Origin of the sequence: Paenibacillus sp. FSL R7-0273 (assembly GCF_000758625.1) — a bacterium.
Lineage (GTDB): Bacteria > Bacillota > Bacilli > Paenibacillales > Paenibacillaceae > Paenibacillus_AQ.
Genome location: NZ_CP009283.1, coordinates 425,858 through 483,528, shown reverse-complemented (window position 1 = coordinate 483,528; position 57,671 = coordinate 425,858). Strand labels below are relative to the sequence as shown.

Annotated in this window: 45 protein-coding genes, 1 tRNA gene and 2 riboswitches (2 of these 48 running past the window's edge); of the genes, 16 read left to right on the top strand and 30 right to left on the bottom strand. The window is 54.1% G+C overall.

Features of this window, described 5'->3' with window-relative positions:
* From R70723_RS02100 to R70723_RS32695, 3 genes are all read right to left on the bottom strand, one after another.
* A protein-coding gene (locus R70723_RS02100) for an alpha/beta hydrolase (protein ID WP_039869375.1) crosses the window boundary here: on the bottom strand, positions 1-701 show its 5' portion. The gene continues 241 nt to the left of window position 1, outside the view; only the first 701 of its 942 coding nucleotides appear in the window; the start codon lies at positions 699-701; its stop codon lies off the left edge, out of view.
* Between the two features lie 153 nt (positions 702-854).
* Positions 855-2,996 carry a choice-of-anchor A family protein gene (locus R70723_RS34200; RefSeq protein ID WP_081957149.1) on the bottom strand — a complete coding sequence of 714 codons (2,142 nt, stop codon included), beginning with the start codon at positions 2,994-2,996 and terminating at the stop codon, positions 855-857.
* Between the two features lie 93 nt (positions 2,997-3,089).
* Positions 3,090-3,180, bottom strand: a riboswitch (cyclic di-GMP riboswitch).
* 1,182 nt (positions 3,181-4,362) lie between these two features.
* On the bottom strand, positions 4,363-5,970 hold the full coding sequence (locus R70723_RS32695; RefSeq protein WP_052421157.1) for an alpha/beta hydrolase: 1,608 nt from the start codon (positions 5,968-5,970) through the stop codon (positions 4,363-4,365).
* 404 nt (positions 5,971-6,374) lie between these two features.
* Between R70723_RS32695 and nrdI the strand changes: the two genes are divergently transcribed.
* From nrdI to nrdF, 3 genes are read left to right on the top strand one after another with little or no spacing between them, the layout of a single operon-like run.
* Positions 6,375-6,734, top strand: a complete 360-nt coding sequence (nrdI, locus tag R70723_RS02075) for a class Ib ribonucleoside-diphosphate reductase assembly flavoprotein NrdI (RefSeq protein ID WP_039869371.1) — start codon at positions 6,375-6,377, stop codon at positions 6,732-6,734.
* Positions 6,721-8,805 (top strand): class 1b ribonucleoside-diphosphate reductase subunit alpha, encoded by a 2,085-nt coding sequence (nrdE, locus tag R70723_RS02070; protein ID WP_039869370.1) that lies wholly within the window; start codon positions 6,721-6,723, stop codon positions 8,803-8,805. The genes nrdI and nrdE overlap by 14 nt, the downstream gene beginning before the upstream one ends.
* Before the next feature lie 37 nt (positions 8,806-8,842).
* Positions 8,843-9,802, top strand: a complete 960-nt coding sequence (nrdF, locus tag R70723_RS02065; RefSeq protein ID WP_039869367.1) for a class 1b ribonucleoside-diphosphate reductase subunit beta — start codon at positions 8,843-8,845, stop codon at positions 9,800-9,802.
* 182 nt (positions 9,803-9,984) lie between these two features.
* On the opposite strand, the gene R70723_RS02060 is transcribed toward nrdF, so the two are convergent.
* Entirely contained in the window at positions 9,985-11,412 is a 1,428-nt protein-coding gene (locus R70723_RS02060; RefSeq protein ID WP_039869364.1) for an MDR family MFS transporter, read from the bottom strand.
* A 167-nt stretch (positions 11,413-11,579) separates the two neighbouring features.
* Between R70723_RS02060 and R70723_RS02055 the strand changes: the two genes are divergently transcribed.
* Together R70723_RS02055 and R70723_RS31810 are read left to right on the top strand one after the other, a co-directional pair.
* Positions 11,580-12,185 carry a TetR/AcrR family transcriptional regulator gene (locus R70723_RS02055; RefSeq protein ID WP_039869362.1) on the top strand — a complete coding sequence of 202 codons (606 nt, stop codon included), beginning with the start codon at positions 11,580-11,582 and terminating at the stop codon, positions 12,183-12,185.
* Between the two features lie 54 nt (positions 12,186-12,239).
* Positions 12,240-13,241: a VanZ family protein gene (locus tag R70723_RS31810; protein ID WP_052421155.1), complete on the top strand. Its 1,002-nt coding sequence runs from the start codon at positions 12,240-12,242 to the stop codon at positions 13,239-13,241.
* Positions 13,242-13,349: 108 nt separating this feature from the next.
* Here the strand turns inward: R70723_RS31810 and R70723_RS02045 are convergent.
* Positions 13,350-13,421, bottom strand: a tRNA-Thr gene (locus tag R70723_RS02045).
* A gap of 87 nt (positions 13,422-13,508) precedes the next feature.
* A complete protein-coding gene (locus R70723_RS02040) occupies positions 13,509-13,817 on the bottom strand; it encodes an MTH1187 family thiamine-binding protein (RefSeq protein WP_039869360.1) in 309 nt (102 codons plus the stop codon).
* A gap of 356 nt (positions 13,818-14,173) precedes the next feature.
* Positions 14,174-14,404, top strand: a riboswitch (cobalamin riboswitch).
* Between the two features lie 332 nt (positions 14,405-14,736).
* On the opposite strand from R70723_RS02040, the gene R70723_RS02030 reads away from it, so the two are divergent.
* Positions 14,737-16,722, top strand: coding sequence for an anaerobic ribonucleoside triphosphate reductase (locus R70723_RS02030; protein WP_039869356.1), 1,986 nt, complete (start codon positions 14,737-14,739; stop codon positions 16,720-16,722).
* On the top strand, positions 16,719-17,234 hold the full coding sequence (gene nrdG, locus R70723_RS02025) for an anaerobic ribonucleoside-triphosphate reductase activating protein (RefSeq protein ID WP_039869353.1): 516 nt from the start codon (positions 16,719-16,721) through the stop codon (positions 17,232-17,234). The genes R70723_RS02030 and nrdG overlap by 4 nt, the downstream gene beginning before the upstream one ends.
* Positions 17,235-17,392: 158 nt before the next feature.
* On the opposite strand, the gene ssuE is transcribed toward nrdG, so the two are convergent.
* Entirely contained in the window at positions 17,393-17,947 is a 555-nt protein-coding gene (ssuE, locus tag R70723_RS02020; RefSeq protein ID WP_039869351.1) for an NADPH-dependent FMN reductase, read from the bottom strand.
* Between the two features lie 436 nt (positions 17,948-18,383).
* Here ssuE and serS point away from each other — a divergent pair, with 436 nt between their 5' ends.
* Together serS and R70723_RS02010 are read left to right on the top strand one after the other, a co-directional pair.
* Positions 18,384-19,670, top strand: a complete 1,287-nt coding sequence (gene serS, locus R70723_RS02015) for a serine--tRNA ligase (protein WP_039869349.1) — start codon at positions 18,384-18,386, stop codon at positions 19,668-19,670.
* A gap of 704 nt (positions 19,671-20,374) precedes the next feature.
* On the top strand, positions 20,375-26,668 hold the full coding sequence (locus R70723_RS02010) for an S-layer homology domain-containing protein (RefSeq protein WP_231574812.1): 6,294 nt from the start codon (positions 20,375-20,377) through the stop codon (positions 26,666-26,668).
* Positions 26,669-26,796: 128 nt separating this feature from the next.
* Here the strand turns inward: R70723_RS02010 and R70723_RS02005 are convergent, their stop codons facing one another.
* Positions 26,797-27,951, bottom strand: a complete 1,155-nt coding sequence (locus tag R70723_RS02005) for a DUF4179 domain-containing protein (RefSeq protein WP_231574897.1) — start codon at positions 27,949-27,951, stop codon at positions 26,797-26,799.
* Entirely contained in the window at positions 27,926-28,516 is a 591-nt protein-coding gene (locus R70723_RS02000) for an RNA polymerase sigma factor (protein WP_052421154.1), read from the bottom strand. The genes R70723_RS02005 and R70723_RS02000 overlap by 26 nt, the downstream gene beginning before the upstream one ends.
* A gap of 221 nt (positions 28,517-28,737) precedes the next feature.
* Between R70723_RS02000 and R70723_RS01995 the strand changes: the two genes are divergently transcribed.
* The gene (locus tag R70723_RS01995) at positions 28,738-29,643 is read left to right on the top strand and encodes an ArsR/SmtB family transcription factor (protein ID WP_039869347.1); all 906 of its coding nucleotides are present in this window, start codon (positions 28,738-28,740) and stop codon (positions 29,641-29,643) included.
* 29 nt (positions 29,644-29,672) lie between these two features.
* On the top strand, positions 29,673-30,947 hold the full coding sequence (locus tag R70723_RS01990; protein ID WP_039869346.1) for an MFS transporter: 1,275 nt from the start codon (positions 29,673-29,675) through the stop codon (positions 30,945-30,947).
* 391 nt (positions 30,948-31,338) lie between these two features.
* Here the strand turns inward: R70723_RS01990 and R70723_RS01985 are convergent, their stop codons facing one another.
* The 12 genes from R70723_RS01985 to R70723_RS01935 form a co-directional block, all read right to left on the bottom strand.
* On the bottom strand, positions 31,339-31,977 hold the full coding sequence (locus tag R70723_RS01985; protein ID WP_039869345.1) for a histidine phosphatase family protein: 639 nt from the start codon (positions 31,975-31,977) through the stop codon (positions 31,339-31,341).
* Between the two features lie 149 nt (positions 31,978-32,126).
* Positions 32,127-32,930 carry an AAC(3) family N-acetyltransferase gene (locus tag R70723_RS01980; protein WP_039869343.1) on the bottom strand — a complete coding sequence of 268 codons (804 nt, stop codon included), beginning with the start codon at positions 32,928-32,930 and terminating at the stop codon, positions 32,127-32,129.
* Positions 32,931-32,958: 28 nt separating this feature from the next.
* Positions 32,959-34,548, bottom strand: a complete 1,590-nt coding sequence (locus R70723_RS01975) for a response regulator (protein WP_039869342.1) — start codon at positions 34,546-34,548, stop codon at positions 32,959-32,961.
* The gene (locus tag R70723_RS01970) at positions 34,548-36,440 is read right to left on the bottom strand and encodes a cache domain-containing sensor histidine kinase (protein ID WP_039869341.1); all 1,893 of its coding nucleotides are present in this window, start codon (positions 36,438-36,440) and stop codon (positions 34,548-34,550) included. Before R70723_RS01970 ends, R70723_RS01975 begins: the two co-directional genes overlap by 1 nt.
* 89 nt (positions 36,441-36,529) lie before the next feature.
* Positions 36,530-38,230 (bottom strand): type 2 periplasmic-binding domain-containing protein, encoded by a 1,701-nt coding sequence (locus R70723_RS01965; RefSeq protein ID WP_039869339.1) that lies wholly within the window; start codon positions 38,228-38,230, stop codon positions 36,530-36,532.
* Between the two features lie 107 nt (positions 38,231-38,337).
* Entirely contained in the window at positions 38,338-39,228 is an 891-nt protein-coding gene (locus R70723_RS01960; RefSeq protein ID WP_039869337.1) for a carbohydrate ABC transporter permease, read from the bottom strand.
* Positions 39,229-39,247: 19 nt separating this feature from the next.
* Positions 39,248-40,237, bottom strand: coding sequence for an ABC transporter permease (locus R70723_RS01955; RefSeq protein WP_039869336.1), 990 nt, complete (start codon positions 40,235-40,237; stop codon positions 39,248-39,250).
* Positions 40,238-40,548: 311 nt separating this feature from the next.
* The gene (locus R70723_RS34195) at positions 40,549-40,683 is read right to left on the bottom strand and encodes a hypothetical protein (protein WP_256704616.1); all 135 of its coding nucleotides are present in this window, start codon (positions 40,681-40,683) and stop codon (positions 40,549-40,551) included.
* 90 nt (positions 40,684-40,773) lie between these two features.
* Positions 40,774-44,016 (bottom strand): hypothetical protein, encoded by a 3,243-nt coding sequence (locus R70723_RS01950; RefSeq protein ID WP_039869333.1) that lies wholly within the window; start codon positions 44,014-44,016, stop codon positions 40,774-40,776.
* A 30-nt stretch (positions 44,017-44,046) separates the two neighbouring features.
* On the bottom strand, positions 44,047-45,384 hold the full coding sequence (locus R70723_RS01945) for a glycoside hydrolase family 30 protein (RefSeq protein WP_039869332.1): 1,338 nt from the start codon (positions 45,382-45,384) through the stop codon (positions 44,047-44,049).
* 102 nt (positions 45,385-45,486) lie between these two features.
* Complete coding sequence (locus R70723_RS01940) at positions 45,487-46,500, bottom strand: LacI family DNA-binding transcriptional regulator (protein ID WP_039869330.1); 1,014 nt, start codon at positions 46,498-46,500, stop codon at positions 45,487-45,489.
* Between the two features lie 60 nt (positions 46,501-46,560).
* Positions 46,561-47,034: a hypothetical protein gene (locus R70723_RS01935; protein ID WP_039869329.1), complete on the bottom strand. Its 474-nt coding sequence runs from the start codon at positions 47,032-47,034 to the stop codon at positions 46,561-46,563.
* Between the two features lie 210 nt (positions 47,035-47,244).
* Between R70723_RS01935 and R70723_RS32515 the strand changes: the two genes are divergently transcribed.
* Positions 47,245-48,084, top strand: a complete 840-nt coding sequence (locus R70723_RS32515; RefSeq protein WP_047171001.1) for an HNH endonuclease — start codon at positions 47,245-47,247, stop codon at positions 48,082-48,084.
* Between the two features lie 330 nt (positions 48,085-48,414).
* Here R70723_RS32515 and R70723_RS01925 read toward each other — a convergent pair whose 3' ends face one another.
* A complete protein-coding gene (locus tag R70723_RS01925; protein WP_039869328.1) occupies positions 48,415-48,609 on the bottom strand; it encodes a YwbE family protein in 195 nt (64 codons plus the stop codon).
* A gap of 346 nt (positions 48,610-48,955) precedes the next feature.
* On the opposite strand from R70723_RS01925, the gene R70723_RS01920 reads away from it, so the two are divergent.
* Complete coding sequence (locus R70723_RS01920) at positions 48,956-49,258, top strand: hypothetical protein (protein WP_039878138.1); 303 nt, start codon at positions 48,956-48,958, stop codon at positions 49,256-49,258.
* A gap of 42 nt (positions 49,259-49,300) precedes the next feature.
* Here R70723_RS01920 and sdaAA read toward each other — a convergent pair whose 3' ends face one another.
* From sdaAA to R70723_RS01905, 3 genes are all read right to left on the bottom strand, one after another.
* On the bottom strand, positions 49,301-50,182 hold the full coding sequence (gene sdaAA, locus R70723_RS01915) for an L-serine ammonia-lyase, iron-sulfur-dependent, subunit alpha (RefSeq protein WP_039869327.1): 882 nt from the start codon (positions 50,180-50,182) through the stop codon (positions 49,301-49,303).
* On the bottom strand, positions 50,179-50,889 hold the full coding sequence (sdaAB, locus tag R70723_RS01910; RefSeq protein WP_039869326.1) for an L-serine ammonia-lyase, iron-sulfur-dependent subunit beta: 711 nt from the start codon (positions 50,887-50,889) through the stop codon (positions 50,179-50,181). The genes sdaAA and sdaAB overlap by 4 nt, the downstream gene beginning before the upstream one ends.
* 127 nt (positions 50,890-51,016) lie before the next feature.
* A complete protein-coding gene (locus tag R70723_RS01905; protein WP_039869324.1) occupies positions 51,017-51,433 on the bottom strand; it encodes a GNAT family N-acetyltransferase in 417 nt (138 codons plus the stop codon).
* A 151-nt stretch (positions 51,434-51,584) separates the two neighbouring features.
* Here R70723_RS01905 and R70723_RS01900 point away from each other — a divergent pair, with 151 nt between their 5' ends.
* Positions 51,585-52,484: an SDR family oxidoreductase gene (locus R70723_RS01900; protein ID WP_039869322.1), complete on the top strand. Its 900-nt coding sequence runs from the start codon at positions 51,585-51,587 to the stop codon at positions 52,482-52,484.
* 26 nt (positions 52,485-52,510) lie between these two features.
* The gene (locus R70723_RS01895) at positions 52,511-52,966 is read left to right on the top strand and encodes a hypothetical protein (RefSeq protein ID WP_039869321.1); all 456 of its coding nucleotides are present in this window, start codon (positions 52,511-52,513) and stop codon (positions 52,964-52,966) included.
* A gap of 158 nt (positions 52,967-53,124) precedes the next feature.
* Here R70723_RS01895 and R70723_RS01890 read toward each other — a convergent pair whose 3' ends face one another.
* The 3 genes from R70723_RS01890 to R70723_RS01880 form a co-directional block, all read right to left on the bottom strand.
* Entirely contained in the window at positions 53,125-54,834 is a 1,710-nt protein-coding gene (locus R70723_RS01890; RefSeq protein WP_039869319.1) for a bifunctional ADP-dependent NAD(P)H-hydrate dehydratase/NAD(P)H-hydrate epimerase, read from the bottom strand.
* Between the two features lie 483 nt (positions 54,835-55,317).
* Positions 55,318-55,950: an NAD(P)-dependent oxidoreductase gene (locus R70723_RS01885; RefSeq protein WP_039869317.1), complete on the bottom strand. Its 633-nt coding sequence runs from the start codon at positions 55,948-55,950 to the stop codon at positions 55,318-55,320.
* 76 nt (positions 55,951-56,026) lie between these two features.
* Positions 56,027-56,440 carry a GNAT family N-acetyltransferase gene (locus tag R70723_RS01880; protein ID WP_039869316.1) on the bottom strand — a complete coding sequence of 138 codons (414 nt, stop codon included), beginning with the start codon at positions 56,438-56,440 and terminating at the stop codon, positions 56,027-56,029.
* 257 nt (positions 56,441-56,697) lie between these two features.
* Here R70723_RS01880 and R70723_RS01875 point away from each other — a divergent pair, with 257 nt between their 5' ends.
* On the top strand, positions 56,698-57,006 hold the full coding sequence (locus R70723_RS01875) for a hypothetical protein (protein ID WP_039869315.1): 309 nt from the start codon (positions 56,698-56,700) through the stop codon (positions 57,004-57,006).
* 119 nt (positions 57,007-57,125) lie between these two features.
* Here the strand turns inward: R70723_RS01875 and R70723_RS01870 are convergent, their stop codons facing one another.
* The gene (locus R70723_RS01870; RefSeq protein ID WP_039869313.1) at positions 57,126-57,347 is read right to left on the bottom strand and encodes a YezD family protein; all 222 of its coding nucleotides are present in this window, start codon (positions 57,345-57,347) and stop codon (positions 57,126-57,128) included.
* Positions 57,348-57,449: 102 nt separating this feature from the next.
* On the bottom strand, positions 57,450-57,671 hold the 3' portion of the coding sequence (cysW, locus tag R70723_RS01865) for a sulfate ABC transporter permease subunit CysW (protein ID WP_039869311.1). 645 nt of this gene lie beyond the right edge of the window; only the last 222 of its 867 coding nucleotides appear in the window; the start codon falls outside the window, past its right edge; the stop codon is at positions 57,450-57,452.

The following is a 57,671-nucleotide window of genomic DNA, read 5'->3' as shown; positions in this document are numbered from 1 at the left end:
TACCCCGCCTTGATCCTTGTAACCAGACTGGCACACTGCACAAACGGAAAGCCCGGTAAACGGTACATCCGCCGGAGCTGATAGGACAGCTGTGCTTTGACCGAACTGTAGCCGCAGTCCTCTATGACAGCTTTGACCTGCACCGGAAGCGGTTCCCCCGCAGTCATCAGCACGGTTGCCCCGCCCATGGAGACCCCGTGCAGGACAATTTGTCCCTCTGCACCTGTCTCTTCCAGTACCCATTCAATCCATTTCACAACATCATGACGCTCAGGCCAGCCGAAACCGATATAATTCCCCGTACTTTGCCCATGCCCTCTCGCATCCGGAAGCAGCACATTATAGCCCAGCCGCTCATAATACAATTTCGCTATTGCTCCCATGTCCTTTCCCTTTCCGGAATAGCCGTGGGCAATAATGGCAGTACGGCCTGCAGCCTGCTCAGACGCCAGAAAATAACCCTTTAGCTCCAGACCATCTCCTGAGCGCAGCTGAACCTCCCGGAAATGCTGGCGCGCAACCCACTCAGCTCCTTCTCCCCAGGAGGCACCGGCAACAGGCGGGTCAAGCTTCAGATCCGGGCTGCTGGCCAAAAACTCCTTTGGTGCGCGCTTGATTGCCACACCGTAGAAAAAAAATCCCGCATAGCTCAGCGCAGCAGCGGCTATGATCAGCACTGCCGCTATTACAATTAACCACATACCACAATCTCCTTTATATTCAGTCATCCGTCTCCCTATTATAAGCCTTTCCGCACAGCCGCAGAAAAAAGGCTGCCCGGAGTCTATCTTCCGGCAGCAGCCTTTAAGATAACCCGGCGGAATCACCCTTTCATCCGCCGCGGTCTTACCGTTTTAGCTTTTACGTTTGCTGGTTCTGGTTCTGCTTAGCAGCAGGCCCAGGACAGCCAGGGTCAGACCTGTAATATAATATGGAGCCGGACTCGCTTCTCCGGTTTGCGGCAATGTAGCCGCTGCTGTGGCACCCGGATCGGTAACACCGCCCAGCGGTATTTCATCATCAAGGATGATTTCATCATCCGGACCCGGTCCGGCTGTCGGACTCGGCTTCGGTGTTGCCTGAGGTGATGTTACTCCTCCTACGGCTGCAGTCGCACTTGCGACAGGTCCAAGCGGTACGGGATTATCGTCGATCTCCAGCTCCTCATCTGTCACAATCGTTCCGATGACTGTCGGACCGGCCGGAGTCGGAGGGGTTCCGCCCGGAATAGCAATTACACTCGTGGGCGATGCCGTTGCCGGCACTGTAGGACCAGGCGTTACAGCGCTTGTTGGTGCTGCTGTTGGTGCTGCTGTTGGTACTGCTGTTGGCGCTGTTGTTGGTGCCGTTGTTGGTGCTGTTGTTGGTGCCGTTGTTGGCGCTGTTGTTGGTGCCGTTGTTGGCACTGTTGTTGGTGCTGTTGTTGGTGCCGTTGTCGGTGCCGTTGTCGGCGTTGCCGTCGGCGTTGGCGTCGGTGCCGCTGTCGGCGTTGCCGTCGGTGCCGCTGTCGGCGTTGGCGTCGGTGCTGCTGTCGGCGTTGGCGTTGGTGCTGCTGTCGGCGTTGGCGTCGGTGCTGCTGTCGGTGTTGGCGTTGGTGCCGCTGTCGGTGTTGGCGTCGGTGCCGCTGTCGGTGTTGGCGTCGGTGCCGCTGTCGGCGTTGGCGTCGGTGCTGCTGTCGGTGTTGGCGTTGGGGCCGCTGTCGGCGTTGGCGTCGGTGCTGCTGTCGGCGTTGGCGTTGGTGCCGCTGTCGGTGTTGGCGTTGGCGCCGCTGTCGGCGTTGGCGTTGGTGCCGTCGTCGGCACTGGTGTCGGCGTTACTGTCGGTACTGGTGTCGGCGTTACTGTCGGTACTGGTGTTGGCGTTGCCGTCGGTACTGGTGTTGGCGTTGCCGTCGGTACTGGTGTTGGCGTTGCCGTCGGTACTGGTGTTGGCGTTGCCGTCGGTACTGGTGTCGGCGTTACTGTCGGTACTGGTGTCGGCGTTACTGTCGGTACTGGTGTTGGCGTTGCCGTCGGTACTGGTGTTGGCGTTGCCGTCGGTACTGGTGTTGGCGTTGCTGTCGGCACTGGTGTCGGCGTTGCTGTCGGCACTGGTGTCGGCGACGGAGTCGCTGTAGGCGTTGTTCCGTTGTCGCGGCCAGTGTAAGGCTTATGGTGGAACTCTCCGCTTCCTTCCAGGGAGGCTCCGATCATGCTTCCGTTAATCTGCCCGTTGTTAAAAGTAATTGCTGCATTCGGTGCCAGTACAGTCCCCATGATACCGATGCTCTCCATCCGCAGGGCTGTCGCCTGCGGGAAGTTATAGAGCACTTTATTCTGGCTTACACCCTCCAGCCCGTTTCCGTTCTTGAACGTGACTGAAGCTCCGTCTATATTAACGATAACAGTAGAGCCCGCCGGTGCATTAATCCGCAGCTCATTGGCACCCGTAAGCGTGGTTCCTGAAACCGAGAATACATTTAATACCGGATCGGTACCCGTCAGTTTAATGTTTCCATAGTTGTCTTCCGTCTTGCCGTTCACTGTCAGAGCTGCAAGCTGCAGAGACTTGGTGCGGAGCAGGGCAAACTCTGAAGCAAAATGAATTACATTCGCCTCCTGCCGCAGCGTCCCCGTTCCGCCCCGCGGTTTGCCGGAGCCTGAATAAGTGCCGCCGTACACGGCACTACCGTTAACTTCTCCATTCTCATAGGTGAGATTGCCGCCGGCCACAAGTGAATCCATCTCTGCAATTTCTGCTGCACTCAGGCTAGGGCCTACAGAATATCCCTGGGTAAGGGTAATGTTGCCTCCGGCAGCCATTCTGCCTTCAGAATCACTGTGGTAGCCTTTAAGATCACCGAGAATAAATACATTGTACTTACCCGCAATACCCGGGAGGGGATTGCTGTCAGCCCTTATCTTACCCTGGCCGGCCGAAGCCAGCCAGCCGCTGATCAGCAGAACTGCAGCCATAGTCAGAGCAAAAGATAATTTGAATACGGATTTACGTTTCATTATTAATTCCCCCCGTAAGATGCGTATAAATTCCAGTTATAGCAGCACCTACATCAACAAACGAACAAAAAAAGCCGCCAGGAAGTCGAGCTCCATGGCGGCCGGACGATCATAGCCCTCTCTCAAGGACTGTAGACTCCTGGCTTTGCGTCCCGCACTTTCGGGCGGTTTGCGATTATACATGAGAAAGTATGTAATTGAAATAGAGTAAGTAGTCTATGACATTTGTTACTTTAGCACTAAACTTAGTGTATTCCCTGACTCGTATTTTTGTCAATCTATTCCTTATAATATTTTTCCATAAAAATCGATTTTTCTGAAAAGACAGGCCTTCAGAGCTTTTTTTCAGCTGTTGATCCCTATAATTCTATTAATTGTCCAGCCAATCCTCTCTTATACTCCTGAATACTCGTATTTCAATACTTAAAAATCAAACTATTCAAACGTTGTAATATAGTATATTTGAACTATTTTATTTTTAAAGAAATGCTCCGCCGCTTCATTATTCTTTTTTATATCCCATTCTATGCTTGTCAGTTTCATAAAAGGCATACTATCTTCACTCAGACGAAAAAAAACTGCCTGACGGTTACCCGCAGACAGTTCATCCCACACTTATTTCTATTATATAAAAAGCTGCAGCCAGCCGAACATCGACATCCAAAGCGGAATACTTAAAAACAGGCCAAACACCAGACCGCGGCGGAGACTTCCTTCATGATTCATCCTCAAGCTCCTCTTTTCGGCGAAAATTATTTTTAACTTTAGTATTACAAATTTAATATAAAACAATTCCGGAAACTTTATTGTGAAATATGTCACATTATTCTGCGTTTATAAAAATAAATAAAAGGCCTTGCCATGGGAGTTGGCAAGACCTGAAGGGTACCATATACACTGGGGGGGTGTCTGGTCTATTCAATATAAAGGATCTACCTGAAAATAAGCTGATAGGAAGCTAAAAATTACATTAAAATCGTCCAGCAGCCCAAGGTGCTGATTACCACCACCAGCGCTACAGGATAAAGAATTTTCCGGCTCACCTTATCTCTAAAGGTAAAAAACAGACAAAGCATACAAAGCCACGCAATAAGGAGACTGCCCATTTCCTATGCATACGCTCCTTCCTGACCTCTAATCTATATTAAGAAGATACCCGTGCGGTACCTCATACATACCATTTTAACCGGTAAAATTTTTTCTCCTATATATAGAAGAAAAGCGCAGGCTCCGGTAATATCCGGAACACCGCGCTGCATCAATAGTTGTCATTCCAGCCTGTGCCTGCATGAGTACGGTCTCTTGCTCCCTTACTAATATAAAGCATACTGGTGATTTGTCAAATCGGTACGGCCAATGTAGGCCGTCAGATACAAAGCTCTGCGCCCTCCGCCGCAAAAACAAAGCGCAGCATCGGGCTGAACAGGGGCTGCAGCACGGACATATGCCCCTCTCCCTGAAATTCATTATAGGCCAGCCGGCTGAGCCCGCCGCCGGTATAAGGGACCAGGCGCTCATAAAATGCCCTGGCGTTCTCCAGCATGCCTCCCTCCTCCGAGCCGAGGCCGATCATCAGGGAACAGGTAAGCTCTCCGCTGCGCAGCTTCTCCTCCAGCTCAGGCAGCATATCGAACAGCACCCGGTTCTTCCACCAGAGGGACGGACTGCCGGCGATATAGGTACTGAACAGCCCGCTGCGGCAGATCATCGTATATAGGGTGAAGAAGCCGCCCAGCGAATGACCGAACAGCGCCGCCCGGGTGTGATCCACGCTGTATCTTCGGCTGATCAGCGGCATCAGCTCGAGTCCGATGAAATCGAGAAAAGCATCGGCCCCGCCGTTCACCGGCCAGGGCGAGCCGTCGGGACGCAGTCCCTGCTGCGTATCCGGCACAGTGAGGTCCCTGAAGCGCCGCTCGGCCACAAACGGCCCGTCTGCCGGATAACCGATGGAGACAACCATACCGGACGGAAGCCCCCGCGGATGGCGGGTCTGGAGCCGCATCGCATCATTCAGCGAAGCAAAGTAGGCGTTGCCGTCAACAGTGTACAGCACCGGGTATCCCTCCGGCGGGGCTGGCTTCAGCGGAAGATGGACAAAGATCCGGTAAGTCAATCCGTTGTAGAGCGAGGTCATATCCCACACCTCGGTTCCCGGCAGCATGCAGGCGCTGACCGGTGACATCAGCTCGGCTTCCGCACCAAGCCGCCGCGCCGCCGCACCTGCCTGCTGTTCATCAGCTGCCCCGTACAGCCACTGCAGCGCTTCAGGAAACCGTGCAGACATAGAGGCAAGGTCATGGGCCGCCCCGTCGGCTAGAGACAGCCGCAGCCGCTGCTCATCAGCCAGCTGGCCGCGCAGGCTGCGGTACAGCTGCAGCGTGCTGGGCACCGCCTGCCGCTGGATATTCTGCTTGTACACACCCTCGCGGTTACCCACAGAGAAATACAGCTTCTGTCCGCCGTCCGGCAGCAGGTTAGCTTCAGTGAAGGCTAATACTCCTTCATACCAGATGGAGGGAGACAGCATGCCGAACCGCCCGAAGGCATCGGGACGCCAGTAAGCCGCCAGCAGGGTAACCAGCCCGCCCAGTGAATATCCGAGCATTCCGGTTGATTCCGGTTCCGGGTCTGTCCGCAGGACTGAATCAATGTAAGGCTTAATACTGTCAGCGATTTCATTGAGATAGGCGGGCCCTCCTCCGCCAAAATCCGCTTTTCCCTCTGTTGCAGCAGACTCCGGCCAGGGTGTATAATCATCATTTCGGGAAGAGCTGCTGATTCCGATAACGATCAGCTCAGCAAGCAGCCCTTCACGGAACAGCCTGTACATATAATTCAGGTTATTCATCATCAGGGTTGCGCCGTCATGCAGGTATACTGCAGGATAACGTTTTTGGGACAGCTTATAGGAAGGTGGCAGGAATACCGTCAAGCGGCGCCCCTGCCAGTCCAGCTCCTGCACTTCAAACATCAGGCCTTCATCCTTTCATCCTTCATCTCTGCCGGTTGTTTCTTTCGTTATTATGAAAGCTTTTAGGGATTTGCACCATAGACGGAGACCGGATCGGGCATGGATTTTTGGGGACCGGATGCGTGAAGGCATTTTTTGCCGCCTCCTCAGACTCTATTAAAAATAATAGAATAAAATTTTAGAGATCAGATTGCAGACGGGGCCTGGCCTTACCGTTTCTGAAGGGCTTTCAGGAGGGCGGAGACGGCCTTTTGTTCGCTTGACTTTTCAACATATGGTAGTAAAATGATTGAAGTCCCCTAAATGTAGTGTATATAGTAGTTAAACTCATATACCTAGCGGAATACCAGAGTACGATTACTAAAGTATAAATAGAACCATTGTTATAGGAGGTTAGAGCGACTATGCTGATTGCTTACGATTCCAAAACCGGCAATGTCAGACGGTTTATCAACAAGCTGAAGCTGCCTGCTGTACAAATTGAAGAGCATATGATGATCGACGAGCCTTATGTGCTTGTTACATACACCACCGGATTTGGGCAGATCCCCGAGAAGGTGTCTTCTTTTTTGGAGAAGAACCATTCCAGGCTGAAGGGCATTGCCGCGAGCGGCAACAAAAACTGGGGTGAGCTGTACGCACACAGCGCAGACCTGATTGCAGAGCGGTATAATGTGCCGGTAGTCGGCAAGTTCGAGCTGTCAGGAACATTTGGCGATGTGGAGCGAATAAAACAGGAGGTGAACCGGGTTGCGGCATATTGAATTGAATAACATGTTGATGAAGAGAGACGAGACCGGATTTTTCCAGCTCGATAAAGACCAGGAGGCTGTAGCGGAGTTCATGCGTGATGTGGAGCGCCGCAGCTTAACCTTTACAAGCACCAAAGCCAAGATTGACTATATGATCGCCAATGACTATTACGAGGACCTGTATGACCGTTACAGCGCAGCTGAGATGGAGGATGTCTACCGGATCGCCCACGAGTACGATTTCCGTTTTCCTTCCTATATGGCGGCTTCCAAGTTCTATACAGACTACGCCGTCAAAACCAATGACCGCAAGCAGTACCTCGAGCATTATCCGGACCGTGTAGCGGTTGTAGCCCTGCACCTGGGACGCGGAAATGTCGAAACGGCCCGCACCCTGGCCCGCTCCATGATGGAGCAGCGCCTGCAGCCGGCCACCCCGACCTTCCTCAATGCCGGCAAAAGCCGCCGCGGCGAGATGGTTTCCTGCTTCCTGCTGGAAATGGATGACTCACTCAATTCCATTAACTATGTGCTTAACACCTGCATGCAGCTGTCCAAAATCGGCGGCGGTGTTGCTGTGAATCTGTCCAAGCTGCGCTCGCGCGGCGAGACCATCAAAGGCGTTGAGGATGCAGCCAAAGGCATCATGCCTGTCCTGAAGCTGATGGAAGACGGCTTCTCCTATGCTGATCAGATGGGCCAGCGCAAGGGCTCCGGTGCGGCATACTACAATATTTTCGGCTGGGACGTGCTCGAATTCCTCGACAGCAAAAAGATCAATGCCGACGAGCGGACACGCCTGAAGACGTTGTCCATCGGTCTGATCGTGCCGAACCGCTTCTACAAGCTGGCGCAGGATAATCAGCCGCTGTACGTGTTTGCGCCTTATACTGTTTTCCAGGCCTACGGCACTCATCTGGACGATATGGATCTCGACGAGATGTACGACACCCTGCTCACTGATCCGCGCGTGAAGAAAAAGGTTGCCATGAGCGCACGCGACATGCTGACCAAAATTGCCATGATCCAGCTCGAATCGGGCTATCCATATATGATGAACAAGAGCAATGCCAATAACGCTCACGCCCTGAAAAATGTCGGCCAGGTCAAAATGTCCAACCTGTGCACCGAGATTTTCCAGCTGCAGGAGACTTCCGAAATCAACGACTACGGCCAGGAAGATGCGATCCGCCGTGATATCAGCTGCAATCTGGCTTCCCTGAACATCGTGAATGTGATGCAGCACGGCAAAATCCGTGAATCCGTCCACGAGGGCATGCTCGCCCTGACCGCGGTCAGCGACATGACCACCATTTCCAATGCTCCGGGTGTAGCCAAAGCAAACAAGGAGATGCACTCCGTCGGCCTTGGTGTCATGAACCTGCACGGTTACCTTGCCAAGAACAAGATCGCTTATGAAAGTGAGCAGGCCCGCGACTTTGCCCGCACGTTCTTCATGACAATGAACTACCACTCGATTGAAAAGAGTATGGAAATTGCCGCTGAAACCGGCGAAACCTTCTACGGATATGCGGAGTCTGATTATGCGACGGGTGTTTATTTTGACCGCTACGTGTCTACTAATTACCAGCCGGTTACGGCAAGAGTACAGGAGCTGTTCGCAGGCATCTACATTCCTACCCAGGAAGACTGGAAGCAGCTGCGTGAGGCTGTTAAGAAAAACGGCCTGTACCATGCCTACCGCCTGGCGATCGCTCCAACTGCAAGCATCTCATATATCCAGAATGCCACATCCAGCGTAATGCCGATTGTGGAGCAGATCGAGACCCGTACCTATGCCAACTCGACTACCTATTATCCGATGCCTTATCTGCAGCCGGACAATGTATTCTATTATAAATCCGCTTATCAGATGGACCAGTTCAAGGTGATTGATCTGATTGCGGAAATCCAGCCCCATATCGACCAGGGTATCTCGACCGTCCTGCACGTGAACAGTGATGTAACGACCCGTGAGCTGGCCCGCTGCTACCTGTATGCGGCACACAAGGGCCTGAAGTCGCTGTATTACACACGCACCAAAAAGCTGTCCGTCGAGGAATGCCTGACCTGCTCGATTTAAAGGGCCGTACGGCTACAGAAAGGGAGATTAGACCATTATGAGCGCAATTCAAGCCGTGAACTGGAACCGTCCCGACGACGACTTCTCGCTGATGTTCTGGAACCAGAATATTATGCAGTTCTGGACCGACGACGAAATTCCATTATCCGATGACAAAATGTCCTGGCTGACGCTGAGCGACACCGAAAAGGACTCTTATATGAAGGTGCTGGGCGGGCTCACCCTGCTCGACACCATTCAAGGCGGCGTAGGGATGCCGCAGATCATGGAGCATGTAGACGGCTTGCAGCGCAAGGCGGTGCTCGGCTTCATGGGGATGATGGAGCAGATTCATGCGAAGTCCTACAGCAGTATCTTTACGACGCTGGCTTCGACTGAGGAGATCGACGGCATCTTCCGCTGGGTGGAGGACAACACGTTCCTGCAGTTCAAAGCCCAGACCATTTCCGAGTATTACAAAAAAATTGAAACACCTAAGGATCTCTATCTGGCGATGGCGGCTTCCGTCCTGCTGGAGAGCTACCTGTTCTACAGCGGATTCTTCTACCCGCTCTACCTGGCCGGCCAGGGCAAAATGACCTGCAGCGGCGAAATCATCGACCTGATCCTGCGCGACGAGAGCATCCACGGCGTTTATGTCGGCGTGCTGGCCCAGGAGATTTTTGAGGACCTGTCCGAGGACGACCAGCGTGACGTCTACCAGACACTCGTTGGGCTGCTGCGCCTGCTGCATGCGAACGAGGAGCAATATACCGAGCAGATCTACGCGCCAATCGGACTTGTAGAGGAAGTGAAGACCTTCCTGCGCTACAATGCCAACAAGGCGATGATGAACCTGGGTCACGACCCGCTTTTTGGCGAGGAAGAGATCAACCCGATCGTCCAGAACGGGATCAGCACCCACACCAAGCAGCATGACTTTTTCTCCAAAAAAGGCAACGGCTATGTCCGCGCGCTGAACGTGGAGCCGCTGCGTGACGAGGACTTTAGTTTCTAAATTTTTAAGCATAGCAAAAAGGGGCGTTACCGCCCCTTTTAATGCCGCCGGGGGTTCCCGGCGGTTTTTTTTGTATAAGCTAATGCCCGTTGGCACCGCACCTCCTAGCTTGGATGCCCTTTGTACAACTGCAACTATACAATGATCATCATTGGGTACCGACTGAAAAATTTTACTGGATACTACGAATGACGTTTTGACCCCAGCAGCAGACTGAACAATGCTCCTGCCAAAGCAATGCAAGCGGCTAACAAGAAAGTATCAGAGTATCCTCTCATTTCTGCCAATGCTGCACTACCGCCTGCCACCGTTATCTGCGCGTTCGCCCGGAGTGCCAGGAAGTTGCTCAGACCAGCAATAGCAATAGGGATTACCAGGTTGGAGCTTGCTGAGGTCAGGGGTGTAACACGGCTGATTAGCTCCGAAGGAGCGGATTGCAGGATATAGGTATTCAGAGACATCATACATAGCCCCATTCCAATTCCGAGCAGCCCCACCATTCCCCCAATCAGCCCTCCTCCTACGTTCTGGCCTAACTGTGAAAGCAGTAATAACGCCAGGGATATCGTCCCTAAACCCAAGCCGGCAAGCGGGCGTATACCCACCTTATCAAAAAGCCTCCCGCCAACCGGCATAAGCAGCCCAGACGTGATAGCCAGCATACTCATGACCAGACCTGCCTGAAACGGGCTATATCCTTTAAAATGCTGAAGGTACTGCGGGATAAATACCAGAGATCCGTTTAGAGCTGCATATTGAATCCAGCTTACAAGCATCCCTCTCCGAAAGCTAACTTCTCTGAATGCCTTCAGAGCCAGAATGGGCTGCGGATGCCTTGTCTCATGAAACCACAGCCAGATCAGCAATAGGACACTCACTGCCCTCAATAACCAAAGAAACCATTGGGAGCCATCCACATTCATGCTTAAAGCGAGTAAAACAAAGGCTACAGGAGCCAGAAAAAAGCCGGCTATATCTAACGCTTGCTTATCATAAGCGGGTTGGGCCGGCCGTAGTGCATTCGCCTTTAGCAAATAACGTATCCCTAAATAAACAGTAAGTGCTCCTAAAGGAAGATTGATGAGAAAAATCCACTGCCAGCCTGTTGATTCTAACAGCCAGCCGGATAGAACCGGTCCGGAGGCCGGTGCCAGCAGCATCGGGACACCCAGCATCCCCATGACCTGCCCTTTCTTATTCTCCGGTGCAAGGCGGAATATCATAGCCATTCCTATCGGCTGAACCATTCCCCCACCAAGCCCTTGAAGGATCCGGCAGACCGTTAACTGCAAGGAATTCTGGGCCAGCGCACATAGCAAGGATCCGACAACAAACAAGATAATGGTTATGATATAAGCTTTTGCTGAACCGAACCTGTCCGAGAACCAGCCAGCCAGCGGAATAGTAACCGACATGGCTAACATATAACCCGTAATTACCCATTGCAAGGCATCAAAGGAAACCCCAAAATCCTTAGCCAGGCTGGGGATGGCTACATTCATGGCAGTGCTGTCTATCATCACCATCATCATTCCGGGAATAATAGCCATAAGCGTAAGCAGGAACGGCCTCCGTTGAGACAGCTTGTTTTGATTGTACTGACTATTCATATCAGCTCTCCTTTTACTAAACATCGTGTTGATTATCTTTTACCTGCTGATTATAATCAGAACAACCAAACAATCGATGATCACAGATCATCGCTATGTTCATTAATCAACGGCAAGCGGCAGAATGATTAGTAAAGCTACTATTTTATGTAGGAGAGGATATCGCAGTGAACGAAAAAACAGACCGCCGGATTCTAAGGACCCGGACTCTTTTACGAAAGGTTTTGCTTGATCTGGCGTCAGAAAAGCCACTTGAAACCATCACTGTTAAAGAACTGACGGAAACAGCCGGATTAAACAGAGGGACCTTTTATCTGCACTATCAGGACATTCATGATTTTTATGAGCAGTATAAAAATGAGGTGCTGGAGCAATTCGGCAGCATTATAAAGAAGCTTGGCCACACCCGTGAAAGCAAGGAACCTTTTATCGACCCGCCCTCAGGCTATGTACGCCCATTCGAGTATGTCCTTGAGCAAAGGCATTATTTTAAAATATTCCTCGGCTTCGGAGGCGACACCAATCTCCCCCTTCAAATGACCGAGCTGATCAATCAACAGTTTATTAATGCCTATCGCGTAAATCATCAACAGGTTAAGTCCGCAGATATCCCTGTAAAGCAACAGTACTTATTTGCCTATCTTGCTTCAGCCTATGTGGGGACGATGCAATTCTGGATTCAACGGGATTTCGATTTATCTCCAGCAGAGATGACGGTTTTATTCTCACAGATTTCGAGGCTGGGATCCGCGCATGTTACAATTTCTGTGTAAATACATGGTCCCTGCAAGGACACTAAATGGAGTTATAAGGAGAGATCGTGCATCATGTTTCAAGGAAAAATGAGAACTGTCGCCTGGATCGGGTTTGGGCTATACACAGCTCTTACTCTATTTTTCTTATTCGTTGGCTTTAACCGCTCATCGACTCTGCCAGAGACGGGCTTGCGGTATCAATTGGTATTTGACGGGATTCCGCTGCGGTTTCCGGGCGGTGGATATTTGAGCCTTTGGGTCTTCAACCTCGGTAACTATCTGGCATTCGTACCATTCGGGCTAGTGATTCCGCTGCTGATCCGCTGCCGGTTCCTGCCGTTCCTCTTGATCTTTTTAGCAGCCATTACCGGGGTTGAGCTGATCCAGATGGTGACCCATTTGGGCTCTTTTGATATCAATGATATCGTCATTAATACGCTGGGTGCGATTGTAGGCTATAGCGCCCAGCGGCTGATCCGCCGCGATCGTACAACGCAAAAAGGTTTACTCAAGCTCCTGTTCTCCGGAGTGGTTTTGACGTCGATCGTCTACTCCGCCGTGAGTGGTATCAATTATTATCTGGATCATGGCCACGGTGAGATTAAGGCGCTGGACCAGCTCCCCCTTGAGCATGGCGAAGTGCGGTGGGAAGCACGCTTCAACGGTTTCACTGCAGGGCAGGAGCGGATCGAACCGGCGTTCAATCTATACAGCCGCGATAATCCGAGAAATCACGAGTTCTCACTGCACCTAGATGGACAGTATAAAGAATTTTCCGGTAATATTGCCGTCCCTGACGACGCGATAAATGCGATGGGCAGCGGCAGCAGCCGCGTCATTATTAGCGCCGACGGAGAAGTGATTTACTCCATAGATATCAATATCGGCACGGGCGGAAATCAGCCGGAATCCTTCAGAGTGCCGCTTGAAGGCAAGCAGGAGCTCACGATTGCCGTTTTCAACGATGCCGCCGACTCCCGAACCAATGCGGTACTCTGGGATCTCACGCTTACGGAAGCCAACACCGGCCAAAAGCTGGCAGCACGAATTCATCGTTTTCTTGGCGGAGAATAGCGCGGCGGGCAAGGGCTTGAAGGTTAAGGCTTCGGCACACCCTTTACTGGAATAAAAAGCGCGGCCCCCGGAACCCCGGAAACCGCGCCACTATCGACTTTGTAAACATGCTGGTGAAGGGAATTGAACCCCCGGCCTACGCATTACGAGTGCGTTGCTCTACCCCTGAGCTACACCAGCCTGAAGCTTGGGATACCCGTCATAAACAAAAACATTATACAACTTTTGGTGAAAATCGCCAATACCCTTTTATACTGTCCCGGGGCTCTATTCTTCCTGCAGCTTGTTGACTACCGATTGCAGCTTGCTGCGGCTCGTGGATGGCTTGTCACGGCGGTCGTCGATCTTAAGTGAGGTGGACACGCGCTGTGCCCCGGCATTGAACGGAGACTCATGCAGCGCCTCTACAGCGGCCAAAATCCTGGATACCGGGCCCTCGATAATCGTCCCCATGGAGGTCAGCTCAAAGGTGATCCCCTCCACTGTCTGCAGCACACGCTGCATATCGGCCACATAGCTGCTGAGACTGGTGCTGCCTGTACCGATTGGAATGACTGTAACTTCGCCGATTGCCATCGTTCGATTCCTCCTGACATAAATTCCTTTAACCAACTTCATTGTAGCAACTTCACTGCTCCCCCACAAATTTTCGCCACAAAAAATTCATCATTTTCCTTCTATATAAGCCCTATAACGGCTATAAGCTCCCTCCTATAAATCTAGTGTCAGAATCACTAGATTTATGGATTCTTTGTGGCGGCTTTTCGGACAATTTATGAATCCTGTCTGCCTTATTTCCGGCTTAAGCTGTGGATTACCTGTGGACTAGTTGTGGATCAGCTGTGAGTAAGCAGGCTGAAGCCGCTCCCCGCGCGGCTTTGCAAAAAATGGTTTACAAACACAATATATTGGGGTATTTTTAATAACATCAACCAAATATAGTGGAAGCAGGTGCTTTACTCTTGTTAAGAGAGTAGAAGCTTAATAGGGAAGCGCGGTGCAAATCCGCAGCGGTCCCGCCACTGTAACCGGAATGCCGGACGGGAGAATGCTCCCTGTCAGGCACATCCACGGCATAGACCACTGGAGGGCGGACAAGCCCCCGGGAAGGAGCCGCCGGATGAACCGGGAGCCAGGAGACCTGCCTGTTTCCGGGCACCGTTATATACCCCTGCGAGGAACAGGAGAGGTGTCCGAATGCGGCCTGCAGCAGCAGAATCAGCCTTCCCGGATAACAGGGGCATCAGGCTGCCGATACCTGAGGACGATAGTCCCTATTGCCTTCAGGTATCGGCTCTGCATAAGACGAGAGGCGTAACGCCCTTTTCTTCACACCCAGACCACTGGCAAATATCCGCCTATACGGATATTTCGTACGCATCCGGGCATTTTCCGCCTCTAAGGCGGGAGGTGCCTTTTTACTGGGCGCAGACAGACAACATATTATGGATTAAATAGATTGACGGACAACCATACCGAGAGGAGAGAGTTACATATGACGCTGCTGGAGAAACGGCACAATAGCGGACAAGCTGCACAGGAGGTTCTTCTGAATGAATTAATACATTTAGGCCGGGATATTATTGACAGCGCCGATCTGGATCTGCTGCGTGAGAACGCCAACCTGAACGGAGAAAGCTTTTCCGGTAAAATGAGTAAATTCGGCAGTGAGTATTCCAAATGGTATGCCCGCAATTTCACCATGCCGCCGCAGCTCGTACAGGCAACGCTCGATAATGTGGTATATGTGCACGATCTGGACCAATACGCTATCGGAACAACCAACTGTATCTTCATTCCCTTCGAAAAGCTGCTCCGCGAAGGCTTCAATACCGGTAACGGCAGTGTCCGCCCGCCGAACTCGATTATGACGGCAATGTCGCTGGTGGCGATTATTTTCCAGTCCCAGCAGAATGCCCAGTATGGCGGCGTTTCGGCCAACAAGCTTGATTTTGACCTCGCCCCTTATGTGACCAAATCCTTCGCCAAGCTGTTCCGCAAAGGACTCAGCTACTTCGAGGAGGGTGAAGCCGGTGAAATTACCGGCGAAATCACTATGAGCCGCAGTGATCTGGCTGAGCAGTATCCGCGCTCCTTCCGTTTCGCCCAGAAAGAAACAGAGAGCGAAACCCTGCAGGCAGCAGAGAGCATGATTCACAACCTGAATACGATGTCCAGCCGTTCGGGCGGACAGATTCCTTTTACAAGCATTAACTATGGTACCTGCACAACTCCGGAAGGACAGCTGGTTATCAGCTCCCTGCTGACCGCAACGATGAACGGCCTTGGCAGCGGTGAGACGCCGGTGTTCCCGATTCAGATTTTCAAATGCAAGCAGGGTGTCAACCAGCAGCAGGGCGACCCGAACTATGAGCTGTTCCTGAAGGCGGCTGAATGCTCGGCGCGCAGACTGTATCCGAACTTTGCCAACCTGGATGCGCCGCTCAATCTGCAGTACTATGATCCGGCTGATCCGGATACGGAATTCGCAACAATGGGCTGCCGCACGCGGGTGCTCGGTGACCGTTTTGGACGCAATCACTGCTCCGGCAAGGGCAACCTGTCCTTTAACACACTGAACCTGGTCCGCCTCGGGCTTGCCCACGGCACTATTACAGGACGCCGGCTGGCGGCTGATGAAGAAGGCTTTTATGATGACCTTAACCACTATATGGATATTGCGCTGGAAGGCCTGCTGCACCGTTTCCGTATCCAGGCAGCCCAGAAGGCCAAGGCCTCTGACTTTATGATGCGTGAGGGCGTATGGGAAGGCGGCGAGGCGCTCGCTCCCGAGGATATCGTAGGCGATCTGCTCAAGCACGGCAGCCTCTCCCTCGGCTTCATCGGGATGGCAGAATGCATGAAGGCAATGTACGGCAAGCACCACGGCGAGGACATGGAGGTTCACGCCAAAGCGCTGGCCATCGTCCGCCACATGCGTGAATACTGCGACCGTAAGAGCGAAGAGCTGGATCTGAACATTACTCTGTTCGCTACACCGGCTGAAGGCCTGTCCGGCAAGTTCACCAAGGTGGACCGCAAGGTGCTGGGCTCGATCCCGGGCGTAACGGACCGTGAATATTATACGAACTCGTTCCACATCCCTGTATATCATGAGCTTGGCGCAGCCCAGAAGATCAGTCTGGAGGCCCCGTTCCATGAATACTGCAACGCCGGCGCAATCTCCTACGTGGAGCTGAACGGGAACGCGCGGAGCAACCCGGCGGCTTTTGTAAAAATCATTAAGTACGCGCTGGAGCAGCAGATCAGCTATTTCAGCATCAACCACCCGATTGACCGCTGCTCCGGCTGCGGCTATGAAGGGGTTATCGGCACGAACTGCCCTTCCTGTGACGCTCATGAGCATGACGTGCATATCCGCCGGCTGCGCCGGGTAACCGGATATCTGACCGGCGACTACCAGACCCGCTTCAATGCTGCCAAGCAGGCTGAAGTGAGAGACCGCATCAAGCATCTATGAATATCTGCGGCTACTATCCGGAGTCTATAAATGAAGGAGAGGGCATGCGGGCGGTTATTTTCTTGAGCGGCTGCCGCCACCGCTGCCCCGGCTGCTTCAATCCGAAGACCTGGAACTTCAATTTCGGCGAGCCGTTCACGCTGGAGCGCCAGCGCGAGATTATCGCCGAGATGGCAGCCAATCCGCTGCTGGATGGACTGACGCTGGCTGGCGGCGATCCTTTTTTCTCGGCGGATGAAGCCTGCGGCTTCCTCCGTGAGCTCCGTGCCGAGCTGCCGGACTTCCCGGTCTGGATTTATACCGGCTACACGTACGAAGAGCTGACCGCCGCTCCGGGCTCGCCGGAATGGAACCTGCTGGCTTTATGCCAGGTGGTAATTGACGGCCGGTTCGTCGAGGAGCTCAAGGACACCACGCTTCCTTACCGGGGCAGCAGCAACCAGCGGATTATCGATATACCGGCCAGTCTGGCCGGCAGCGAGGTTGTGCACTGGCAGCCGGCAGTGCTGTAAGCTGCGTAAGACGCTATGTAGATCAAGCCCTGCTTATAGTGAAAATGAGGCTACATTCTATTGTACAAAATGCACAAAAGCCCCGTAACCGCCGGATTTCCGGCAGTGAGGGGCTTTTGAATGTTACTCAGCTGTCTCCTGCCTGCTAAGAAGAAGGATTACTCTGCGGCTTTACGCGCAGCCTTCGCCGCGGTCTCCTCTGCCAGCTCCTCCAGCACGCTGTTCAGGCGCAGCTGGAGCTCATCAGCCAGCTCGACAACACCCTGGTCGTTGCGCACCGCCTGGGAATCAACGGCATATACGCCGCCCAGAATATGGCGGGCACCCAGAACAGACAGTACGGGCTTCAGCGAGTAGTCGATCGCCAGCAGATGCGCCAGGCTGCCGCCCATGAAGAGCGGAAGCACGATTTTACCGGCCAGCCCTTTCTGCGGGACAAGATCGAGGAAGGTTTTCAGCACACCCGTGTAGGAAGCCTTATATACCGGACTTACAACAATCACGGCATCAGCCTCGGCTACGAGCCCGTTCGCTTTTACAATCGCTTCACTCTCGAACTTGGTATGAATCAGGTCCTCTGCCGGAAGCTCGGCCACATTAATCCGTTCTACTTCAAAACCGCGCCCGCGCAGATCCGCCTCTGCATATTCGATAACCGCGTTAATCCGCGATACCAGGGATGGCGTTCCGTTGATTACAACTATTTTGGCCACATTTACACCTCTTCCGCTATTGTTAATAAGAGAGAATATGCCGCTCAGCGCGGTCTAAAATACTTTAAATTATAAATAATCCTATCAAAAAGGACGGAATATTGTCAAACCTCAAAATGCGCTTTTATAAGCCCGTTTTTCATCCCATTGCTTGCGCATGTCGGCTTGTTGGGATATAATGAGCGGCAAACCTATATTGCAATCCTGCCAATGACCGGCATCCAACCGTGAGGCGTCTGCGACCGGAGCATTTTCCTTGTTCCCTAAGTTCACCGGGTTTCGCCCGTTACCGCGAAGACCAAAGAGGACCGAACCTCCTGCAAGCCTGTAACTCCGCAAGTTCGGTCAACCTGGGTGGCACCGCGAGCTGACGCTCCTCGTCCCATGGATGAGGGCGTTTTTTGTATTTTTTTAAGACAAAAGGAGCGAATGCGGTATGTTAGACATGAACTGGATCAGGGAAAATCAAGAGCTTGTGAGAAATACGGCACTTTGGAAAAGAGCCGGGTTTCCGCTGGAGGAGCTGCTGGAATGGGACGACAAGCGGCGGGCGCTGCGCCGCGACACCGAGCAGCATCGTGCGGAGCGCAACAAGCTGACCAAGAAGGTTGAGCTGCTGCTGCGCCAGGGCAATCCTGCCGCCGGAGAGCAGGCCAAGGAGCAGGTGCGGGCACTCAATGCCTTGCTCGGCACGCTGGAGGCCGAGCTGGCAGAGGCCGAGCGCCGCTGCGGTGAACTGCAGCTGCTCGTCCCTAATCCCGTATCGGCGGACACGCCGATCGGTAAGGACGACAGCGAGAACGTTGAGCTCCGCCGCAACGGAACGCTGCCGCAGTTCGGCTTCGCCCCGCGCGATCATGTCGAGCTGGGCGAGCTGCACGGCATCCTCGATATCCCGCGCGGCGTCAAAGCCGGCGGCCCGCGCAGCTATGTGCTGAAGGGCGCGGGGCTCGATCTCCATCTCGCCGTGCAGCGGCTGGCACTGGATGTACTGGCACAGCGCGGCTTCACGGCGATGGATGTGCCGGTACTTGTCCGTCCGGAGGCGCTGGAGCGGACGGGGTTTTTCCCCGGCGGACGGGATCAGACCTACGAGCTGAACGGGGAAAACCGCTGGCTCGCCGGCACATCGGAGGTGTCGCTGGTCTCGCTGTACAGCGACGAGATTGTGGAGCTGGAAGAGCCGCTGCGGCTGGCCGGAATGTCGGCCTGCTTCCGCCGCGAGGTCGGCTCGGCCGGACGCGATGTGCGCGGCCTGTACCGGGTGCACCAGTTCTCGAAGATTGAGCAGGTTGTATTCTGCCGCAATAACCCGGAGGACTCGGAGCAGATGCTGCAGGAAATTCTAGCGAATGCCGAGCATATTCTGCAGCTGCTGGAGCTGCCTTACCGCGTAGTTGCCGTGTGCAGCGGCGACATGTCGCTGAAGACGCATAAGCAATATGATGTGGAGACCTGGATGCCCAGCCGGGATGCCTTCGGCGAAACCCACTCGGCCTCGAACCTGCATGACTTCCAGGCCCGGCGCTCGAACATCCGCTACCGTGACGAGCAGGGCCGGCTGCAGTATTGCCACACGCTGAATAATACTGCCGTGGCCACGCCGCGGATTCTTATACCGCTGCTGGAGAACCATCAGCAGGAGGACGGATCGGTCTATATTCCGGCGGCGCTGCGGAAGTATATGAACGGGCTGGAGAAGCTGGAGCTACGGCAGACATGAAGTATTTCACGGCAATTTAATAAGCTGCCTTGTATTTATAGAAGCACCCTCACAACATAATTATAAGCAGCAGAGAACGTTCCACGGACGCTTCTCTGCTGCTTTTTGCTTTTTGCTTTTTGCTTTTTGCTTTTTGCTTTTTGCTTTTCTGCCTTCCCCTATAATTCCGCATAGCTGCACTTTGTACACTTAAAATGCCTGTTTCCCGCCCATTTCCCGCTTTAACTGCACTCTGTACACTTAAAAAACGGCAAAAAGCCTTTTCCGCCCATTTAAAGCCATTTTAGCTGTACCAAATACACTTAAATGATGTGAAGGCTGATTTCTGCAGCTTTTAGTTGCACATTATACATCTATCCGGTCCGGCATCTGAGCTCAAGAGAGAGCTGATATGAGGCTTCCCCCAACTAGTATTCAAAAACAAACTTCTACAGCTACTTTTACATGTATTTCACGCATACCTAACACTCGATTCACATAACCATTGATTTGATTTTACAAGAGAATAGGAAGCTGCATAATTATTTATGGATTTTCACTACATATTCCTATGTTTTTGTGCATTCTATATAAACTTTCTACCTTTTAATTTTATTTAATATAAAATTAATATATATTCATGTGAGACAACCTTTCATTTTACAAATGGATGTTACACTTACTAGGTTGTAAATCACAGTTTGAGAGGAAGTGGGTTTAGAATAATGGTTATTTCTCACAGGATGCAGAAATGGCTGTCCGCAGGACTGGCAATGCTGATGCTGATTGGCATCGTATTACCTGCCGGACAAGTTGCACAGGCAGCAACAGATAACAGTAATATTGTAATCTCACAGGTTTATGGCGGCGGAGGCAACAGCGGCGCAGAACTCAAGAATGATTTTATTGAATTATATAATCCTACTGACAAGGCGGTGAGCCTGGACGGCTGGAAGGTGCGTTACGCCAGTGCCAGTGCAAGCGGCGATCTTGCTACAACGAAAAACATTACCGAATTGAAGGGGACGATCCCAGCTAACGGGTACTTCCTGATTCAACAGGCAGCAGGTGCCGGCGGTACCAAGGAACTGCCGGCTCCGGATGCAACAGGAAACATAGCAATGGGAGCAGCCGGCGGTAAAGTAGATCTAGTGAACAACGCAGAAGTAAGCGTTGATATGGTAGGTGCGGGAGCCGCTACTGTATATGAAGGCAGTGGCCCTACCGGCGTAATCAGTGCTACGCTTGCAGCTATCCGCAAAGCTGCCGAAGGCGCTCCGGCTGACAGCCGCGGTCTGGACACAGACAATAATGCTAACGACTTCGCAGTTCAAACCCCAGACCCGCGTAACAGCAGCTACGGTATCAAGCAAGCCGTAGAAGCCGTAACCGCTTCCCCGGCCTCCAATGCCTGGCCGCTGGGCACAGCAGTGTCCCTTGACACAGCCACAGTGGGCGCATCAGTCTATGCTGCAGTTTACATAGACGGCGCTACTGCCGCATTCACACCGTATAACGGACCGATCCAGCTAAGCGCGCCGACGACGATTAAGGCATATGCCTCTGTCGCGGATAACGTGTACAGCAAGGTATCGACTTTTGACTATTCTATCCTGACGAAGCAGAATGTCGCCGCTGTAAGACCAGCAGAAAAAGGCGATAATGTATGGACTGAAGGCGTTGTTACCCACATCAACGGTGCGAAAACCTTTATTCAGGATGACACGGGAGCAATCGTGCTGTACGGCTTCCCGGCATTTGCACAGGTCGGTGACCGTGTGGAAGTTCAAGGTGAAATGGATATCTACAGCAATCTGCAGGAGATTAAGACGGCTACCGGCCTCACTTATAAGGTGACTGCCGAGAACGCAGGCGTTCCGGCTCCTAAGCTGATTACCGCTGCAGATCTTTCTTCAGCCAACGGTGAAGCGTATGAAGCACAGCTTGTTACACTCGAGGATGTGACTATTGACAGCAAGGAAGGAACCAGCTTTATTGCAAGCCAGGGTGCTGATAAGTTCCCGATCTATTCTTCTCTAGCTCCTTTAGCTGTCGGTAAACATTTCGATCAGATCACAGGTGTCATTGAGCAGTTCGGAAATGTCTACCAATTCATTCCTCTGAATGCCGGGAGTCTGGTAGAGGAGCTGTTCTCCGTCATCGCCAGCCCGGGTGCGGGTCCGATCATTATCGGCGGACAGGTAACGCTCTCCAGCCCTACTGCCGGAGCAGCAGTACACTACACAATTGACGGCGCTACACCAACAGCAGCAAGTCCGCTGTATACAGCACCGATCACTGTTGATAAGGACATTGTAATTAAGGCTGTTGCAGTACTTAGCGGCCAGACCAGCAAAGTCTACACGTTTGAATACAAAGCTACCGGACAGCCGCGTATCCATGACATTCAGGGCGAATCCCATACCTCCAGCTTTGCCAATCAAACGGTGACGGATGTAGAGGGTATTGTTACTGAGCTTGGATATACGTTTGCAAACGGCAATTATAAGGGCTTTTTCATCCAGGATCCTAAGCCTGATAACAATATCAACACCTCGGAAGGGATTTACGTATACAGCACCAATGCCAGCCTGAAGCCTGCAATCGGGGATCATGTGGCGGTTACAGGTGTTGTCTCCGAATATAATGAAGGAAGCAGCAGCAACCTGACTTCCACCCAGATCACACTCAGCTCCATCAAAACCATTGCCAAGAATGTAGAATTGCCTGCACCAGTAGTGCTCGGCAAGGACGGACGGGTTATTCCAGACTCCATCATCGACAATGACGGACTGACAGTATTCCAGCCTTCTGAGGATGCTGCAGATTTCTACGAATCCCTTGAAGGCATGCGGGTTACCCTGCCAAGCCCGACTATTATCAGTCCTTACTGGACAAGCGGCGGCGGTAATTCAATGGTTTACAACATTCCTGTAAGAGTAGAAAATACAGCTCAGGATGTCATTACACCTGCCGGAGGACTTGTCCTGAAGGGATCAGATAATCTTAATCCCCAGCGTCTCCTGATCGCTTACGGTGATCCCGGACAGCAAGTAGGTACAGGTGACAAGTTTAACGGTAATGTTACAGGTGTTATCGGCTACAACAACGGAAATTACAAGGTTATTCCGGACAACGGAAGCCTGCCAGGCATTACTCCAAGCAGCTTCAAGCAGGAAACCTCTACTATTACTGTAGATAACGAAAAACTGCTGATCGCTTCCTACAACATTGAGAACTATTATCCGGGTGTAGGAGCAGCAAAAATTCAGAAACTCGCAGAATCTATCACTGCAAATATGAAAAAACCGGATATCATCGGCGTTGTTGAAATGCAGGACAGCGACGGTGAAGGCAATAACGGTAATGTGGAGGCCAGTGCCGCCGAGCTGATTCAGGCGATTCAGGCAGCCGGAGGTCCAGTCTACACTTATGTTGATATTGCTCCGGTGAATAACGCAGACGGCGGGGCGCCGGGCGGAAATATCCGTGTCGGCTTCCTCTATAACACTGACAGAGTAAAGCTGTCTGAAAGTGTCAATGGTCAAAAGGGATCTGCTACCCAGGCTGTCGGCTATGATGCAGCTGCAGATAAGCTTACCTATAATCCAGGCAGAATCGACCCTGCTAACACTGCTTTTGCCAGCTCGCGCAAACCGCTTGCGGCCCAGTTTGAATTTAACGGTGAAAAGGTTATTGTGATCGCCAATCATTTCAACTCCAAATCGGGCGATAACGGTCCATTCGGCAACGTGCAGCCGCCTGTGCTTTCAAGTGAAACACAGCGCCATAAAATTGCTGCAGTAGTGAACGGCTTTGTCAAAGAAGTTCTGACAGCCAACCCTGCTGCGAACATCGTCGCGCTTGGTGACCTTAACGATTTCCAGTTCACTCAGACGGCTTCTATTCTAAAAGGCACCGAGCTCGATAACCTGATCGACAAGCTGCCGCTGAATGAACGCTACACCTATACGTACGACGGCAACTCACAGGTGCTTGATCATATTTTGGTAAGCAAAAACCTGACAGCCTCCGCTGAGGTTGACGTTGTCCACCTGAATGCAGACTTCCCGGCAGACCGCGGAAGAGTATCCGACCATGATCCGGTTCTGGCCCAGGTCGACCTGAATGCAGACTTCTCCCTGAGAGTACTACACACGAATGACACGCACAGCCATCTGGAGACTGTGGTTAAGCGTGTTACAGCGATCAAGCAGGAGCGCACTGGTAACTCCATCCTGCTCGATGCAGGGGATGTATTCTCCGGTACGCTGTACTTCACCAAGTTTGAAGGACTGGCTGACCTGGAGTTCATGAACTACATCGGCTATGATGCTATGACCTTCGGGAACCATGAGTTTGATAAGGGTCTGCCGACACTCAGAGCCTTCATCGACAAAGCGGAGTTCCCGTTCATCAGCTCAAACATCGACTATATCACCAAGAATAATGAGCTCAAGGATATTTTCGTAGATAAGGTTGGCGGTTCCGATTCTGCTACTCCGGTAGAGAACGGCCACATCTATCCATCCGTTATTAAAGAAGTTTACGGTGAAAAAATCGGGATCTTCGGCCTGACGACTGAAGATACGGTAGGCCTGTCCTCACCGGGCGACAATATCGCCTTTAAGGATTACAAGACCAGCGCCGAGAACACCGTCAAAGCTCTGCAGGCACTGGGCATCAACAAAATCATTGCGGTATCCCACCTGGGCTACAATGTAGACCAGAAGCTGGCTGTTGAGGTTGCAGGCATTGACGTTATCGTCGGCGGCCACACCCACACCAAGCTGGATGCTCCGGTTGTCTTCAACAAAGACACTGAGCCGACTCTAATTGTACAGACCGGTGAATACGGCACATACCTCGGCGAGCTCGATGTGAACTTCGACGACGAGGGCGTAATTACAACGTATAACGGCAAGCTGATTGACACGACAAAATATGCGGAAGATGCAACAGCCAAAGCGATGCTCGTGAAATACGACGCTGAGCTGGCGGAAATCCGTCAGACTGTTGTCGGCAAAACCGACGTTCCGCTGGTCTACGACCGGATGATCAATGGCAAGCTGACCCGGGTGGTCCGCAATGAAGAGACCAACCTTGGCAACCTGATTGCTGACGGTATCAACGTCAAGGCCAAAGAACTGGTAAGCAAGCTGATTCCTGAAGCTGAGCAGTCCGCAATCAAGGGCTACGTAGCTATTCAGAACGGCGGCGGTATCCGCGCCGGTATTGATCAAGGCGAAATCACCCTTGGTGAAGTGCTGACGGTAATGCCATTCTCCAACAGTCTGGTTGCCCTGAAGGTAACCGGCCAGGAAATCATCGCTGCCCTGGAGAACGGCGTCAGCGGGCTGGAAAGCGACCAGGGCCGTTTCGCTCAGGTCTCAGGCCTGCGCTACACCTACGATTCCACCAAAAAGGCGGAAATCATTAATGCAACAACCAATGCAGTTGAACAGGTCGGCGAGCGTATCGTCTCTGTAGAAATCAAGCAGGCCGACGGCAGCTACACTGCCATCGATCCTAAGGCGTACTACATCCTGTCCACTAACTCCTTCATGGCAGGCGGCGGTGACTTCTACCGTTCCCTGGCAGCCGCTAAGGCAGACGGACGTTATTACGAGCTGTATCTGCCGGATTATGAAGTCTTCACAGACTATCTGGCACAACTGAAGACAGTAAATATTGGAACAGAGGGACGCATTACGGATCTGAAGGGTGCAACACCTACGCCTACGCCAACACCTACACCAGCTCCGGGCAACCCTTCGAACGGCGGCGGACCAGTGGCAACACCGGTACCTACTGCAACAGCTACACCAGCACCAACGGCTGCACCGCAGGTGACAACCATTACAGCTGAGTCGCTGACAGCCCAGTTCGCAGCACTGCCTGCAGGACGCAATGAGCTGGTTATCCAGCTGACTTCAACAACAGGCGGAGCACAGGCCGTGCTTCCGGCCAGCGTGCTGATTCAGCAGGCGGCAGCCAATCCGGCAGCTGTGCTTACCTTTAACACAACCGACGGAACCTCTTACTCGCTTCCACTCAGCGTTGTGAATGGAACAGCACTTGCCGCTCAGCTCGGTACAAGTGACTTTACGATTACTGTATCCATTCTGCCAGCCAGCAGCACTGTGCTGGGCAGTGTGAATCAGGCAGTTGCTGCACAAGCAGGCTCGGTTACTCTGGCAGCACCGGTAATTGAGTTTTCCATTTCCGCTCAGGCCGGTAATAACAGCGTACCGCTGAACAGCTTCGGCAGCACCTACGTAAGCCGTACTATTAAGGCAACACAAACAGTGAATCCGGACAATGCAACTGCTGTCTCCTTTGATCCGGCAACCGGCAAGCTTTCGTTCGTGCCTTCGGTATTCACTACACAGGCTGATGGAACTACCCTCGTTACCATTAAACGTAACAGCAACAGCTATTACACGGTTGTCCAGTCAAGCAAGACCTTCGGAGATATTACCAGCCATTGGGCCAAAGCAGCCATTGAACTGCTGTCGTCCAAGCTGATCATCACCGGAACTAGCGATACTGCCTTCTCACCTTCACAAGCGGTGACCCGTGCAGAATTCGCTGCCCTAATTACCCGCTCACTCGGTCTGGCAACAGTAAGCAGCGGTGCTACCTTCAGTGATGTTAATGCAGGTGCATGGTATGCGGATGCTGTACACACCGCAGCTGCTGCGGGACTGATCACAGGCTACACAGACGGCAGCTTCAAGCCAAACAGCCCGATCACCCGTCAGGAGATGGCTGCGATTCTGTCCAAGGCCATGAAGTACACCGGCAAGACACTGAATGGTGATCCTGCAGCGCTGGCTAAGTTCAGCGATGCTGCTGCCCTTCCTGCCTGGTCTCAGGCGGCTGTAGCTGAAATTGCTGCTGAGGGCATCATTCAGGGACAGCCGGACGGGTCCTTCGCTCCGCAGAAATCAGCTACCCGTGCGGAAGCTGCTACAATGCTGGAGAAAACCCTGCTGGCACTCGGATTCATCAACTAAAAAACAAAGGATATGCCAGCAGGCTCTACCCACCTTAATTGAAAGAGGCGGTTCCCCGGATGTTTATCATCCGGCAGGAGCCGCCTCTTTTTTAATATGAATATTACCTTCCCGCATCTGTAACTGGATTACTGTACGGCCCCCGTTACCGGTATAGTCATTTCCAGTCCAGGGATATACTCCACCATCACATGCCCGTCAGCATCCAGCTGAAACTCACTTGTACTGTTCTCTTTATATACATAATGATACGGCTTTATAGTTATAGACTCCGGTACAGACGCTAATGGTGCAAACCTCGAGTCCTGGACCAGCACAGTGCCGCCGGCGGCACTTGTTCCGTTACCTGACAGCATCTGAAGCTTGTTCCCCTGGTCATCCAACAGGTCGAAGCCGATACTGCTGCCGCTGCTGTGCATTTCCGATATCGTCATTCCCTCCAGCTCCAGCCGGGTTGTTATATTGGTGGTCACCGGTGTAAGCTCGACCTTGTCCACCTGTATCCTAACATTCCCGTTATTCCGTACAGCCGAAGGCGCCAGCACCAGATTGTCCCGGGTGTTCAGCTCAACCGGTATATCGAGCAGGAAAGGCTCCTCTATCCCCGCGATTCGAAAATGTAAGCCAAGCCCAAACTGCTCCGGGAATGCCTGACCGCCCTGGTTGCGCAGATCCGAAAATTCCAGCACGAGCTTATCACTGTCCGGTACCGGGAAAAGAAACGGCCCGATGCTGCCGCCATCAGGAGCGTAATCATTCAGCGGCTGCCCGTTAATCGACAGCTCAACATCAGTCATAGCCTCCTGTAAAGACCCTGTCTGCAACTCTGCTTCTGGCGCTGATGCTGGTGCTGTAAGCTCAATGCCAACCGACACCCGGATTCCGTCAAAAGCCACCGCCGTCGCCGCCACGCTAATACCGCCATGCGTGTCACTTACCGCAAGACCCTTGTACAGTCCCTGCTCATCCGCAGCACGCAGCCCGAGATCCCCGGCCAGCTGGAATACCCTTCCCATTCCCGGAATCTGTCTCAGCGCTTCCGCCGCTGCCGGTGAAATCAGGCCGGTTCCCGCAACGGCAGTCATGATAAGTACAGCCGCAGCCGCCGTTACAGCTGCCTTGCGCCATACCCTCCGCCCAGATGCCGCCCCCCGGCTCACCTGCCGCCGCTTCTGTTCGTAACGCTCCATAACACTCCCGGTTAAATCTATCTTCACTGGAGTCTCCCTGATCATTTGTTCAAGCTGTCCCAGCTGCTCATCCTCTGTCACTGCGCGGTTCACCAAATCTGATCTCCCCCTTCTTTTTTTGCCGGCCCAACTTGTCCCGCAGACGCTCATATTTCTTGCGGACTCTGGCCGGATTCATGCCTACAATAACGGCAATCTGTTCAAAATTATAATGCTCGAGCGCTCTCAGCAGCAGGATCTGCCGTTCCTCTGCAGTCAGCCGGGCCAGCAGCTCATGAACCTTGTCTGTAAGCGCGGGGCCGCTTCCCTCTGTCTCCGCCTGCTGCCTGTACATGGCGAACAGCCTGAAGCCTTTGCTCCGTTTTTTGAGCAGATCCGTGCAGTGGTTCCGTGCGATTCTGTACAGCCATGCTGAAAAGGATACCGTCTGCCTGAAGCTGCCGATATGCTCCAGCGCCTTAAGAAAAATATCCTGAGCGGCATCCTCCGCCTCCTCCCTGCTTCCCAGCAGATAGTAACAGTACAAATAAATCGGACGCTGAAAATGCTCAATTATGAGGCTGTAAGCCTGCACCTCACCCTGCTGGACCTGCTCCACGATGACTGCCAGCCTCTCCTCTTCCCGCATACTTCCCCCGGTATGTGCCGGCTCCTTCATAAGCTCCTCCCCTCTCTATGCCTATATAACTGAAAAAAACGCGTTTTGTGACATGCTTTAAAAAGCTGGCTTTAAATGCTGCTGCAGCCGGGTGCGCCCAGCGCATTATCATTGCTTGAAAAACCAATTAAGTTCGTATATATTAAAACATATAATTAGTTCTATATTTATAGAACCAAATCAGGAATTAGATCATCTACTTTTGAAATGGGGAATACGCCATGAGCTACAGGGTTGAAGTCGATTTTGCGCCTATGTATGAATGTATCGCCAGTCTGAACGCTTTTCTATACAAACAAAATCATACTGCTATGGATGCAGGGAAGCTATGGGTCCGTGAGGTTCAGGACCGGTTTGCTCCGGTTCAGCTCCAGAAGATGCGGGAGGTTATCAGCCAGACCGGGGATTTTAATTTGAACCCCTATATCTGGAGCTGTCCGGGAGAGCGTACGGTCAGCGGATTTTTAAGCTGGTTTGAGGGCCTGACTACGGGGGAGCTATTTGAGATTTCCGGACGCTTCGGGCAAACCGTGCCCGCCAACCTGCCGGAGCTGCGCAGCAGCGCCGCAGAGATGCTGCGCGTATGGGATGCCGGTTATTTCAGCGGGATTGACCCGCAGATTCTTACGGGACTGCAGAGTGAAGCAGACAGCCGGAAGAAGACGCTCGGCGGCGGAAATGACATGGAGGTCTATGAGCAGGCAACTGCCGGCATGCGGCTGTATCCGGCGGAAGAGCTGAAGCAGATCATTCTGATTCCCCAGTATCATCCGCGACCGCTGGTTACTTCAGCATTCTTTGACGAGTATATATTCACCAGCTACTCATCTGATGTGCTTCCCCCGGAGGAAGGGCGTCCGGCAGCTGCTCTGCTGCGGCTTACCCGGGCACTATCCGATGAGACGCGGCTGTATATTCTCCGGCTGCTGACCGGCCAGCAGCTTGGCTTCACCGAAATCGTGAAGCACGTCGGTTTATCCAAAAGCACGATCCATTACCATCTGATCGCCCTGCGCGCCGCAGGACTGGTCATTGCCCACGTCAGCGGTAAGAGCACCTCCTACAGTCTGCGGCTGGAGGCACTGCAGGCGCTGCCGCAGCAAATCGGAACCTATCTCGAGAGCTGATCCGGATCAATTTAAAGGCGGGATTACGCATGTTCAAGCAAAAAAACAGCTATTTCGGGCTTTTAGCCACAATATCATTAAGCACCTTCGGGGATACCTTCGGGCTTCTGGCCATGGAGTGGCTGGTCTATGAGCTGACCGGCTCCAAGCTGGCTATGGGCGCCATAGTGTTAGCCTCCGGCATTCCTGAGGTGCTCATCCGTCTGCTGGGCTCGCCGCTCTCCGACCGGCTGAACCGTGTGCGCCTGCTGGCCTGCCTCGGCACTCTCCGCCTGCTGGCCATTATTCTGCCGCTCGGCATGGGCCTGCTTGGACAGCTGCAGCTCTGGCATCTGTTTGCCGCCGCCGGGCTCAGCGGCGCCTGCTCCGCGCTGTTCCTGCCGACAGCAACCGCTATCGTTCCCGGCGTGGCCGGCGACCGCAAGCTGATGCGGGCCTTCGCTGTCATCGAAGGCTGCAAGGGCGCTGCCGCCCTGCTCGGACCGGCGCTGGCCGGCGTGCTGACCGCTGCCAACGGGGCGCTGCCGGCGCTTGGCATCAATGCGCTGTGCTATGCGGCAGCCATTGCCACGCTGCTTAGCCTGCCCAGGCTGGCTAAGCCCAGGGAAGCTGCCGGCCGCTTCTCACTGCCTTCATACCTGCTTGAGATTACCGAAGGACTCAGCTTCTACAGGCAGTTCCCGGCCATGCTTACCATTATGGCCCTGGTCTCCGTCAGCAACCTCAGCTCGGTTGCCGTCTGGACGATGATGGTCCCTTATGTCCGGGAGGTGCTGCACCGTGATGCGGCAGCCCTGGGCTCCCTGACTACCGCATCCGCACTGGGCTACCTGACCGGAATCAGCATCATCTCGCTGATTGGCGAAATCACCCGCAGACGCCCCTTTATGCTGGGCAGTCTGATCGGAATCGGGCTGGTCACCACCTTATGGGGACTTATTCCAAGCTATCCGTTCGCCCTGGCTGCCGCATTCACGGCAGGTGCCTTCGGCCCGTTCTTCGGCTCCTTGAGCTCAGCCCTGCACGGGCACCTTGTGCCGGCAAGCCATCAGGGCCGGGTGAATTCGATCCGCTTCCTGATCGGCGGCGGGCTGCAGCCGCTTGGCGCCTTTGCCGGCGGGGCGGTTGCCGAATTCTACGGCGTACCCGCACTGTTCATAGCCGCCGGGCTGCTGCCGGTAATCTGCGCCGGACTTGCGGCGCTGCTGCCCGGCCTGAAGGCACTGGACGGTGACCTGACGCAGCTTGCGGCCGGAGTCCGGCTGAGCGCCCCGGCTGCCGGCCGGGTGCAGCATGCCAAATAGGCAGCATAAACAGGCAGTGCCACTGATGGGCACTGCCTGCTTGTATAGCTTTGCAGGTATTCTTCAGCTCTCTTGCGCAGCATTACCCGGACAGGCTGGCTACGCACAGTCTTGCTGAATGGATTAGTTGGATTTGGGTCACTTATATCCCGGCCAATACCACGGAATGAGGAGGTTAGGTGTAAAAAGGCTACTTAATTCTGCTAATTTGACCAGCAAACGTGAATGTGGCCGAAATAGATGTCGTTTGTCCAACTAATCATTAGGATTCATCAGATATGATGGAATTAGGCTACATATATCTAACTAATTACTGGTGAGCCCGATTCAGGGGCTCTATGCTGCACCAGTGAATCTAAATAAACGACGGAGTAACAGCCTACCTACTTCCCTACGATTCCATAACAGCATCAGCCGACTCATAATGGCTGATGTCTCCATGCATGAGGATCTCCGGCACTCCATCCTTGATGTCGATCCGGCACAGGCAGGTCGGATGAATATACGGCAAATCCCACAGCTTGTTCATCGGACGGGCTTCAAAGTGTGCCATCAGCACTTTAATGACAACCGTGTGCGTCACTATGAGCAGCGTCTGGCCCTCATGACTGCTTACAATCTCCTGCAGCTTGTTCAGCGCCCGCTCCTGCACCTGTGCAAAGGTCTCGCTGCCCTCCACGCCGAATTGCTCCGGGTCTTCCCAGAAATAGCGGAACTGCTCCGGCTCAGCCAGCTTGATTGCCGGAGATTCGCAGCCTTCCCAGCCCCCCATGCACAGCTCCTTGAACTCGTCGCAGGCGGTTACGGGAATATCACGTGCTCCCAGAATAATCTCCGCAGTCCGCAGCGTCCGCGGGCTGGAGCTGGCATACACCGCATCCAGCGGCACCTCCTGCAGCCCCTTGCCGAGCCACTCCGCCTGCTGTACCCCAAGCGGAGTAAGCGGCGAATCCTGATGCCCCTGCATCCGCTGCTGCACATTCCATTCTGTCTGGCCGTGCCTGGTTAAATAGACCGTTGTTGTTGCCATTGGTAGGTAACTCCTCCTTAAACTAAGATATATAAATTAAACTAATAATCAGCTATCGGATACTTGTTCCGAGTCCCACCTGACGAATCCCACCGGACAACGGTCCTGCAGGCGGCAAAGCTGCCCAATCCCCGGCATCTCCCTGATGCCTACTTCCGGTTCCGCTCCAGCCACTTTACCCCGTAATCCACCAGCTCCCGCTGCGGCATCAGCTGAGCGGCTGATGCTGCCACGTGTCCGTGCCGGATCAGGCCCGTCTCCCGGCCGAAATCCCCGCCAAGCGCCGCAAAATCCTCCGACTCCCAGTTCAGGTCCCTGAACTGCACCCACTGCCTGACTCCGTCTACCAGCATAGGCGTGCCGGGGTTGACCTCCTGCTTCCCGGCATACTCTGCCCGGTATTCCGATAAATGCAGGGAGGTGTTATTCAGGCTGTCTACCCCCAGCAGCAGCACGCTCCCGTGCAGATCATAGATCCGGGCCAGCGGAGACTGCTCGCCGAAGGCGAATTCCAGCCCGTGTCCGTCAATGATGAAATCCCTGTGCTTCCCCCAGGCTACAAAGGAATCGACCGGATGACTGCTCCGCTTAACCCCGTGCTGCTTACGGAACGTATCCGGGATAACGCCCATCCCCCGCAGCGGGGTCAGGTCCGGATCATAGGCCGGCATCTGCTCGCGGATTGTCTGCCACCAGGCCTCCGGCACGGGAGGCCTGCTCCAGCCGGAGGGATCGGTCTGATCGGAGGACTGCGACGGCATGACAAGTGTCCCCTCCGCCCCGAGCACCTCCTCCAGCGCGAGAATAACGGCCACCGGACCGCCGGCTACCCACTGGCCCAATGATTTAAAGGAGGAATGCAGCAGCAGAGTCATGCCCTCCTGTACACCCAGACTGCGGAAATCGGCTGCAAGCGTCTCTACTGTAATCAGTTTACCTTGAATTTCTTCCATTTCTATATTGCCTCCAGACGCCCATTCCTTAATAAAATTCCTTATCCTCCGGCCGTACACTGCCTGTACCCAGCAGCTTGATCCGGTACTCACCGGGAGAGATGCCCTCCAGCTCCTTGAATACACGGGTAAACTGCTTGCTGTTCTCAAATCCGACGGCCTCCGATACTCCGGACAGCTTCAGCATGCGGCTGCCTGACAGCAGCTCTTTGGCATGGCGGATACGCACTTTTTTGAGATAAATGACAAAGCTCTCGCCGGTATAGGCCTTAAAGGCCTCACTGAAATAAGAATAGCTGAGCGACACATGATTGCTGACCATCGCCATATTCAGCGGACGCGCGTAATGCTCCTCAATATAAGCCAGCGCCGCTTCCATGTCGGCATGCTCGGTATGTGCAGAACGTATTCCTATAATATAATCGTTCACACTGAGGAGCAAATGCTCCAGCGCACGGTAATAATCGTGAAAATGGCGGTAGTTATACAAATTGCCCACTGTGCGGTACAGCTTCAGCACCTCAACAGAGGCCTCCCCGTGTACCCGGAATACCTCATCCAGCACACGTTCGTTGATGCTGCGGGCCACATTTTCCACATAGGCCAGATCCAGATGCTGCAGATGCTCCGTCTGAAAAATACTCCCCAGCAGGCTCTTAATCTCCTTCTCCCGCTCCGTTCCCAGCATATTCAGCAGCTTGCGCAGCTCCTCCTCCGGCATAGGAAAGCTTCGCCGTTCAGAACGGATGCTTCCGTAATCCATATAGCCCGACTGGGGAGTCAGAAAAGTATACTGCAGCGCACGGCAGGCCTGCTTATAGCATATCTGAAAATCTTCCGCACTACCCGTTGTCTCGCCCACACCCATCAGCAGCCCTTTAATTTCTTTCACTTCCGCGAGCCTGTACAGATTCAGGAACGGTTCAGCGCTCCCGGCCGCCAATACCAGCTTTCCTTCCCAGTCCGTCAAAAGCTCGCCGAACTGCTGCTCCAGCGGCCCGGCCAGCCGTTCCAGCAGCCCCTGCACCTCGGCGGGGTTCATCCGCGTGCCATCATTATAATAGTAGTTCATGACGCCTACGGTATACGGAAGCTGCAGGCGGCCCAGCTCCTCCAGCTGCTCCGGGGCAGGCTGCACCTCCGGCTGCTGCAGCAGCCGCTGCAGGCGGGCAGTGCGCAGCTCCCTGCGGTAGCCTTCGGTCTCCAGTGCCTGCCGGCTTGCGCCGGACTCCTGCGCCTGCCGCTCCTGCTGAATCTGCTCCAGGATACCGAACAGCTCTTCGCGGCGGATCGGCTTCAGCAGATAGTCCTTCACCCGGTGACGGATAGCGCTTTTGGCATATTCAAAATCATCATGGCCGCTCAGGATGACCACAGCCGGCCGCTGGTCCGGCAGCACTTCAGCGGATAAATGCTCCAGCAGTGTGATGCCGTCCATAACGGGCATACGGATATCGGTAATAATAATGTCCGCAGCTCCCTGTCTGAACAGGTCCAGCGCCTCCTGGCCGTTACCTGCCAGCTCTATAAGGTACCCCCCGGGATATTCCCGTTCAATCATCGCTTTAAGACCCTGACGGATCATTTTCTCGTCATCTACAATCAGCAGCTTCTTCATTATCTTTTATCCCCCGTCAAAAGTACTTTAGGCAGCGTCATGAATACCGTAGTCCACTTTCCCGGCTCACTTTGCAGCTCCAGCCCGTAAGCCCCGCCGTAGTAGAGCTGCAGCCGCTGATGCACATTTCTGAGGCCGATGCCTCCGGCTTTATAGCCTGAGGTTCCCGCACCGGAAAACTCTGTGCTCTGCTCTTCTTTGGCATAAATGCTCTCATGCAGGGCGGACAGCCGCTCCGGCGTAAGGCCGCAGCCGTTATCGCCAATCAGAATAAACAGCTCTCCTTCCGATTCCGTCACATCAATACGTATGCTGCGGCCCTCCGGCTCAGCCCCGCCGGTATTCCAGGCATGCTTCACACTGTTCTCGACAATCGGCTGCAGCGACATTTTCAGCACTTCGACTTCCATATAAACCTGATCTATATTCAACTCCAGATGGATGGGGTGTTCAAACCGGATATTCATAATCTCAATATAATTCTGGATATGGCGGATTTCATCACGCAGCTTCACATATTCGCCTGTCCATTTGAAGTTGTAGCGCATCATGCCGCCCAGCCAGGTCAAGGCATCTGAGATCGTCCGCTGATCCTCAATCTCCGCCAGCATCTTAATATTTTCCAGCGTGTTATAGAGGAAGTGGGCGTCAATCTGATTGTGCAGAGTGCGTAATTCAGCTTCCTTTGTAAGTGCCTCCTTATGGACAGCCTGGGCCACCAGCGTATTAATGGTGTTCATCAGCTTGTTAAAATGATGCGCAAGCTCCCCGACCTCTCCGCCTCCGCGGATTGCAAGCCCGGTGTACGTTTCTCCTCTGCGGACCTTTTTCATCGTTTCTGTCAGCAGGCGCAGCTTCTTAAGAATAAAAGCATTCATAACATAGGCAATCAAAGTAACCAGAAAAATAAATCCGATATTGGCGCCGATCAGCAGATTTCGGGTCTGGGAGATATGCTTCATCACATCCTCCATCGAGACCACATTGATCAGTGAAGCGCCGATCCGCTCAAGCGGAGTATGAATAAGAAGGAAAGAGCTTCCATTTTCCTTGTAGTTCATATCCCACTCCCCCGTTTCCCCGTAGCCCTGCAACCGCTCTGTTATCTCACTCTCCATCAGCTTATAGCTGTCTGTAAAAGAATGATCCTTACGCGTAAACAGATGCATTCCGGAATCGGCGATGAACATCTGGGACTGATTGTCCCGTACTTCTGTATAGGTTTTGGGCGTGAAGCTGTTCAGCATCATATCAACCTGAATCATCCCCACGTGATGACCGGCCGGAATGCTTATGGCCCGCAGCAGTGAAACCTTTGGCTGTCCTTCAGTCAGTAAGTTTACATTGCGCTGCATTACATCAGGATCATCATTCTGAAATACCCATAGCTCTCTTTCGTCCAGCTTCAACGCTTCCTGATACCAGGATTCATTATACACCCGCTCTTCACGCAAAATAATCGGCCAAATTTCATACATACTCTTGTTATTAGAGTACAACCGCAGATGTTCAATCCCCGGGTTATTCAACTGGATACGGTTCAAATTTTTAAAGGTAGAGATATTAAAATCAACAAGCTCATCCAGTGTTAAAGCGCTCTCATTTGACAGATAGCTCTTCACTGCCTGGTCTGAATAAGCGATTTGGGCCGCACGCTCCATCACTTCAATCTGATTTTCAATATGAAGCTTTTCCATTTGCAGCAGGTAATTGTTTTTATCCACGGCATCGCGGACATACGTATTATTAATCGTCCTAAATGAATAAATGGACACCAGCAGACTCGGGCCGAGGATGATAAAAATATACGCAGCAACCAGACGGCTCTGCAGCGACCTGCGCCCCCACCAGTAGTTGAAAGAATTCCAAAGCGAGCCAATTCCTTTATGCATACGCACTCTCCCGTTATCTCATCATCTCTGCACATAGAAGCAAACAACCCAAAAGCCCGCAGTCAGCGGGCAATTGGGTCTTATCTATACTATTCCATTCCGAGTTTCTTTTTGTTCTCCTGATACTTGGCCTGTCTGTAAGCATCGAAGGTTGCGAAGCCGTCCTTCTCTTTCTTCGCGAGGTAATCGTTCCAGATCTCGTCGAATTCTGCTTCAGAAGAAGCCATGAGCAGCTTCGGCATTGTTTTGCCGCGGAGCTGTTTCAGCTTGGTAGCGATAATCCCTTCAGGCGAGTTGCCGGTAGGATCGATCAGCTGGAACTCGGAGGTGTTGATTGCTTTACCGCGGGTCCAGTCTTCCAATTGCTTGAACGGCTCTACCGATTTAGGTGCCCATTGATCCGTAATATTCGTATTCTGCATCATCCAGAAGGTGAAGGAAGAACCAATTTGCTTGTCGAACGCCGAACGGTCGCTGTTCATCAGAGCAAACACATCAGGAAGGAACTGGTCTTTCCCGTCAATTGTATCATAGCTGACACCTTTTTCACCCAGGTACAAATCTTTATTTCCTTCCTCACTGTTCAGGTAGCTGAGGAATTTGATTGCGCGTTCTTTGTCTTTAACATTTTTGGAGATCAGGGTTACCGTCCAGCCTGAGATACCAGGGCCGTTCAAGGTATGCTGGTCAAGAGCCGCATTGGAAGGTCCGTCTACAGCAATATAGGTTTGCTCAGGATTCTTCTGGTAAATGGTGCTGAGCTGGGTACCGAAGTCTGTACGTTGATACAGCATTGCAAAGTAGCGTCCCTGCGCGATTTTTTCTTCCATTTGTGCGCGTTTGTCGATGAAAATATCTTTAGCCAGCAACCCGTCCTGATTGGCTTGACGGAGTGTCTTCATCCAGCGGACATACTCAGGATCGGTTTCGCGTTCATACACCTTGCCGTCCTTTTCCCAAGGAATCGCCAGGAAGTTCTGCAGGTAGCCTTCCAGAGAGTCGTTGCCGTTCTCAGTGAATTCGTGCAAACCGAGTGGAATCAGCGGCTGGCCGTTCACTTCAGGGAATTTCTCCTGGGCCATTTTGAGGGCGTTCAGGAAGCCTTCCGGTGTACGCATATCCGGGCTGCCGATGGCTTCATAGATATCCTTGCGGACAGCAAAGGTCTGGTTGGATACATAGTTTTCGCCGTATTTTTCATAGTCAGCCGGTGAAGAAGAAGAGTTCGGATAGCCGTACACATTGCCGTCCTCCTGTGTATACCAGCCCAGCTTATCTTTATCGGAAACCTTATAGAAGTAAGGATCATATTGATCTGCCAGCTCGTTGAGCGGAAGGACCAGATCGCCCTCGATCATTTTCTTAATGCCGTCTTCCCAGAAGCCCAGCGTAATGAAGTCAGGCAGCTGGCCGGAAGCAATCATCGTGTTCAGCTTTTCATTTTCGTTACCGGCCGGAATAATAAAGTTAATATCTACGCCTGTCTTTTTCGTTACATATTGGGAAGTAGGGTCTACACCCCATTTATTGGCAAACCAGGAGAAGTTCAGATACCAGTCAAAGGTGATTGGTGAAGTATCGCTTTTCCAGCCCGGCTCATCTCCCGATGGTGCAGCAGCCGTTGGTTCAGCTGAAGCCTCGGTTGTTGCCGCCGCCGTATTGGTGTTCTCCTTATTTGCGTTGGCATTGCCTCCCGCATTGTTGTTGCCTGAGCAGCCTGACGCCGACATCGCGAGCATCAGACCCAAGAGCAGCAGCACCATTGATTTCGGCTTGCGTTTCATGCCCATGCTTATTTACCCCTTTTCTAAAATGTTATGAAATCATTTATAAGCTCAACCCCGGAATCTGCTCGGCGCAGGCTCTGGGGGAGTTACCTGGTTTACACGGCTGCTGATTAGCCCTTGATCGAACCGATCATCATGCCTTTTACAAAATAACGCTGCAGGAACGGATAGACGAAGACAATCGGCAGCGTTGTTACTACCATCGTAGCCAGCTTAACGGACTGCGAGGTTACGCTCTTCGTCACCGTGCTGCCCTGTATGGCCACCATCATCTGGCTGGAGCTGGACTGGGCGACTACCCGGAACAGGAAGGTCTGAATCGGCTGCAGGTCCGGGTTATTGATATAAATAATCCCGGTAAAATAGTCATTCCATTGATACACACCGTGAAATAGGGCGATCGTTGCGATAACCGGCATGGATACCGGCAGCACCACCCGCAGGAGAATCGACCAGTCATTCGCACCGTCGATCCACGCCGCTTCTTCGAGCCCTTCCGGAATCTCCCGGAAGAAGGTCATAAAGATAATAAGATCAAAGAAGCTGAACAGGACCGGAATGATATAGACCAGGAAGTTATCGAGCAGATGCAGATCCCGGTTCAGCAGGAAGGTCGGAATGAGTCCGCCGTTAAAGAACAGAGTGATTGTACCCAGCAGGATGTAGAGCTTGCCGCCGATCAGACCTTTGCGGGACAGCGCATAGGCTACCATTGCCGTAAAGAACACGTGGAGGACAACACCTAATATTGTCTTGGCTACCGTAATCCCCATGGCTGTCATAATACCCGAGCTGGCGAATACCGCTTCGAAGTTTTCCAGGCTGAACATCCGGGGCCACCAGTAAATCCCGCCCATCATGGCATCGGTCCCGTCGTTAAAAGCGTTAACCAGTACATACCAGATCGGATATAAGGTAACGAAGCAAATACAGAGCATCACAAGATTGTTGGCGATATCAAAGATGGCTTCGCCCATCGTTTTGCGTTTGAGAGAAAACATGGTTTAGATCCTCCTTCTTCTAGAACAGCGACGTATCGTTGATTTTTTTGGTTACCTGGTTGGCAATCAGCAGCAGAATCAGCGCAATGACTGCTTTGACCAACGTGACCGCCATAGAATAGGAGAAGCGGCTGGTGACGATCCCTGTATAGTAGATGTAATAGTCGATTACATTACTGGCACTGTCGTTAAGGGAGTTGCGCAGCACCAGAATCTGGTCGAAATTGGAGTTAAGCACGCCGCTGACCGCCAGGATGAACAGGATGCTGATCGTTCCGCGGATCGCCGGCAGCGTGACATACCACATTTTCTGAAACCGTCCGGCGCCGTCGATGGTTGCAGCTTCATACATTTCCGGTGATACCCCGGCGATGGCCGCCAGATATATAATCGCTGACCAGCCTAGCTCTTTCCAGATATCCGAGGAAATAACGATGGTCCAGAAGTAACTTGGTTCCGCCAGATAAGAAATCGGTTTGTCGATCAGGTTCAGTGCCAGCAGAATATTGTTGATGATCCCTACATCTGCAAGCCACGTTGCCAGAATACCGCCCAGCACGACCCAGGAGAGAAAGTGCGGCAGGTAGGAGATGGTCTGAATCGCTTTTTTGTAGCGGATCGAACGCACCTCATTGAGAAACAGGGCGAAAATAATGGGAAGCGGGAAGCCGATCAGCAGCTTGATTAAGCTGATGCCGAGCGTGTTCTTGATGACATACCTCAGATCCTCATCCTCGTATAATTCCCGGAAATGCTGAAGTCCCACCCACGGGGCCTCGGCAATCGATTTGACGATGTTGTATTCCTTAAAGGCGATGATCATCCCGTACATCGGAATGTAGTTAAAAATGATCATCCAGGCCACGCCGAGCAGCGCCATTGTCTGCAGATGCTTCTGGGCCAGGAACCTTTTCCAAAGTGACTTTTTGTAACCTGAACCGGTTTCGATTAGAGCCGGAACGGGCTGCTTTTTCATCCGGCTAACCCCGCCGCTTGTTTTATTCTCCATCGTATGGACCTCCAAGCTAAATCTTTTTTCTGTATTTTGGCTAAAAGCGTGCGCTGTTTATAGCCTTATTGTAACCGCATTCACCTAAAGGCGGAAGGTAGCGAATTTCCGGTTTGGGGTCGCAAATTTCGGGTGGGGGAATAGGCGGCCAGCCCGCTTTCTGCGAAATCAGAGGCATTTTTGCCTCTCATTCCGTCTACTAGCCCACTTTCCGCGAATTCAGAGGCATTTTTGCCTCTCATTCCGCCAACTAGCCCGCTTTACGCGATTTCAGAGGCATTTTTGCCTCTCGTTTCGCCAACTAGCCCGCTTTACGCGATTTCAGAGGCATTTTTGCCTCTCATTTCGCCAACCAGCTCGCCTTCTGCGAATTCAGAGGCATTTATGCCTCTCATTCCGCCAACTAGCCCGCTTTCCGCGATTTCAGAGGCATTTGTGCCTCTCATTCCGCCAACCGACTGTATATCGTGAGGTTTATACTCTCTTATCTCTACAAAAAGAAAAAAAGGAGGCCTCAGCGGCCCCCCTCAAACACCTTACACCAGCTCCGCACGGATCGCGGTGATCTCGCCCCGGCGCAGGGCCTCGGCCTCCGCACCGCGCAGCAGCGCCCCGTCAACCTGCCGGGTGCTTCCGTCGCTGTAGGTCAGCGTAAGCTGCCCGATAACCGCCCGCTCTGCGCCATAGGTATCGGCCCGGCGCGGGTTATGATAGGTCACTTCCGTTCCTCCCAGGAAGGTAAACATCAGCTCGCCCTGCCCGTCGAACAGCCAGCCCGGCAGCGCAGGTGCCAGCTCCAGCGTCAGCTCGCCGTCCTCATACGCAAACATCCGGCTGCCCGCCATCATGGTTCTCCACATGCTCAGGAACTCTGCCGTCGAGCCGCTGAGTCTGGCCACAAAGCCCCGGCCATGGGTCAGCGGGTCCGGATTGCCGCCTGTGCTGATAAAGGAGGAATTCTCCAGCGTGCTGCGGCCGTATACTGCCGGGTCAAGGAATGGGATCAGCGAGGTTCGCATTTCACTGTAGAATTCCTCGTACAGCCCTCCCTTCAGAAGGGCCAGCAGATACTTGTAGGACATGTGCAGGAAGTTCGACTCCCGCTCCTGCCAGCCTGGCGTGAAGGCCCGGATGCGCCCGATCTCATGTGATTCCGCCTCAAGTGATGCCGAGGTGCGGTACATTGAGGTTACCGGATCGAACAGGCCGCTGCCTTTAACCCTGCTGTAAATCTCTTTGGCCTGCTCATGACTGTCCAGTGTTTTGAGCCAGCGGGCCGGGCCTTCCAGGAAGTATGGAAGTGCTGCAGCCTCGAATTCCTCAACAACGGCCTTGGGTAAACCATAGCCGCTAATCACCGGCTTGCCCGCTTCATCGGTTACCGCTTGGTAACGCACCGCCTCAAAGCGGAAATACGTCGGCACCAGTCCCCCGCCCAGCGACACCGCCCGCTCAATCCCTGCATCCACTTTATCCAGGAATTTGCCCAGGGCTTCACGGATAACAGCCAGACCTACCTCCGCCTGCTCTCCGTTAATGCCGAAGCGGATGCTCTCCCGGTAAGTCTCGCGTGCTGAAGCAACCGTGTCCCAATAGCCGAACTCATCCAGCCCGCCGGCCAACAGCTTAGTTACTGCCGACAGCACCTGTTCCAGCAGCAGCGCGATTTCTACGGGCAGCGATACTATACCGCCAGCAGCCTCTGCCTCCGGCACTCCCAGGCTTTCCAGCGCCTCCAGCATAAACACCAGCACCCGCTTGAGCTCGAACGTCTCGCTCATCCCGGAGCCGAACAGGCCCGGCAGGCCGTTCATCGCATCATTCCAGCCCGGCTTGTTGCCCTCCATTTCCACGCCCATGCCGTATGGGTCGAGCGTAGCGAACTTGTTCAGCGCAAGCGAGAGCATTTTGACGAACAGGCTGGTGCGGTAGATCTCCCCGGTGCCGCCCTCCGTGCGCAGCCACTGGGTATCGCCGGCCTTGCGGTGCAGCCGGTGCAGCTTCTCCTCATCCTCGAGCAGTGCGCCGTACTGCCGCACCTTGCCGCCGCTGATCACATACTTCTCGCTGCGCGGAAGCACATAGGCAGGGCTGTCATAGAAGGTATAGGACTCGTCACCGAACAGCAGCTCCGCCAGCTTATCCGGGAATACCTCCAGATAGCCTTCAACCAGATCCAGGTTGTAGGTCCAGTGGTCGCTCCAGAAGCCTTCACCGAAGGCGGCTTCGATATTTTGCCGGGACAGGGCCAGCACACCGCTGAGGAATTCCTGCTCATCCGCCTTGAGCTGCACCTGATGATCCGCGATGTAATTAATCAGCTGGCCTGGTGTAAATTTGCCGAGACACAGCGCTGCAAGCTCAGCCTGATGATCCGCTGCAGCGCTATCCACCCACTCTTTAAGCTGCGCAGCATGCTCCGGCAGCACCTCAAAGCTGGTTCCCTGCACACTTAGCGGATTATAGCCATCCGCCTGGATCAGGCTGTAGAACATTTTGATGTTAAAGCTGCCGACCTGCGGATGAAAAAACACATCGTTCCGCCGGTTCTGGTTCATATCGCGGAAGTTCCCGTTGCCCTGCGAATAGTACTCGGGAGCAAGCGAGAAAAAGTTATAATCCCGCTCCATATCGCCGTGCTTGCGTGAATACAGATGCACGACAAAGCCCTCTTTTCCATTGTCAAAAATAAACGGGTACCCGCCGCGCAGAAAATTATCGAGATAGGACTGACGGCAGTATGCGTCAAAAATAGCAGATGAAGTGCGCGTAGCAATGTCCGCTGTCAGGTTCTCGGTCAGCTCAGCCGCATCCAGCATTTTGCCGGTGATATATTCATCGCGGCAGAGCCGGTCAGCCTTGCGGTTGATTTTGTCGATGTCACTGACATGCCCGATAATGGTGTTCAGTGTCAGCTTCCCGCCCGGAGCCAGTGTCCGCTGAATGCCGCTGAAGCCGCAGGGCACCTTATTCACCGGATATTGCGGCTGAGCAAGCAGCTCATCAAGCGCCAGACCGGCGAAGCGGTCCGGATAAGCAAGCGAAGTATTAGCGCCGAAAATCACCTCAAAATCAACAACCGGCCGCAGCTGCTCCCCCTCTGCTGTAAAAGACAGATAGAAATGGCCGTTCTGAATTTCACTGACCTCCGCACTATCGTTAGTGCTGGAACGCAGCTTGTAGAACGGAATGCCGTGCTCCAGATTGTAGACCTCCATCCAGCTGCGCAGCAGATTGCCCATTTCCTTGTAGGCGCTGTTCGCCGATCCGTAAGGAAGGATCTCCGGCAGACCGTCCAGCAGCTCCAGAGACAGCTCCGCACCGCCAGTATTCTCAATCTCCACCCGGCGCACCAGCGCGGCATAATCATCGTTCGGCAGATTAAAATAATGAACCGTCGTTTTCAATCCATGTCCGGTATGCTCTTCCTCAATCGTCAGCCCGTTGGGCAGGATCGTCATCCTCCGCTTCACCGCCGGGTCCGGATGCGAGGACTGGAACGGCTCATAAATCTCTTCACGCCCCCCCAGCTTAATAAAGGTGCGGAACCCGGACGATGCCACGTTCTTGTAGGAGATGCTGGCCGGGGAGAACTCCATGATCGGCGAGTTTTTGTCGCGTACCCCGAAGCCGCATACCCCCTGCCCGCGGTTCACATAGAACGTCCACATCGGGATTCCCTTAAGCCCGGCAAGCCCCGGCAGGAAGCTGGCAAACGGTTTATTTTCATGAAACTGCTCCATTACAAATTGGCCTGAATCAAAATAATAACGGCTCATATCATAACCTCCTGAATTTGGATGTGCACCTTACGAAATCACATGCGTAGCAATAGAATGCGGCGGCAGCTGGCAAACGGCCAGCTCACTGCCAAGACCAAGCGTTACCCTGCGCGCATCATCGCTCTCGTTCATCAGCACCACGGCGATACTGCCGTCAGGATTGCGGAATGCCGTGGACAGGATGCCTTCGATGGCAGATTCCAGTCCGATCCGCACAGCGCCGGGAGCGATATATTTGCTAAAGTGGCCGATGTAGTAATAAGAGCTGTTGTAATGAACCTCATCCGTAACCGTGTCGGCGATAATAGGAGCATCGCAGAAATTGCCCACATGGTTCGGCCCGCCGGTCTCATCAAGCACCAGATTCCAGTCCAGATAACCCTCCGTCCACGCGTTCAGATCACCGATTATATTCCGCCCGTAGCGCTCCCCGGTGAACCATTCCCCCAGACGCAGGCCGCCCTCCTGGCAGCCCTCCGTGAACAGCACATGCTTATCCGGAAAAAGCTCATGCACCTTCGCCACCTTATCGAACTCCTCGCCGCCATACCAGTGGATGCCCGTCCCCCAAACATACTTCGCCGCTTCCGGATCTGACAAAATAGGGGTAACACGCTCGATCATAATATCCCGGTTGTGATCCCAGATTACGATGTTTACATCGTCCATACCGGCTTGGTGCAGGGCGGGCCCGAGGTGGTTTTTGACAAAATCCCGCTCCTCCTCGGCGCTGTACACACAGGAATCCCAGGTCTGCACCGCCGCCGGCTCATTCTGTACCGATACAGCCCATACCGGAATGCCCTCCTTGCGGTAGGCCTCAATAAATTTAGTGTAATAACGCGCCCAGACAGCGGCATATTCCGGCTTCAGCGAGCCGCCGTTGTTCATTTCCCCATTGGTTTTCATCCAGGCGGGCGGGCTCCAGGGGGAAGCCAGCATCGTAAAAGGGCCCCCTTTTACCTTCATCGCATCCTTAATCAGCGGCAGCACCCACTGGTGGTCATGGGCAATATCGAACGTAGCCAGCTCTGTATCCTGCTCCTGCACATACGTATAATTTCCGAGCGCAAAATCACAGCTGTGGATATGCACACGCCCCATGCTGTAGCCCAGGCCCTCCTCCGGGTGAAAATAGCTGCGGAGCACCTCCGAGCGTCTGGCCGGGCTCATCCGCGACAGCGTGTAGGCTGCAGCCTCGGTGAAAGCGCCGCCAAAACCAATGATGCTTTGAAACTCCTGCTCCGGCTGAAGCTGGATATCCGCTGTCTGCCCGCTGTCCTTCTGACCGAATACCAGAGCATCCCGCCGGCTTAGGCGCTCCCCGGTTTCTTTTGCCGTCACTACCGTTTGTACAGTTACCATCTGAACCCATCTCCTTAAATAAAATATCAAACAAAAACTTCACAAAATCGAAACCGGTTTCGATTGTTGCGAAAAAAATATGCGCCCCGGTGAAACGCTGTATTACTCACCAGGCGGCGCACAGGATTCCCGCACAACCACTTCCACGGGCAGCACGATGGCCTCCATTCCGTTCCCCTTGCGGTCAACCGATGATAGTAGAATTTCTGCGGCACGGATTCCCAGACTCGCCGTATCCTGTCTGACCGTTGTCAATGCAGGCGTCACGTAACGGGCAAGCTCGATATCGTCATACCCCATAACCGAAATGTCACCCGGTACAGACAAGCCGCTGTCCTTAGCCGCCGTCATCGCCCCGAGCGCCAGCATGTCACCGGAAGCAAAAACAGCCGTGGGCCGCTCAGGCAGTGCCAGCAGCTTCTGCATAGCGGAATAGCCGTTCTCCAGCACATAATACTCACCTTCGACAATGTATTCGTCCCGCAGCTCATGCCCGTGACGCTTCATTGCCGCAAGATAGCCCTCCTGGCGCTGATTGCCGGGAACCGTATTCACTCCGCCGGAGATATGGGCAATCCTGCTATGCCCGAGGGAAGTAAGATAGTCTACCGCCAGCATGGCTCCAGCCGTGTTATCCGAACAGACCGTGTGCGACTGCGGGGTCTCATAGTCCAGGATCACCGTAGGAATGTTGCTCTCCAGAAGCTCCAGGAAATAAGGATCCTCATAATCCGAAAGAAACACAACAACACCGTCCACGCCATGGATCCGGCAATTCTCCAGATATCCGCTCTGCTTGCCGCCGACATCCTTCGAGATGAACATCAGGGCATAGCCCTTCTCTACTGCTACCTGCTTGAAGCTCTCAATAACCGCACCGAAGAACGGATGGCGGATGCCTGCTCCCGTCCCCTCCACAAACAGCACGCCGAGGGTCCATGACTTCTTGGTGGTCAGTGTGCGGGCATGTGCATTCGGCAGATAGCCCATCTCCCGGGCGGTCCGCAGAATCTCCTCGCGGGTCTTCGCACGCACATCGGAATAGTTATTGAACGCCTTCGATACCGTAGTCGGAGAGTAACCGGTTTTTTTGGCGATATCGTAAATGGTAGTCAATCCGGTTCACCTCCAGGGTTTTATGAAAGCCCTTTTTTGTTCACTGCCATTCTAACTGCTTTACGCACGGCCGTCCAGCATAAAATATTTTTGCACCGGAGGCAGCAGGGTTACCGCCGGAATAAGCAGGCCAAGACAAGTATAAAAAATATGGACTACAGAGACTGCATTCATCATATACGTCTGCACCATAATCCAGATAGTCTGCCCGAAGCCAATGTACAGCGAGAAGGTCCAGGCAGGATGCAGCTCCTTGAACGGGACAAGCCCGGCATACCGCCTCCAGTCCGGTTTTTTAACCAGTCCGTATAGCACTATGAGCGGCAGAAGCCCGAAGATAAGCAGCAGCAGGAGGCCCGGAATCAAAAAGCTGTCAAATGGCGATCTTTCCAGCACAGAGAACGGCATTCCCATCATTTCACCGCTCGTATCAATCAGCAGCAGCCCCCCGCCACCGATCGCCCCGATTCCCAGAAAAGCCTGCAGCACATATAGAACAATAACAGTACCCGGCCTCTTTTTCGTCTGTTCCATTATCCGCTTCCCCATTTCCTCATTTTTTTATAAATTTAACATCTTTTCCCTCAAGGGTGCCGAGACAGATATCACAAATTCGTGAAAGACCTGTTATTTCCCCTGCCGTGTGAATGGGCGCGCTTTACGTTATACTGGAGCTACAGATTATCTTTTAAAAAAATAAATGGAGCGGACAGACGCAGACAGAGCGTCTCTCCTAATATAACTATGACTGATACTAATCTGCCTGTATCCAAGCAATGTGCCTATTGCCAGCAGTATAAGCCGCTCTCCGAATTCCGCAGACGGACGGGCAAACGCTCCAAAGGCCAATCCCGCCGCGGCGCCTGCCGGGATTGCCGTAAAATCCGCGGCGGCACCCCGGCCAGCGGGCTGCCGGAGAAGCCTGCACCGGCAGTATCTGCTGCCTCAGCGGCGGCCAAGAAATCGGCGCCGGCGGGCCACGCGTCTGCCGGCGCCGCTGTAAGGCAGGCGGCTGAGGCTGTTTCTGCAAGCCGCGCGGCACAACATCCAGCCTCTGCCGTGCGGCAGACCGCCAAGGCTGCGCCTGGAGGCGGAGCTGTGCAGCATGGACCTAAGACCGCCCAGCCTAAAACGCAGCCGCATTCCCGCCCTCGGCCGCGGGCGGGCGAGCAGCGGCGTAAGCCCCCGGTGACAGGGTGGCCGAAGCCTGATCCTGAGGATTATTCAGCACTCATCCCTTCGTACAAAGGAATGATTCTGATGCGCGGCCACAGCGACAAGGGACGCCGCTGGCATCAGGAGATTGACCTGAAGCTGGCGGTTACGCTGGTCCGTGAGCATGCTGCTGTTGTGGTCAACCGCCGGACCATCCGCCGCCTCTACAGCAACAAGGATTTCCGCAGGCTGATCCTCACAAGAGATAACTACACCTGTTATTTCTGCGGCCTGTACGGTGACACTATTGACCACCTTTTGCCCCGGGCCAAGGGGGGCCACACCACACCCGACAACTGTGTATGCGCCTGTAACCTGTGTAATCAGACCAAGGCTGACAAGGACGTGGAGGAATTTATGCGGCGCTGAGGCGAAGCGCTGGGGCGAGAGAAGCTGGGCAAGAGCAGGGACGGGCCGCTGAGCGAGAGCCGGAACGGTGCTGGGACGGGCTGCTGGAGCGAGAGCCGGAACGGGCTGCTGGAGCAAGAGCCGGAACGGTTCGCCGGGTGAAGACAAGCTGCCAAGCGCACCTTCCCAGCCGCGCAATAAAAAAGCACCAGCGCTTTATATCTGCCGTGCCGAGGGCACTGCAGGATACAGCGGGTGCTTAATGCAACGCTTATGAAGGTGTGCGGAATTACTTGGAGACTGTTGAACATAAACCAGCTGTCTGCAGCTCTGCAATGTAGGGCCGCATCATCAGCCTGTGATCTTTTTGACCCGCCCGACCTGCCCGTCAGCCAGCCGCACCTTGATTCCATGCGGGTGGCGGGGCGAATTGGTCAGAATGTCCTTTACTGTGCCGTGTGTGAGCTTGCCGGTAGCCTGATCCTGCTTCAGCACAATATCCACCTCAAGCCCGGGACGGATGTCCGCTCTAACCTGTCCGTTCATCATAAGCCTCCTTTCGTAAGTTGCCGTGAAGCCAGGCTGTAGATTGGGGCTCTAACTGATTAGTTAGATTTTTGGCAACTAATCTAAGCTTTTTCCGATATTTCTGCTCATTAGTTGGAAAAACGTCACCTATTTCAGACCATTAACCCTATTATGGGCCAAAACAGCAGAATTAGATGTCCTTTTGCTAACTATTTTTCTCTAGCTAGGCTTTAACCCGACAATAGGTGCAGATTTCACATTTAAAATAATCAGTGACACCCTGGAAACCGCTCCTGCCGGACCGACATCATAGTAGTGCATGATGAAACCGGCAATTACCGCCAAGGATAAGGATGAGACAGCTATGGCCTTCGGAATTAACAGAGAAGAACTGAACCAGTGGAAAGCGGCGGTCCTGCGGGGGGAGATCGCTTTTTTGACCCATTACTGGATTGATCCCCGTTTTCCCGGTATAACCACCGTAACCAAGGTAGGCTGCAGCGACCTTCCCCGCCTCCGCCGCTGGTGCGAGCAGAACGGTCTTCCGCCGCAATATATCCACAACCGCAGACCCTTTCCCCACTTCGACCTGCTCGGTCCGAAGCAGCCGGAAATTCTCCGCCGCGAGGGAATGTGGGAGCAGCTGGAACGTTTCCGTATGCTGTAATCCTCTTTAGAGCTAACCGTTATTAGCAGCAGCTCCGGGCGCTCAGCCCTTCTTGTTCCGCAGATCCTTCATAATCTGCCGGCCGGTCGGCGTCTGGGCCAGACCGCCTCCGGCAGTCTCGCGGTGCTTCTCCGGCATGGCTGAGCCGACCTCAAGCATCACCTTGATTACTTCGTCTGAAGGAATCACGCTGCGCACGCCTGCCAGCGCCATATCCGCTGCCGCCAGGGCAGTGACAGCCCCGAAGCCGTTGCGCACGATACAAGGAATTTCAACAAGCCCGCCGACCGGATCACAGATCAGGCCAAGCGTGTTTTTGAGCGCCAGGCCCACGGCATGCACCGCCTGGGCCGGCGTCCCGCCGCGCAGCTCAGTCAGCGCTCCGGCCGCCATGCCGATTGCCGAACCAACTTCCGCCTGGCAGCCGCCCTCCGCACCGGATACAAAGGAATTATTGGCAATCACATACCCGATGGCCCCTGCGGCGAACAGCCCTGAAACCATATAATCATCATCCCAGCCGAAACGCTCCTGGCAGCTGAGAAAGACTCCCGGAATAATCCCGCAGGAGCCTGCTGTCGGAGTAGCTATAATCCGGCCCATAGAAGCATTAACCTCCGATACCGCCAGTGCATAAGCCATTGCCTGCCCGGCAGGTCCGCCCAGTAACGGCTCACCCGCCGCATTATAATCGCCTACCCGCTGGGCATCAAGGCCCGTCAGACCGCTGCGCGAGGTTGTATCCTGGGTCATTCCGCGGTGTACCGCCTCTTTCATAACCCCGTAATACTCCTTCATCGTAGCGAATTCCTGGCTCTGCGGACGCCCTGATTCCTCGCTCTGCTCCGCCAGCATCAGCGCGCCGATGCCAAGTCCCCGTTCCTTACATAATACAGCCAGCTGGCTCAGTGTTTGAAAATTCATGTTGTGCTTTCCTTCCCTTTCTGTTCTTGCTTGACTCCGTTCAAGTCCACCACTTTGACCGATTTGACGGCCGCGAGGGCCTGCAGCTCCTGCAGCAGCTCCGCTGTGGCCGGTTCATCCAGCTCCAGCACGGTGAGTGCTGCACCGCTGCGGTTTTTGCGGTCAAGTGACATATGGCCGATATTAAACTGTCCTTTGCGCATTACATCCGTAACGCTGGCCAGCACGCCAAGATAATCCATATGGTTAATCAGCACGGTTGGATACATCCCGGTCAGCTTGACTCCGAAGCCGTCGATATCCACAATTTCAATATTTCCGCCGCCGATTGAGATTCCTGTCAGCGTCAGCTCCGTACCGGTGTCCCGGCCGACAAGACGGAGCCTGACCGTGTTCGGATGGGGGAACAGGCCTGTTCCCTGCCGGAAGGAAATGTCCATCCCCGCCTCAGCGGCCAGTTCGACCGAATCCGGCAGCCTGTGGTCATCCGTGGCAAAATCCAGCAGTCCGCCGGCAATAGCCCGGTCCGTCCCGTGCCCCTGATAGGTGGCGGCAAACGAGCCGAAGAAAATAACCTCCGCCTCACGCGGCATCTCGCCCAGCACCTGACGGGCAGCACGGCCGATCCGCGCGGCACCGGCAGTATGGGAGCTTGAAGGTCCGACCATCGCCGGACCGATAATTGAAAATACATCCTTGAAGCGCATTGCTCTGATCACCCGCTATCAAATTTAGCTATGTTAATTGCCTATACATTATACTGCACGAATGCGGAACCTACACTATTACATTCATTGTTATCTAATTGCTGCATCTTCAGGATGAAGCTGCGGATTATGTATTCTGCGAAAAGAGCACGATGCCGTCCCGCTCCTCCCAGCCTGTTCCCGACCAGAAGCTGCGCCCCGGTCTGTTTCCTTCAATCACCATCAGATGGCATTTCGCTATACCTGCTTCACGAAGTGCTGAAAGCGCACGCGTCACCATTTCGCGGCCGGCTCCCTTACCCCGGCAGACTGTACTGACAGCCACATGGTACAAATACCCTCTGCGGCCGTCATGACCGCATAACACCGTGCCGGCCAGCGTACCGTTTTCCGTCTCGCATACCTGGCTCATCCCCGGATTACGCCCGAGAAACTGTATGATTCCTTCCCTGGAATCGGCCCTGCTCAGGCCCATACCGGCCGTATTTCCCCACAGCCTGGAGGCTGCCTCATAATCCTCTGCCATCATTTCTCTGTAACGCATTCTTTTACCCCTTTCTTATTCCCTTCAGGCAAAGCAAAAATGCTTACCGCATTGCCATTCCTGCCGGTAAAGCCGGCGGAAGCGCACCCTTTTCTGGGCGGATGCATAGAAATATACAAAACAGACAGCACGCAAGGAGGAGTAAAGCGCAATGAACCCAACCTATCCCTTTTACGGGGAACAGACGGTATGCCGTGCACAAAAAATCGCCTTTCCCCCGCAGCACCAGAACCGCCAGCCCGGACTCGAGAGCCTGATGAATCCCCGGCCGATCAGTGAAGACCCGGAAATCTGCGGCAGCGGAAGGCTGAAGGGCATGGTGGCCCTGATCAGCGGCGGAGACAGCGGGATCGGCAGGGCGGCGGCTATCGCTTTTGCCCGGGAAGGGGCGGATGTAGCCATTGCTTACCTCTATGAAGCCTCCGATGCTGCGGACACAGCCCGGCGAATTGAACAGCTTGGCAGGCGCTGCCTGAGGATTGAGACGGATCTGCGGTACAGAAGCAACTGCTTTGAGGCGGTGGAGCAGACTGTACAGACCTTTGGCAGACTCAACATTCTGGTCAACAATCTTGCGGTGCAGTATCCGCAGCACAGTCTGCTGGATATTACGGAGGAGCAGCTGTACCAGACCTTTCAGACTAATATTTTCCCGTATTTTTTCATGAGCCAGGCCGCACTGAAGCACCTGAAAAAAGGCGCCTCGATCATCAACACCGCCTCGATCACCGCTTACCAGGGCAATAAGGAGCTGATTGATTACTCCTCAACCAAAGGCGCTGTCGTCACCTTTACACGCTCCCTTGCCCTGTCACTTGCCGAAAGCGGGATCCGCGTCAACAGCGTGGCTCCCGGTCCCGTATGGACTCCGCTCATCCCTTCGAGCTACTCCGCCGCCGAGGTCAGTGTATTTGGAACCGATACGCCGCTGGGGCGGGCAGCACAGCCCTATGAGCTGGCAGGCGCTTATGTGTACTTAGCAAGCCCTGACTCCGCGTACGTAACCGGCACCTGCATTCATGTCAATGGAGGAGATATGGTCACAAGCTGACATCACACCCGAAAGGACGTTTTCAGATGAATAAAATCAAAGACTATGACCTGCCCTCTGTGAGGCTGTCGGCAGGCATGTACGCCCTGTCCAAGCTGTCTGCTGCCGGACTCACCTTTATGCTAGTGTCCCTGGTACTGCTGGGGCTTCCGCATACGAACGGGATTCCGGAGGGCTGGCCGGTCTCAGTCCCGTATGCCATCTATGCCTACGCCCTGCCGGCTGCCCTGATTGCCGATGCCCTGCTGTCCATGTTCCGCTCCTCCAAACTCGGTCCCTCTCTCATCCTGTACGCCGCCGCCGGATTCGGGGCCGGCCTGTGGCTTGCTGCCGAGCAGGGCGGGGACACGCAGACCTGCGGCCTTTACGGGATCGGCGTTCTGCTGGTGTTCCGCCTGGCCCAGCTGGCCGGTGAGCGCTATCCGCTGCTGCTGCCTGTATTCGCCCTGTTCGCACCGCTGCTCTGCCTGATTCTGCAGTAGACCGGACTGCGGGCCGTCTGAAGCCCGGTCGGGGAGAATACCAGCAGGCTCACCGGCAGCAGATATACTGCGTTTGCGGGGTGGGTGGACTGCAGGGCGGCAGCCCACTCCGTGCACGGCCGCCCGCCCGCTGTTCACCCATGGATCTATTGGGGCGACTACAGCGCCCCGATAATATCTCCGGCGACCAGTGCCGACGGATGATTCCGTGAGCCGGCCGCCCGCTCGCCGGCCAGACCGTGCAGGTACACGCCGAAGGCTGCTGCCTGGACAGCACCCAGGCCCTGGGCGAGCAGGCCGGAGATGATTCCTGTCAGCACATCGCCCGCTCCGCCCGTCCCCATTCCAGGATGGCCAGTGGCGTTGACATAGACTTCACCCTCAGGTGAAGCAATTACGGTATGTGCTCCTTTAAGCACCAGAATTACGCCGTGCTGTACAGCATACGCCTGGGCAAGACCGATCCGGTCACGCTGCACCTCCGCAGTGGATACGCCCGCTAGCCGGGCCATTTCTCCGGGATGGGGTGTCAGAATAACCGGCCGCTCCGGGCCGGACCATCCGGTGCGGTCACATTCCGCCAGTATATTAAGTGCATCTGCGTCCAGCACCAGCGGGCTTTCGATTCCTTCCCAAAGCATGCGGAGCCACTCCTTGTCTCCGGCAAACCGGCCCAGACCCGGACCTGTGGCAGCCACATCGCATTTACCACTAAGCCGCAGCACCTCCGCTGCTGTTCCCGCATTCCAGGTGCCGTCCTCCCCGCCGCCAGCGGCAGCCAGCATGACCTCCGGGGCAGCACCGATTACATACGGCATCAGTGCCGCGGGCAGCGCCCAGGTCACCAGACCGCAGCCTGCCCGCAGCGCAGCCCGCGCCGCGAGCAGCCCGGCACCGCTCATGGACAAGCTTCCTGCCGCCAGCAGGACATGGCCGTAGGTGCCCTTATGCCCTTCGGGCGAGCGGCGGCGCGACACGTCGATACCGAGACGTGTCTGCAGCACTTCCGGGGTCAGCAGGCTGGCCTGCACCCCGGCCTGCCGGGCCAGAGCGGCAGGTATGCCGATGGAGCGGACCACAACCCTCCCGGCTGCCCCCGCGCCGGGATACTGCACCAGCCCGCGCTTGAGCAGCGCGAGGCAGACCGTCACTGCTGCATGAATGCACGGCTCATGCAGCTCCCCTGTGTCCGCGTCCAGCCCGCTGGGGATGTCCGCGGACACCACCGGCTTGCCGCTGACATTTGCCGCGGCAATCAGGGCCGCATAGGCACCGCGCGGCGCTCCCGCGCTTCCGGTGCCGAGCAGTGCATCGACAATGCCGGTGCACCCGGCAAAGTCGATGACGTCCCGGCCGTGCACAGCGGCCGGAATCCCCAGCGCCGCAGCAGCACCGTGCTGCACGGCGGCTTCCCCGGCCAGCGTCTCCGGCGCGGCCGCGTACACCAGCGTGACGGCGATGCCCGCCTCACGCAGGTGCCGGGCGGCGGCGAGGCCGTCGCCGCCGTTGTTGCCTTTGCCGACGAGGATCAGCCAATGCTCGGCGGCGGCAGTGTCCAGGGTCAGCGCGCGGTCGCCGCTGACCCTGAAGTCACGCGGCGGACCAATGATAAGCTCATCACCAATAGTACTCCTGCCGCCGGCGAAGGTCCTGCGCACAATGTCACTCTCTATGCTCTGCCCGCACCCGTCTGCTCTGTCGCCGGGCCGCCCGGCCCCGCAGCTGTATTGCCTGCTCCGGCAGAAGGCAATTACCTCCTCAGCAATAGCACGCCCGGCGTTCTCCATCAGCGCAATCGCCGGGATGCCGAGCCTCTCAATCGTCATGCGGTCCAGCCGCCGCATTTCCTCCGCAGTAACCAGCTCCATGTTAGAATTCCAGCTCCTTTCCAGCTTCACAAGATTAGCAACCCCACAGCCTGCCCCGGCTCTTCACCTTCCGGCCCGCAGGCATCAAGGCTGATTAACATTTCCGTTTCTTTCGCCCTACACTCCACTGCCGCTCTTCCACAGCCGGGTTCTAGGCTCAGTCCCTGGAATTAGGTGAAAAATCAACAGCTATTCATCAATTCAACGCCCGATTCAAGGCATTAGTGGTAAAAAGCTCACCTAATTTATCCATTTCGGCTTATGAGCGGGACTTTGACCCAAAATAGGTTACCTTTATCGACCTAACCGAAGGAAAAGGTAACAATGCGTGAAATTAGCTGCCAAAAATCAAACTAATCCCAGACAAGGCAAAAAAGGCAAGACTTACAGCATATATGCAATAAGTCTTACCCCTCTCCGCCGGGGAATAATCCCCTTGGGCGCCGCGGCAGGGCTGCAAAAGCTGCAGCCTGCCCCGCTTATTTAGTACGCTACAGTGAACCGTTCCCGGCTGAAGTTGCCTTCCTCAAGCTCGTCAACGATTGCTACTGCTAAATCCTCCACACTGATGCTGCTCTCCCCGTTCTCGTCTGTAATCAGCCGGTCGAGGCCGATCCGGAACATGCCGGTCCGGCGGCCGGTAATGACGGCAGCGGGCGGGCTGATATACGTATAATCCAGCGCTGAGCCCCTATAAATCTCATAAGCATGAGCGTGGGCTGCGGCCAGCGGACGAAGCTCCTCCGGGAAGTCTGCCGTGTCCATCAGCCATTCCCCGGATTCAGTCTTCAGACTGCCTGCGCTGCCTACTATAATCAGACGCTCTACACCAGCCCGCTGCAGCCCTTCGATCAGGGAATCCGCCACCTTGAGCAGGTCATTTTCCTGTCCCTCCTCAGGCCCGAAGGCACTGATAATTTCACCGTGCCCCGTTACTGCTGCAGCAACAGATGCCGGATCAAGCACATCGATGCCTACCACCTGCAGTCGTTCATGCTGCAGCTCCACTGCTTCCGGATTGCGGACGGCTGCAGTTACCTCATGCTTTCTTTTTAAAGCCTCTTGTACAACAGCCTGTCCAATAATTCCTGACGCTCCTATTACCACTACATCCATCTTTCTTTTCCTCACCTTCCGTCAGCCCTCATGCTGCCTTATGTTTCACTTCATGCTTAATTCATAATATATTGATCTACCGCCGCAAAAACATTCCCTGTGATTCCGGCATAACCGGAACAAATCCGAACTGTGCGTAGAGCCTGGCCGCTTCACCGTCAGCAATCAGGCTGACATAGGACGGCTGAGGCACGGTATCAAGAAACGCTCTGATCTCGCGCACGATGGCTTTTCCAAGGCCCAGGCCCTGATAAGCGGGCTTTACTGCAATATCAGTCACCTGAAAGAAGCAGCCCCCGTCCCCGATCACCCGTCCCATGCCGACAAGCTGCTCCCCGTCATATACAGTAACTGCAAAGCAGGACCGCGGAAGCCCGGCCTCCGCCCCCGCAAGGCTCATCGGGCTCAGTCCGGCCTCGGCCCGCAGCGCCAGATATTGCTCCACAGAAGGCAGCTCATGGCGGACCTCCGGTTTAGATATTTGGTTCATGCTGATCTCCCCTCATCCACTTTCCGGAGCCTGCTGTCAGGCTCCTTTTACTGTAACCAATATATACGACAGCAGGAACCGCAATCAAGGGCAGGCGGATAAGCCCTCAAGGCCGGTTGAAACGAATTGCGGCTTGCGACGTATGCTATAAAGTATTCCGCCACAGACATCACAGCCTATTCTCAGTCCAGGAAAAAGGGTAACTAATAGTAACAGATCAGGCTCCACTATAACTTGAAAAGGATCGGTGAACCAGCATGTCATCACTTGGAAAACTATTTAAATGGGGGACCTTTGCGTACGAGGCTTTTCTCGCCATTCCGTTCATCGGGGGCACCTTTGTTGTCGCCAACGCCTGGGTTCCGCTCGGTGTTGCCTTCCTGCTCCATGCGGCGGCTGTTGTCATCCTGCTGAGAGAACGCGGCCCCTATATCGGTAACGTGATCGGGATTGTCACCTCGGTAGTCGCACTCATCCCGTTTGTCGGCTGGATCATGCACGCCGTTACCGCAATTGTCCTGCTGTTCGAAGGCATCTCCGCCAACCGGCGAAGACCGCGGTATTAACCTAAGTCTATCCTTTTACAGAAAAACAGAGCAGCGTGCCCCCCTACTATCGGAGGAGACGCTGCTCTGTTCTGTTTTCTGGCTCTATTGTATATAGGATGAGTGCTAACGTGCTTCTTCTAACCCCGTCCCGCAGAACGGGCATCGGTACGCCGGCTTCCGGTTTCCACATTAGGGCGCGGATTAGCTGAGCTGTTCTCAAAACGCTTGCGCTCCGTACGCTCCATCTGAACAATCTGGCCTTCATGCACAACTATGTGCAGTGAGCCGAATTCCATATTGTCCAGCAGCTCTGAAATTCGTGATAGCCATAACTCATCCACCTTCAGTGGCTTAGCCATTTTCCAGCCTCCCTTTCCCCGGACAGGGGTTATCTCCACCTTAATCCCGTAATTACCAACTTGTATACTATGTTTTAACTTAGCACGGAACCAAAACCGCTGTCAATGAGCATTTTTGCGCAATAGCCAGCTTTTGATAATCATCGTAACAAGCGCCAGTAAGAGCAGCAGGGAAGCAACCGCGAACGAGGCCGAAAACTGATATTCATTATACAAAATCTCCACATGCAGCGGCAGTGTATTGGTCTCTCCCCTTATCCGGCCTGATACTACGGAGACAGCCCCGAACTCGCCCATCGCCCGCGCGTTGCACAGAATAATGCC

Excerpts from the sequence above, each read along its gene's own strand:
- R70723_RS34200 (WP_081957149.1), bottom strand. The coding sequence starts at position 2,996 with ATGAAACGTAAATCCGTATTCAAATTATCTTTTGCTCTGACTATGGCT.
- R70723_RS32695 (WP_052421157.1), bottom strand. The coding sequence starts at position 5,970 with ATGTTTGAAGTGCAGGAGCTGGACTGGCAGGGGCGCCGCTTGACGGTA.
- nrdI (WP_039869371.1), top strand. The coding sequence starts at position 6,375 with ATGCTGATTGCTTACGATTCCAAAACCGGCAATGTCAGACGGTTTATC.
- nrdF (WP_039869367.1), top strand. The coding sequence starts at position 8,843 with ATGAGCGCAATTCAAGCCGTGAACTGGAACCGTCCCGACGACGACTTC.
- R70723_RS02060 (WP_039869364.1), bottom strand. The coding sequence starts at position 11,412 with ATGAATAGTCAGTACAATCAAAACAAGCTGTCTCAACGGAGGCCGTTC.
- R70723_RS31810 (WP_052421155.1), top strand. The coding sequence starts at position 12,240 with ATGTTTCAAGGAAAAATGAGAACTGTCGCCTGGATCGGGTTTGGGCTA.
- R70723_RS02040 (WP_039869360.1), bottom strand. The coding sequence starts at position 13,817 with ATGGCAATCGGCGAAGTTACAGTCATTCCAATCGGTACAGGCAGCACC.
- R70723_RS02030 (WP_039869356.1), top strand. The coding sequence starts at position 14,737 with ATGACGCTGCTGGAGAAACGGCACAATAGCGGACAAGCTGCACAGGAG.
- nrdG (WP_039869353.1), top strand. The coding sequence starts at position 16,719 with ATGAATATCTGCGGCTACTATCCGGAGTCTATAAATGAAGGAGAGGGC.
- serS (WP_039869349.1), top strand. The coding sequence starts at position 18,384 with ATGTTAGACATGAACTGGATCAGGGAAAATCAAGAGCTTGTGAGAAAT.
- R70723_RS02010 (WP_231574812.1), top strand. The coding sequence starts at position 20,375 with ATGGTTATTTCTCACAGGATGCAGAAATGGCTGTCCGCAGGACTGGCA.
- R70723_RS02000 (WP_052421154.1), bottom strand. The coding sequence starts at position 28,516 with ATGAAGGAGCCGGCACATACCGGGGGAAGTATGCGGGAAGAGGAGAGG.
- R70723_RS01995 (WP_039869347.1), top strand. The coding sequence starts at position 28,738 with ATGAGCTACAGGGTTGAAGTCGATTTTGCGCCTATGTATGAATGTATC.
- R70723_RS01990 (WP_039869346.1), top strand. The coding sequence starts at position 29,673 with ATGTTCAAGCAAAAAAACAGCTATTTCGGGCTTTTAGCCACAATATCA.
- R70723_RS01985 (WP_039869345.1), bottom strand. The coding sequence starts at position 31,977 with ATGGCAACAACAACGGTCTATTTAACCAGGCACGGCCAGACAGAATGG.
- R70723_RS01980 (WP_039869343.1), bottom strand. The coding sequence starts at position 32,930 with ATGGAAGAAATTCAAGGTAAACTGATTACAGTAGAGACGCTTGCAGCC.
- R70723_RS01975 (WP_039869342.1), bottom strand. The coding sequence starts at position 34,548 with ATGAAGAAGCTGCTGATTGTAGATGACGAGAAAATGATCCGTCAGGGT.
- R70723_RS01970 (WP_039869341.1), bottom strand. The coding sequence starts at position 36,440 with ATGCATAAAGGAATTGGCTCGCTTTGGAATTCTTTCAACTACTGGTGG.
- R70723_RS01965 (WP_039869339.1), bottom strand. The coding sequence starts at position 38,230 with ATGGGCATGAAACGCAAGCCGAAATCAATGGTGCTGCTGCTCTTGGGT.
- R70723_RS01960 (WP_039869337.1), bottom strand. The coding sequence starts at position 39,228 with ATGTTTTCTCTCAAACGCAAAACGATGGGCGAAGCCATCTTTGATATC.
- R70723_RS01955 (WP_039869336.1), bottom strand. The coding sequence starts at position 40,237 with ATGGAGAATAAAACAAGCGGCGGGGTTAGCCGGATGAAAAAGCAGCCC.
- R70723_RS34195 (WP_256704616.1), bottom strand. The coding sequence starts at position 40,683 with ATGAGAGGCACAAATGCCTCTGAAATCGCGGAAAGCGGGCTAGTTGGC.
- R70723_RS01950 (WP_039869333.1), bottom strand. The coding sequence starts at position 44,016 with ATGAGCCGTTATTATTTTGATTCAGGCCAATTTGTAATGGAGCAGTTT.
- R70723_RS01945 (WP_039869332.1), bottom strand. The coding sequence starts at position 45,384 with ATGGTAACTGTACAAACGGTAGTGACGGCAAAAGAAACCGGGGAGCGC.
- R70723_RS01935 (WP_039869329.1), bottom strand. The coding sequence starts at position 47,034 with ATGGAACAGACGAAAAAGAGGCCGGGTACTGTTATTGTTCTATATGTG.
- R70723_RS32515 (WP_047171001.1), top strand. The coding sequence starts at position 47,245 with ATGACTGATACTAATCTGCCTGTATCCAAGCAATGTGCCTATTGCCAG.
- R70723_RS01925 (WP_039869328.1), bottom strand. The coding sequence starts at position 48,609 with ATGAACGGACAGGTTAGAGCGGACATCCGTCCCGGGCTTGAGGTGGAT.
- R70723_RS01920 (WP_039878138.1), top strand. The coding sequence starts at position 48,956 with ATGGCCTTCGGAATTAACAGAGAAGAACTGAACCAGTGGAAAGCGGCG.
- sdaAA (WP_039869327.1), bottom strand. The coding sequence starts at position 50,182 with ATGAATTTTCAAACACTGAGCCAGCTGGCTGTATTATGTAAGGAACGG.
- sdaAB (WP_039869326.1), bottom strand. The coding sequence starts at position 50,889 with ATGCGCTTCAAGGATGTATTTTCAATTATCGGTCCGGCGATGGTCGGA.
- R70723_RS01905 (WP_039869324.1), bottom strand. The coding sequence starts at position 51,433 with ATGCGTTACAGAGAAATGATGGCAGAGGATTATGAGGCAGCCTCCAGG.
- R70723_RS01900 (WP_039869322.1), top strand. The coding sequence starts at position 51,585 with ATGAACCCAACCTATCCCTTTTACGGGGAACAGACGGTATGCCGTGCA.
- R70723_RS01895 (WP_039869321.1), top strand. The coding sequence starts at position 52,511 with ATGAATAAAATCAAAGACTATGACCTGCCCTCTGTGAGGCTGTCGGCA.
- R70723_RS01890 (WP_039869319.1), bottom strand. The coding sequence starts at position 54,834 with ATGGAGCTGGTTACTGCGGAGGAAATGCGGCGGCTGGACCGCATGACG.
- R70723_RS01885 (WP_039869317.1), bottom strand. The coding sequence starts at position 55,950 with ATGGATGTAGTGGTAATAGGAGCGTCAGGAATTATTGGACAGGCTGTT.
- R70723_RS01880 (WP_039869316.1), bottom strand. The coding sequence starts at position 56,440 with ATGAACCAAATATCTAAACCGGAGGTCCGCCATGAGCTGCCTTCTGTG.
- R70723_RS01875 (WP_039869315.1), top strand. The coding sequence starts at position 56,698 with ATGTCATCACTTGGAAAACTATTTAAATGGGGGACCTTTGCGTACGAG.
- R70723_RS01870 (WP_039869313.1), bottom strand. The coding sequence starts at position 57,347 with ATGGCTAAGCCACTGAAGGTGGATGAGTTATGGCTATCACGAATTTCA.